The organism is Variovorax sp. GW531-E2 (assembly GCF_059423125.1).
The window spans coordinates 222,494-278,338 of the sequence record NZ_JBWKXQ010000002.1; the positions used below are offsets into that span (position 1 = coordinate 222,494).

The following is a 55,845-nucleotide window of genomic DNA, read 5'->3' on the forward strand; positions in this document are numbered from 1 at the left end:
GGCGTGATCTGCACGCCGTAGCCCGCGCCGAGCTTCCACTCGGTCTCGGTCCATTCGTAGGTCTGCTTGACCGACACCACCTTGGCCAGGTCGAGGCCGGCCATGCTGGGCGCGGCCTTGGCGGCGGCGATGGCCTTGTCGATCAGCGTCTGCGTCACGGTCTCGCCCGCGGCCAGGCCCAGGATGCAGCCGTTCTGCGCGCCGTGGGTGCGCAGGTGGCGCGTGAGCTTGCGGGTGTCGATGTTCGCGATGGCCACCGTGTTGCCGGACACGAGGTACTCGGTCAGCGTGGCGGTCTTGCGGAAGTTGGACGCGACGAGGGGCAGGTCCTTGATGATCAGGCCCGCGGCATGGATCTTGTCGGCTTCGATGTCCTCGCCGTTGACACCATAGTTGCCGATGTGCGGATACGTCAGGGTGACGATCTGCTGGCAGTAGCTGGGGTCGGTGAGGATTTCCTGGTAACCGGTCATGGCGGTGTTGAACACCACTTCACCGGTCGTGGAGCCGGCGGCTCCGATCGAGTTGCCGAGAAAGACCGTGCCGTCTGCGAGCGCCAGGATGGCGGGCGGGAAACTTCCCTTGAGAGACAAAAGCACTGGGTTCTCCGGATGGTTACGGTCGCCCGGAGCCCCAGGCGCGTTGCCTGCGGACTGCTGCTTAAGGGGATTTTGGCGTTGAAGGCGGCCGGGCGACGCTGATTTGCGAGTAAGCCCCCGATTGTAGCCCGGACTGGGTGTGTTATTTGGCCTGCAGGGCTGCTCCGCTTGCGTGCAGGCAGATGGCGGCCGCCGCCGCCACGTTGAGCGACTCCTCGCCGCCCGGCTGAGCAATGCGAATGTGGTGGGCGGCCCGGGCCTCCAGCGCGGCCGAAACGCCCTGCCCCTCGTGGCCCATCAGCCAGGCGCAGGGGTGCGGCAGATCGGCCTTGTGCAGCCATTCGCCCCGGTGCGAGCTGGTGGCCACCAGCGGCACCTGCAGCGCATCGAGCGCGTCGATGTCCACGCCTTCGACCAGCCGCAGGCCGAAGTGGGCTCCCATGCCGGCGCGCAGCACCTTCGGCGCCCACAGGGCGGCCGTGCCCTTGAGCGCGATCACCTGGGTGAAGCCGAAAGCCGCCGCGCTGCGCAGGATGGAGCCGGCATTGCCGGCGTCCTGCAGGCGGTCGAGCACCACGCTCGGGGCGTCGGGCAGGATTTCGGGCCGCGACGGCAGGTCGAGCACGAAACCCATCGGCGCGGGCGACTCCAGGCCGCTCACTGCGCGCAGCAGATCGTCGGCGACCACTACCGTTTTGATAGCACTGCGCACCCATTCGGCGGGCGCCGAGGGCCAGAACGCCTCCGAAAACACCGCCACCGCCGGTCGGACGCCGCGGGCCAGCGCCGCGCGGCACAGGTGATCGCCCTCGAGCCAGAGCCGGCCGAGCTTGCGGTAGGCGCCCGGATCTTGCGCGAGCTTGCGCAGGTCCTTGAGCAAGGGGTTGTCCCGCGAGCTGATGTGGCTCGGGCCGGTGTCCGTGGTCATGGCGGGCTCAGGGGGCGGCGCGCGGATCGAGGCGTGCGCCATGGTTTTCGGCGGCGCCGATCACGTGGGCGACCGAAACTTCGCCGGCCATGACGTTGACGGCTGACGTTGCAGCAGCCGTGCGCGCCAGCGCCGCCGCCACCGGGCTGAACGACCGACGGTGATGCACGCAGGCGCCGTGACGCTGGAGTGCCTCGAGGTGCTCGCGCGTGCCATAGCCCTTGTGGCCGGCGAAGCCGTAGTGCGGGAATTCGTCGTGCAGTTGCGTGCAAAGCCGGTCGCGGTGCACCTTGGCCAGGATGGACGCGGCCGAGATCGCCTTGACCCGCGCATCGCCCTTGACGATGGCCTCGGCCAGCACGTCGAGCCGGGGCAGCCGGTTGCCGTCCACCAGCACCTTGACGGGCTTCAGCCGCAGGCCTTCCACCGCGCGACGCATCGCGAGCATGGTGGCCTGCAGGATGTTGAGGCTGTCGATCTCCTCGACCGAAGCCTGCGCGATGGAGCAGCACAGCGCCTTGGCCAGGATCTGGTCGTGCAGGCGTTCGCGCTGCAGCGCCGTGAGCGTCTTGGAGTCGGCCAAGCCGCGGATCGGGCGCAGGTCGTCGAGGATCACAGCCGCGGCCACGACGGGGCCGGCCAGCGGTCCGCGCCCTGCCTCGTCGACGCCCGCCATCAGGCCGGGCGCATCCCACACCAGCGGGGCCTGCTCAGCCTTCAAGAACTTTCTGGATCGCATCGGCGCACAGTGTGGGCGTGTCGCGCTGCAATTGCACATGCAGCGCTGAAAATCTTTGTTGCAGCGCCTGCGTCTTCGCGGGCGCGCCGAGCCACTCGAGCGTGGCGTTGGCCAGGGCCTCGGGCGAGGCGGCTTCCTGCAGCAGCTCGGGCACCACGAACTCGCGGCACAGGATGTTCGGCAGCCCGACCCAGGGCTGCAGCTGCTTGCGCTGCATGAGGCGCCACGAGAGCCCGTTCATGTTGTACGCGATGACCATCGGCCGCTTGAACAGCGCCGCCTCGAGCGTGGCCGTGCCGCTGGCGATCAGCGTGACGTCGCAGGCCGCGAGCGCGGCGTGCGACTGGCCGTCGAGCAGTTTCACCCGCCCGGCCATGCCGGCGGCCTGCAGCAAGCTTTCGACCTCGGTGCGCAACCCCGGCAGGATCGGCGCGATGAACTGCAGCTTCGGCTTGGCCTTCTGCATCAGCGCCGCGGCCGCGAAGAAGCGGGCCGCGAGGTAACGGATCTCGGAGCGGCGGCTGCCGGGCAGCAGCGCGACGACCTGCGCCTCGGGGTCCAGCCCCAGTGCGGCGCGGGCGGCGGCGCGGTCGGGCGTCATCGGGATCACGTTGGCAATCGGATGGCCCACGTAGCTCGCAGCGACGCCCTTCTTTTCGAGCAGTTCGGGCTCGAACGGGAAGATGCACAGCACGTGGTCGGCGGCGGCGCGGATCTTGTCGATGCGGTCGGCGCGCCAAGCCCAGATCGAGGGACAGACGAAATGAACCGTCTTGATGCCCTCGCTGCGCAGGCCGGCTTCGAGGTCGAGGTTGAAATCGGGCGCGTCGACGCCGATGAACAGCTCGGGGCGCTCGCGCAGCAGCCGGGCCTTGAGCTGGCGGCGGATGCCAGCGATCTCGGCGTAGTGCCGAAGCACCTCGATGTAGCCGCGTACGGCCAGCTTTTCCTGCGGCCACCAGCTCTGGAAGCCGTGGGCCAGCATGCGTGGGCCGCCGATGCCCACGGTCTGCAGGGCAGGCCAGCGGGCCTCGAGGCCATCGAGCAGCAAGCCCGCGAGCAGATCGCCGGACGCTTCGCCCGCGACCAGCGCGAAGCGGCGCTGTTCGTTCGTGCTCATCGCGCCCATGTCAGCGCGCGATGCCGCGCGTTGAATGAGCGAGGAAGGCCTCCATCAGCGCGACATCGCCGGCGGCCTCGGGCATTTCCGCCGCGAGCTCGGCGATGGCGGCGCGCGCCTCTTCGAGCGTCTTGCCCTGGCGGTACAGCAGGCGGTGCATCTGCTTGACCGCCGCGAGCCGCTGCGCCGAGAAATCGCGCCGGCGCAGGCCCACGATGTTGAACCCGCGAACCGCCAGCGGATTGCCGTCGACCAGCATGAAGGGTGGCACGTCCTGCGAGATCGCGCTCGCGAAACCGACCATGGCGTGCGCGCCCACCGAGACGAACTGATGGATGCCGGTCAGGCCGCCGATCGTGACCCAGTCGGCCAGGTGCACGTGCCCGGCCAGCGTGGTGTTGTTGGACAGCGTCGTGTGGTTGTCCACCCGGCAGTCGTGCGCGATGTGCGTGTACGCCATGATCCAGTTGTCGTTGCCGACACGCGTGATGCCCCCTGCCCCGGGCACGCCGAGGTTGAAGGTGCAGAACTCGCGGATCACGTTGCGGTCGCCGATGGTCAGCTCGGTGGGCTCGCCCGCGTACTTCTTGTCTTGCGGGATCGCACCGAGCGACGAGAACTGGAAGATCCTGTTGTCGCGCCCGATGGTGGTGCGCCCTTCGATCACGCAATGCGCGCCGATGGTGGTGCCCGCGCCGATCCGCACGTGCGGGCCGATCACGGTGTAGGGACCGACCGACACCGAGGCGTCAAGCTGGGCCTTCGGGTCGACGATCGCGGTCGAATGAACCTGGGTCATGCCTTGCAAGAGACGATGAGCCGGATCAGCTGTTGATCTGGCGCATGGCGCACATCAGCGAGGCTTCGCACGCCAGTTCGCTGCCCACGAGCGCACGGCCCTTGAACTTCGAGATACCGGCCTTCATGCGCTCGATCTCGACTTCCAGCGTGAGCTGGTCGCCCGGCTCCACGGGGCGCTTGAAGCGCGCGCCGTCGATGGCCGCAAAGTAGTAGACCGTGTTGTCGTCGGGCACGATATCCAGCGAACGGAACGACAGCAGCGCCGCGGCCTGTGCCATGGCTTCGAGCATCAACACGCCCGGCATCACCGGACGGTGCGGGAAGTGGCCATTGAAGAAGGGCTCGTTCATCGTCACGTTCTTGAGCGCCGTGATGCGCTTGCCCTTCTCCATGCTCAACACCCGATCCACTAGGAGAAACGGGTAGCGATGCGGCAGCAACTTGAGAATTTGGTGGATATCGAGCGTCGTGTCCGTCATGGTGTTCTGTTCCTGCATCGTCGTCATTGTTTCGAGGGGGCTTTTTCCAGCGCCTTCAGTCGTTCGCGCAGGCTGTGCAACTGCTTGAGTGTTGCCGCATTCTTTTCCCAGTTCGCATTGTCATCGATCGGAAACATGCCGGTGTACTGGCCGGCCTTGCGGATGGAGCGTGTCACCACGGTCGCCGCCGACACATGCACGCCGTCGGCCACCGTGAGGTGACCCAGCACGATGGCGCCGCCGCCGAAGGTGCAATGGGCGCCGATGGTGGCGCTGCCGGCCACGCCGACGCAGCCCGCCATGGCGGTGTGCTTGCCGACGCGCACGTTGTGGCCGATCTGGATCAGGTTGTCGAGCTTCACGCCGTCTTCGATCACGGTGTCGTCGAGCGCGCCGCGGTCGATGCAGGTGTTGGCACCGATCTCGACGTCGTTGCCGATGCGCACCGCGCCCAGCTGTTCGATCTTGACCCAGGCGCCCTGGTGCGGCGCCAGGCCGAAGCCGTCGGCCCCGATCACCACGCCCGGGTGCAGCAGGCAGCGCTCGCCGATGAAGCAGTCTTCGCTGACCGTGACGCGCGACTTCAGCACGGTGCCCGCGCCGATGCGCGCGCCCCGCTCCACCACGCACAGCGCGCCGATGCGCGCGGTGGCGTCGACCTGGGCTTCGGGATGGATCACGGCAGAGGGATGGATGCGATCGACTTCCGGGCGCGCATGGTGCGCTTTCCACAGCTGCGTCAGGCGCGCAAAGTAGTAGTACGGGTCGGGCGTGACGATGTAAGCGCCACGCGCCGCGGCAGCCTCGCGCATGGCGGGTGACACGATGACACAGGCCGCCTTGGAGGCGGCCAGTTCCTGCTGGTATTTGGGATGGCTCAGGAAGCTGAGCGCATCGGGCTGTGCATTCTGCAGCGGCGCGAGCCGCTCGATGGACAGCGTGGCATCTCCATGAAGCTCGCCCCCGAGGGCGTCAACGATGGCTCCGAGCTGCAGCGACACGCCGGTTCGCGGCGTTACTTGCCGGCCGCAGGCGCAGAGGAGCCGACCGACGCGTTGAGCGCCTTGATCACCTTGTCGGTGATGTCGTGCTTCGGGTTGATGTAGATCGCTTCCTGGAGGATGGCGTCGTACTTTTCGGCTTCGGCGACCTGTTTGACCACGCGGTTGGCGCGCTCATAGACCTGCTGGAGCTCTTCGTTCTTGCGCGCGTTCAGGTCTTCCTGGAACTCGCGGCGCTTGCGCTGGAAGTCGCGGTCCTGGTCGACCAGCGAACGCTGGCGCGAGACGCGCTGGCTTTCCGACAGGGTCGGCGCCTCGCGCTCGAACTTCTCCGAGGCCGTCTTCAGCGCATCGCCCTGCACGGTCAGGTCCTTTTCGCGCTTGAGGAATTCAGCCTCGAGCTTGGCTTGCGCGGTCTTGGCCGGCTGCGCTTCGCGCAGCACACGGTCGGGGTTCACGAAACCGATGCGAAAGCTTTCCTGGGCCTGCGCGGGCGCAGCCATGAGGGCAAAAGCGGGAATCAGGAACGCGCCGGCGGCGGCGCGAATCAAATGCTTCATTTAGAAAGACGTTCCGATCTGGAATTGGAGGCGCTGAATTCTATCCTTCGGGATCACGACGAACCCGGTGCTCGGATCCGTCACTTCCTTCTGGGACTTGACGGGGAAGGCGTAGGCCAGGCGCAGCGGGCCCAGCGGCGAGATCCAGCTGATGCCCAGGCCGACCGAGGCGCGCAGCTTCTTCTGGGCCTTCCATTGCTCGTCCGTCACGTTGGGTGCACGGGAGCCGAACACGTTGCCGACGTCGAAGAAGCCGTACAGGCGCAGCGTGCGGTCGTTGCCGGCGCCGGGGAACGGCGTACTCAGCTCGGCGTTGAAGATGGCCTTCTTGGTACCGCCCAGTGCCGCGCCTTCGGTCTGACCGAGCAGCGGCTGGTCGCGCGGACCCAGCGAGTTCTGCTCGAAACCGCGGATCGAACCCAGGCCACCGGCGTAGAAGTTCTTGAAGATCGGGTAGACCTTGCCACCGAAGGCCTTGGCATAACCCACTTCGCCGTTGATGGCGAAGGTGTACTGCTTGTTGATCGCGAAGAACTGCTGGTACTGGTAGCTGGTCTTCAGGTACTTCATGTCGCCGCCCACGCCCAACTCGAGGTTGGCGCGCTGCAGGCGACCGGTGGTCGGAACCAGCGCGCTGTCGCGGCTGTCGCGGCCCCAGCCCACGGTCAGCGGAATACCCCAGACGCTCTTCTGGTCGCAGCTGGTGACGAACCAGCCGGTCGCGTCCTTGCCGCAGTGGAAGTAGTTCAGGTACGACTGCGGCGTGGTGAGGCCGGCGAGCGCCGAGCGGTTCGGGTCGAACGCGTAACGCTCCAGGCCGACGCCGAAGAAGACGGTGTCGAGTTCGCTGAACGGCACGCCGAAACGGATCGAGGCGCCCTGGTTCACCAGCTTGTAGTCGCCGTCTTCGTTCGTGGAGTACGGGCGCGTCGTCGTGTGGTAGACGCTGATCGTGCGCGAGATGCCGTCCTTCGTGAAGTACGGGTCGGTGGTGGTCAGCGACAGCGTGCGGTTGTACTTGCTGGTGTTGACCTGCACGCCCAGGAAGTTGCCCGAGCCGAACACGTTCTCCTGCGAGATGCCGAAGGTCAGCGCGACCTTTTCCGCGCTCGAGTAGCCGGCGCCCAGCTGCAGCGTGCCGGTGGGCTTTTCGGCCACGTTGACGGTCAGGTCGACCTGGTCGGGCGAGCCCGGCACTTCCTGGGTCTCGACGTTCACTTCGGTGAAGAAGCCCAGGCGGTCCACGCGGTCGCGCGAAACCTTGATCTTGTCGCCGTCGTACCACGAGGCTTCGAACTGGCGGAACTCGCGGCGGATCACTTCGTCGCGTGTCTTGTTGTTGCCGCCGACCGACACGCGGCGCACGTACACGCGGCGCGAGGGCTCGGCCTGCAGCGTGAGCGTGACGCGGTTGTTCACGCGGTCGATGTCCGGACGCGCCTGCACGCGGGCGAAGGCGTAGCCGAAGGTGCCGAAGTAGTCGCTGAAGGCCTTGGTGGTCTCCGTGACTTGCTCGCCGTTGTAGGGCTCGCCGGGCTTGATCGTGATGAGCGACTTGAACTCGTCGTCGCGGCCCAGGTAGTTGCCGTCGAGCTTGATGCCCGCCACCACGAACTTCTCGCCTTCGGTGATGTTCACCGTGACGCTCAGGTCCTTGCGGTCCGGCGAAATGGCGACCTGGGTCGAATCGATGCGGAACTCGAGGTAGCCGCGGGTGATGTAGTAGCTCTTCAGCGTCTCGAGGTCGGCGTTGAGCTTGGCGCGCGAGTACTGGTTCGACTTGGTGTACCAGCTCATGAAGCCGCCGCTGTCCTGGTCGAACAGGCTCAGCAGCGTCGATTCGCTGAAGGCCTTGTTGCCGACCACGTGTACTTCGCGGATGCGGGCGGATTCGCCTTCGGTCACGGTGAACGTCAGGTTCACGCGGTTGCGCTCGATGGGCGTGACGGTGGTCACGACGTTCGCGTTGTAGAGGCTGCGGCTCACGTACTGGCGCTTGAGCTCCTGCTCCGCGCGGTCGGCCAGGGCCTTGTCGTACGGGCGGCCGTCGGCCAGTCCGATTTCACGCAGCGCCTTCTGCAGCGCCGCCTTGTCGAATTCCTTGGCGCCGACGAAGTCGACGTCGGCAATGGTGGGCCGCTCTTCGACGATCACCACCAGCACGTTGCCGTTGACGTCGATGCGCACGTCCTTGAACAACCCCAGGTCGAACAGCGCGCGGATCGCGGCCGAGCCGCGTTCGTCGCTGTAGGTGTCGCCCACACGCAGGGGCAGCGATCCGAAGATCGTGCCGGCCTCGACGCGTTGCAAGCCTTCGACGCGGATATCGCGCACCGTGAAAGGCTCGACGGCCCAAGCGGCCGTGGCCGCCAGCGTGCTGGCCACCACCGCGGCAACGCTACGCAGGCGAAAGCGACTGAAGTTTGTGTTCATCTGTGAATTGGGCCGGCACGGAAAGGGCCGGCAGAAAGTTAACCAAAGAGCCGCGTGACGTCGTTGAAGAGTGCGACCGACATCATCACCAGCAGCAAAGCGACACCGCCACGCTGCAGCCGTTCCATCCAGGCGTCGGAGACGCTTTTCCCGGTCAGGCCCTCCCAAAGATAATACATCAGGTGCCCCCCATCGAGGACCGGCAGCGGCATCAGGTTGAGCACCCCGAGGCTCACGCTGATGAGCGCGAGAAAGACCAGGTACTGCGTCAGACCGAGGCTGGCGGACTTGCCGGCGTAATCAGCAATTGTTAAGGGACCGCTCAGGTTCTTGATCGAGGCCTCACCGATCAGCATCTTGCCCATCATGCGAACCGTGAGCGCGGACACCTCCCAGGTGCGCACCACGCCACGCCAGACGCCGTCGATGACGCCCTGACGCACCGTGACCATCTCGGGCGGCGCGCCGACGTAGGCGCCGATGCGCGCGACCTTGGTGGCGCCCTCTTCGCGCACTTCCGGCTTGACTTCGAGCGCGAGCGGCTGGCCGCCGCGCTGGAGCTGCCAGGTCTGTGTGCGCGCCTGCCCGGAGGCATCGATCGAGGCACGGATGACTTCGCGCAGCTGCTGCCCGTCGAGGATGGGGGTGTCGCCAATGGCCAGGACCAGGTCGCCGTGGCGAAGGCCCGAACGCTCCGCCGCGCTGCCCGCCATGACCTCGCCGATCTCGGGACGGGTCAGCGGTGCGACCACGCCGATCTTGCGGAACATCTGCGGATCGGCGTCCTTGGCCTCCATGCGGCTCAGCGGCAGGACCAGCTGGCGACCGGGCCGACCGCCCTCGCCCGCCACTTCGAGCGTGAGGTCGCGGCCGTCGAGCGCGCCGCGCGTCATGCGCCAGCGCAGGTCTTCGAAGGACTGGACCGGCGACAGGTCGCCGTCGAACCCGGCCTGGGTGATGTGTTCGCCGCCGCGCAGGCCGGCCGCCTCGGCCAGCGACGCCGCCACCGGCCGGGCCAGCTTGGCCACGGGCTCGTCGACGCCGATCCAGTTGACGGCCGTGTACAGAACGACCGCCAGCAGCAAGTTGGCGATCGGGCCGGCGGCCACGATGGCCGCGCGCGAGCGCAGCGGCTGGGTGTTGAAGGCGCGGTGCCGCTCCTCGGACGCCACAGGGCCTTCGCGCTCGTCGAGCATCTTGACGTAGCCACCGAAGGGAAAGGCGCCGATCACGAACTCGGTCTGCTGCCCCGGATGCTGGCGCTTAGGTTGCCAGCGCAGGATGGCCTTGCCGAAGCCGACCGAGAAGCGCTCCACCTTGACGCCGCAGGCCACGGCCACGCGGTAGTGGCCGTATTCATGGACCGCGATGAGGACGCCGAGAGCGACCACAAAAGCTATGACGGTGAGCATCGGGGTCCTCTGCGCAGTAGGGAATCAGGCCGCGAAACGTGCCGCGGCGGCATTGGCCGCCTCGCGGGCGCTGGCGTCGAGCGCCAGCAGGTCGGCCAGCGATGCCGGCTTGGAGGGCATGACCGCCTCCAAAGTTTCCAGGTTGACCGCATGAATGCGATCGAAACGCAGGCGCCGGTCGAGAAAGGCGGCCACCGCCACCTCGTTGGCCGCGTTCAGCACCGCCGTGGTGCCCGACGCAGCGCGCAAGGCCTGCCACGCCAGGCCCAGGCCGGGGAACAGCGCAGGATCGGGCGCGTCGAAGGTCAGCGAGCCCACCTGGCGGAAATCGAGCCGTGCCGCCCCGCTTTCGATGCGCTCCGGCCAGGCCAGCCCGACCGCGATCGGCACCCGCATGTCGGGCGTGCCGAGTTGGGCGATGACCGAGGCGTCGGTGAACTGCACCATCGAATGGACCACGCTCTGCGGGTGGATGACGACCTCGATCTGCTCCGGCGACACGCCGAACAGGTGTCGCGCCTCGATCACCTCGAGCGCCTTGTTCATCATCGTGGCCGAGTCGACCGAGATCTTGCGGCCCATGACCCAGTTCGGGTGCGCACAGGCCTGCTCGGGCGTCACGGCGCCCAGCGTGTCGGGCGCGCGGGTGCGGAACGGGCCGCCCGAGGCGGTCAGGATGATCTTGTCGATGCGCCGCGCCCAGGTGGACGGGTCTTCGGGCAGCGACTGGAAGATGGCCGAATGTTCGCTGTCGATGGGCAGCAGCGTGGCGCCGCCCTCCTGCACCGTTCGCATGAACAGCTCGCCGCCGACGACCAGGGCTTCCTTGTTGGCCAGCAGCAGGCGCTTGCCGGCGCGCGCGGCGGCCAGGCATGGCGCCAGGCCGGCGGCACCGACGATGGCGGCCATCACGGCGTCGACTTCGTCGTCCGACGCTATTCTTTCGAGAGCATCGTCGCTCATCAGGACGCGGGTCGGCAGATTGTTCTGCTTGAGATTTTCAGCCAGCAGCGCGGCATGCGGCGCACTCGCCATGACGGCGAAGCGCGGCGAGAAGCGCGCGCATTGGGCCAGCAGCTCGTCGACCTTGGTGGCCGCCGAGAGCGCAAACACCTCGAAGCGTTCGGGGTGGCGGGCAATGACGTCGAGCGTGCTGACACCGACCGAACCGGTCGAGCCAAGCACCGTGACACGTTGTTTGGGAGTGTTCACAGGAAAGCCAGCATCATGGCAATGGGAAGTGCCGGCAAGAGGGCATCCACGCGGTCGAGCACGCCGCCGTGGCCGGGCAGCAGCCGGCTGCTGTCCTTGGCGCCGGCGCTGCGCTTGATCAGCGATTCGACGAGGTCGCCGACGACGCTCATCGCCGCCAGGAACACCGCCCCGATCAGCAGCAGCCACCAGCCGCGCTCATGCAGGCGGGTGTAGAGGCTGGGCACCGTGGCGCCCAGGCTCTTGTCGGCCCAGACCCAGGCGAACGCCAGCACGATGACACCGGCCATGCCGCCCCAGACACCTTCCCAGCTCTTGCCGGGACTGATGGCGGGCGCCAGCTTGGCGCGCGTGAACTTCAGGCCGAAGGCGCGGCCGGCGAAATAGGCGAACACGTCCGCCACCCAGACCAGCACCAGGATCGACAGCAGGAAGTTGATGCCGACCATGCGTGCCTGCACCGCCGCGAGCCACGCGACCCACAGCGCCAGCAGGCCGCCCACCAGCCGCAGCCCGCGCGGAATGCGGGGCCAGCCGGGCACCGCAACGCGCAGCAGCGCCGCACCGCCGAGCACCCAGGCCGCGCTGGCCAAGGCCCACATCAGAAACAGCCGCTGCTCCAGCAGACCCAGCCACCACGACAGCCCGCACAGCGCCACCATCTCGGCACCCAGGAACAGCGACATGCCCTGCCCGTAGCCGTTCAGGCGCCCCCATTCCCACGCAGCGGCGCCGATCAGCACCAGCATCACGCAGGCGAAAGGAATGTGGTTTCGGTAGAACAGCGCCGGCAGCAGGATCGCGAGCAGCACGATCGCCGTGAGGATGCGTTGTTTGAGCATGCGGAAGGTGGTGTCGGGCCGTTGTCAGGCCGCAGAAGCCGAGACCTGCGCCGAGGTCTGGCCGAAGCGACGCTCGCGCCCCTGGAACGCGGCAATGGCCTCGTCCAGCGCGGCCTCGTCGAACTCGGGCCACAGCTTGTCGCTGAAGAACAGCTCGGCGTAGGCACTCTGCCAAAGCAGGAAATTCGACAGCCGCTGCTCGCCACCCGTGCGGATGAACAGGTCGGGGTCGGGCACGTGGGCCAGTGCCATCGCGCGATCGAGGTTCATCTCGGTCATGGGCAGGCCCTGCTCGGCGAGCTTGGCCGCGGCGCGCGCGATGTCCCAGCGCCCGCCGTAGTTGAAGCAGATGTTGAGAATCAGACGCGTGTTGTGAGCCGTGGTCTGCTCGGCCGACACCAGGCCGGCCACCATCTTGTCGGACAGGCCGGCGCGTTCGCCCACAAAGTGCAGCCGCACGCCGTCGGCGTTGAGGCGCGGCACTTCGCGCGCCAGCGCCCCGACCATCAGCTGCATCAGGCCGGAGACTTCCTCAGGGGGACGGTTCCAGTTCTCCGAAGAGAACGCGAACACGGTGAGCACGCCCACGCCGCGGTCGGCGCAGGCCTTGACGCAGCGTCGCAGCGACTCCACGCCCTGCTTGTGCCCCGCCACGCGAGGCAGGAAGCGCTTGGTGGCCCACCGGCCGTTGCCATCCATGACGATGGCAACGTGGTGCGGAGGGATCGTCGTCTGCGGCGAGGAGGCCATGCGGAGCCTCAAACGGCCATGATCTCCGCTTCTTTCGCGGCGACCAGACGGTCGATTTCCGCGATGTGCTTGTCGGTGACCTTCTGGATGTCGCCTTCGGCGCGTTTCTGGTCGTCTTCCGAGGCCAGCTTGTCCTTCACGAGCTTCTTGACGGCTTCGTTCGCATCGCGGCGCAGGTTGCGCGTCGCGATCTTGGCGCTTTCGCCTTCGTTGCGGACCAGCTTGGTCATTTCCTTGCGGCGCTCTTCGCTCATGGCGGGCAGCGGCACGCGGATCAGGTCGCCCATCGAGGCCGGGTTCAGGCCCAGGTCGCTTTCGCGGATGGCCTTCTCGATCTTGGCGCCCATGCCCTTTTCCCAGGGCTGGACGCTGATGGTGCGCGAGTCGAGCACCGACACGTTGGCCACCTGGCTCAGCGGCACCTGCGAGCCGTAGTACTCGACATGGATCGAGTCGAGCAGCGCCGAGTTGGCGCGGCCCGTGCGGATCTTGGTGAGGTTGTTCTGGAAGGCGGCGAGCGACTGGTTCATCTTCGCGTCGGTCGCACTGCGAATGTCTGCAATGGTCATCTCAATTACTCCTAGGCATGCACCAGCGTGCCCTCGTCCTCGCCCATCACGACGCGCTTGAGGGCGCCGTTCTTGAAGATCGAGAACACCTTGATCGGCAGCTTCTGGTCGCGGCACAGCGCGAAGGCCGTGGCGTCCATGATGCCGAGATTCTGCGCAATCGCCTCGTCGAAGGTGAGCGAGGCGTAGCGCGTGGCTTCGGGGTGGGTCTTGGGATCGGCGGTGTAGACGCCGTCCACCTTGGTCGCCTTGAGCACCAGCTCGGCGCCGATTTCGGCACCGCGCAGCGCGGCGGCCGTGTCGGTCGTGAAGAAGGGGTTGCCGGTACCGGCAGCGAACACCACGACCTTGCCCTCTTCGAGGTACTGCAGGGCCTTGGGGCGCACATAGGGCTCGACCACCTGCTCGATGGCGATGGCGGACATCACGCGGGCCACGAGGCCCTGCTTGTTCATCGCGTCGGCCAGGGCCAGCGAGTTCATGACGGTGGCCAGCATGCCCATGTAGTCGGCCGTGGCGCGGTCCATGCCGACGGAGCCTCCCGCGACGCCGCGGAAGATGTTGCCGCCGCCGATCACGACCGCCACCTGGACGCCCATGTTCACGACCTCGGCCACTTCTTCGACCATGCGCACGATGGTGGCACGGTTGATGCCGAAGGCGTCATCGCCCATCAATGCCTCACCCGACAGCTTCAACAAGATTCGCTTGTGGGCTGGGCGGGCATCAGACATGGGCATTTTCCTTAGAGGGTTGGCGGGGGCGAGTGTAAAACGTGGCGGTGAAAAAGCGGCGGCACGCTGTCGCGCACCGCCGCTTGGAGGCCTGCCGGATCAGGCGGCAGCCTTGGCAGCAGCGACCTGGGCAGCGACTTCGGCAGCGAAGTCGTCGACCTTCTTCTCGATGCCTTCGCCGACCACGTACAGGGTGAAGCCCTTGATCGTGGTGTCGGCGGCCTTGAGCATCTGCTCGACGGTCTGCTTGTCGTTCTTCACGAACGGCTGGTTGTGCAGCGAGACTTCCTTGAGGTACTTCTGCACGCCGCCTTCGATGCGCTTGGCAACGATGTCGGCCGGCTGAGGCTTCTTGCCTTCGGCTTCGGCCGTCTTGCGGTCTTCCTCGGCCTTGCCAGCGGCAACAGCGCGTTCTTTTTCGATCAGGTCGGCGGGCACGTCCGATGCCTGGATGGCGACCGGCTTCATGGCGGCGATGTGCATCGCGACGTCCTTGGCCGAGGTGTCGTCACCTTCGAACTCGACCATCACGCCGATGCGCGTGCCGTGCAGGTACGAAGCCAGCTTGCCGTTGCCCGTGAAGTGCTTGAAGCGGCGGAAGCTCATGTTCTCGCCGATCTTGCCGATCAGGCCCTTGCGCACGTCTTCGAGCGTGGGGCCGAAGCCGTCCTGCTCGTAAGCCAGCGCGCCCAGCGCGGCGATGTCGGCGGGGTTGTTCTTGGCGACCAGCATCGCGGCAGCGTTGGCCATGGCCAGGAAGCTGTCGTTCTTGGTGACGAAGTCGGTTTCGCAGTTGATTTCGATCATGCCGCCGGCAGCGCCGTCGACGAAAGCCGTGACCACGCCTTCAGCAGTGATACGGCCCGATGCCTTGCCAGCCTTGTTGCCGAGCTTGATGCGCAGCAGCTCTTCGGCTTTTTCCATGTTGCCGTCGGCCTCCGTCAGGGCCTTCTTGCATTCCATCATGGGCGCATCGGTCTTCGCGCGCAGTTCGCCGACCATGCTTGCGGTGATTGCAGCCATTTGTGTATCTCCGTAAATCCAAAAATCAGGTTAAAAAAAAGGGGCACCAAAGCCCCTTCTTCAGGCTCGCGAACGCGCCTATCAGGCCGAAGCGCCTTCTTCGACTTCGACGAATTCGTCGCCGCTGCCTTCGGCAACGGCCTTGACCACGTCACCGCCGGCGCTGTTGCGGCCTTCGATGATCGCGTCGGCGATGCCGCGGGCGTACAGCGTGACGGCCTTCGACGAGTCGTCGTTGCCGGGGATCACGTAGTCGATGCCTTCGGGCGAGTGGTTGGAGTCGACCACGCCGATCAGCGGGATGCCGAGCTTCTTGGCTTCGGCCACGGCGATCTTGTGGAAGCCCACGTCGATCACGAAGATGGCGTCGGGCAGCGCAGCCATGTCCTGGATGCCGCCGATGTCCTTCTCGAGCTTCGCGATTTCGCGCGAGAACGTGAGCTGTTCTTTCTTGCTCAGGCTGTCGAGGCCGGCTTCTTGCTGGGCCTTCATGTCCTTCAGACGCTTGATCGAGGTCTTGACGGTCTTGAAGTTGGTCAGCATGCCGCCGAGCCAGCGGGTGTCGACGAAAGGCACGCCGGCGCGGCGAGCTTCTGCAGCGACGATTTCACGGGCCTGGCGCTTCGTGCCGACCATCAGGATCGTGCCGCGGTTGGCCGTGAGTTGCTTGGCGTACTTCATCGCGTCCTGGAACATCGGGAGCGACTTTTCCAGGTTGATGATGTGAATCTTGTTGCGGTGACCGAAGATGAACGGAGCCATCTTGGGGTTCCAGAAGCGGGTTTGGTGACCGAAGTGGACACCGGCTTCCAGCATTTCGCGCATGGTGGTCGACATTGAATTTACTCCAAAGGTTGGGTCTAAAATCCAGCCCGTTTTGCGCCCCTTCGACGGGGTCGCAACACCTTGATTGGGCCGGTTTGCGGATGTGCTTGACTGGCGGCGACAAAACTGTCGCATAACCAGCGAAACCCAAAGAGTATAGCACGGCGGCCACCACCTCCTCCCTCGAACCGAGCCGTTCCAAGGTACCCTCGACGCCATGAACGACCTTCACGCCACCCGTCTCACCCTTCTGGCTGGCGGTTCCGATGCGCGCACCGAAATGGAGCGCGCCATCGCCCTCTCCGAATCCCCGGCCTGCGCCCACGTTTTCACCCGCACGATGTTCGACGAGGCCCGCGCGGCCGCCGCCGCATCGGCGCCCGAAAGCAGGCTGGCCGGACTGGCCTTCACCAGCAAGGACCTGTTCGACGTCGCCGGCCAGCCGACACCCGCCGGCTCGGCGGTGCTCTCGCACGCACCGGCCGCCCCGGCCGATTCGCTCGCCGTGGCCCGGCTGCGCGCCGCCGGCGGCGTGCTGACCGGACGCACCAACATGACGGAGTTCGCCTTTTCCGGCGTCGGCGTCAATCCGCACCACGGCACGCCGGCCAACGTGAGCGATACCGCCACGCCGCGCATTCCGGGCGGCTCGTCCTCCGGCGCGGCGATTTCGGTGGCGAGCGGCGCGGCCTTCATCGGCCTGGGCTCCGACACCGGCGGGTCGATCCGCATCCCGGCCGCGCTGAACGGCATCGTCGGCTTCAAGAACACCGCCCGCCTCACGCCGGCCGACGGCGCGCTGCCGCTGTCGACCACGCTCGACACCGTCTGCGCCATGACCCGCTCGGTGCGCGACGCCGTCACCGCGCACGAGATCCTCTCGGCGCGGCAGGTGACGCCCGGCTCGGCGCCGTTGTCGGCCTACCGGCTGGCCGTCGTGAAGAACGTCTTCCTCGACGACCTCGAGCCCGCCGTGGCCACGGCTTTCGAGCGCACCCTGGCCACCCTGCGCGCCACGGGTGCCCGCATCCAGGAAATCGAATTGCCCGAGCTGGCCGACCTGCAGAGCATCAACGCCACCGGCGGCTTCTCGGCGGCCGAGTCGTACGCCTGGCACAGGCTGCTGCTGGAGCGCAGCGGCGCCGGCTACGACCCGCGCGTGGCGCAGCGCATCCTGCGCGGCGCCGGCATGAAGGCACACGAGTACATCGACCTGGTCCGCGCCCGCCGCGACTGGATCGCCCGCGTCGAGAAGGCGCTGGCACCGTTCGACGCCGTGGTGTCGCCGACCGTGCCGATCACGGCGCCGTCCATCGCCAGCGTGGCACCAGGCGCCGAGCGCGACGACGAATTCTTCCACGTCAACGCGCTGCTGCTGCGCAACCCGTCGATCGTCAACATGCTCGACGGCTGCGCCATTTCTCTGCCCTGCCACGTCGCCGGCGAACTGCCGGTCGGCCTGATGCTGTGGCACGGCGCAATGCACGACGACGCCGTGCTCGCGGTGGCGCTCCAGGCCGAACGCACGCTGCAGAAATAACCGCTGTCACCGCCCGCCTCACGGGCGTCAGCCGCTTCTTTTATCTAGAACATTTCAATGAAAATCGCGATCGTGGGCGCCGGCATCGTCGGCGTCACCACCGCCTGGGAACTGGTTTCCGACGGCCATGAAGTGAGCGTGTTCGAACGCCGCGGCGCCGCCGCCGAAGAGGCCAGCTTCGCCAACGCCGGCGTGGTCGCGCCGGGTTATGTCACGCCGTGGGCCGCACCGGGTATGCGCGGCAAGGTGCTGCGCTCGCTGCTGTCTTCGCACGGCGCCATCAAGCTGCGCTGGCCGCTGAGTTCGCGCGACCTCAGCTGGATGTCGCGCTGGCAGAAGGCCTGCAAGCTCGAGACCTACCTGGCCAACCGCGCCCGCATGCAGCGGCTGGCTTTCTACAGCCGCACCCGGCTGCACGCGGTGACGGAAGCGCGGGAGCTGAGCTACGAACGCAGCGATGGCTACCTGGTGCTGCTGCGCTCCAAGCGCGAGAAAAAACTGGTGCAGCCCGGACTCGAGGTGCTGCGGTCGGCCGGCAGTGTGTTCCGCGAGATCGACGCCGACGAGGCCCGCCTGATCGAGCCCGCACTCAACCCCGACACCCCGCTGGCAGGCGCGATCCACCTGCCAGAAGACGAGGTCGCGAACTGCCGCCAGTTCGCGCTGCTGCTCAAGTGGGAAGCCGAGGCTTTGGGCGCGCAATTCCATTTCAACTGCGACATTGCGCCGCTGAGCCGCGCCGCGCCCACCTCGCTGACGCTGGCCAGCGGCTCGGACGCGCTGCAGTTCGACGCCATCGTGGTCTGCGCCGGCCTGTCGTCCGCCACGCTGCTGCGTCCGCTGGGATTGCGCATTCCACTGGCGCCGGTCTACGGCCACTCGGTCAGCGCACCGGTGCGCGAGCCGCTCAATGCGCCGCGCAGCGCGGTGATGGACGAGCGCTACAAGGTTGCGATCTCCCGCCTGGGCCAGCGCGTGCGCGTGGCCGGCAGCGCCGAGATCGGCGGCTCGCCCGACGCCATGAGCCCGGCCGCGATCCAGACGCTCTACAAGGTGCTGCACGACTGGTTCCCGGGCGCTGCCACATTGCAGTCGGGCATCCAGCAATGGAAGGGCGCCCGTCCGATGCTGCCCGACGGCCCGCCGGTGCTGGGCGCCAGCGGCATTCCCGGCGTGTGGCTCAACCTGGGCCACGGCTCGAGCGGCTGGGCGCTGTCGTGCGGCAGCGCGCGCGTGCTCGGCGACCTGATTGGAGGGCAAGACCCCGGCATCGACCTCGAAGGCCTGGGGATCGAGCGGCTCAGTCTTTAGAACCCCAGCGGCGCAGTTGCTCGGGGGTGGCCGGTTTTTCCACCGGCAGTTCGGGCCGGGGCGCCCAGCGTTGGGCGATCAACCCCAGGACAGCCGGCGCAATCAGTCCGAAGAACACCAGCACCACCAGGTCCACGCCCAGCATCAGCCACTGCGTGCCGGACCCCGCTTCGACCGGCACGTCGAGCCACCGGATCACGCCGATGCCATAGCCCACGCCCAGGGCCCAGGCGACGTCGCGCAGCGGCACCCGGCGCAACAGCTCGGCCAGCAGGAACAGCCCCCACACCACGATCAGCAGGCCGACCGCCCAGGCCACGCCGGCGATCATCGCTGCGGCCGTGCCAACGAACCCGGCCAGGCACGCCAGCAGCAGAACCAGCAACCAGCCGAAGGTCTTGAGCATCATCGGTCGATGATAGGAGGCGCGGCGTCGGCGGCACAATGGCTCGATGCATCGCATCACGTCCGCCAGCGCCGCCGACCTGTTCGACATCGCCGCCACGCGTCGCATCGAGCAGGCAGCAGCCTCCGCCCTTCCCCCTCATACGCTGATGCAGCGCGCCGGCCTCGCTGCCGCACGGCTCGCGATGGCGCTCGCGCCGCACGCGCGAACGATCTGGATCGCCTGCGGCCCAGGGAACAACGGCGGCGATGGCTTCGAAGCCGCGGCGCAACTGCGGCATCGCGGCTTCTTTCCGGTCGTCACCTTCGTGGGCGATGAAGGCCGGCTGCCAGCGGATGCCAAGGCGTCGCTGCAGCGTGCGCGCGATGCGGGCGTCACCTTCGCTTCGGCGCCGCCATCGAGCTTCGAGCTGGCGATGGATGCACTGCTCGGCATCGGATCGACCCGCCCGCCGTCGGGCGCAATGGCCGAATGGCTTGCGCGGATGCACACGGGTGCACCACCGGTGCTCAGCCTCGACGTGCCCTCGGGCCTCGGCGCCGACACCGGCATGCTGGCCTCCAACACAGATCAAGCATCGGCATCGGTCCGCACCACCCTCACCTTCCTCACGCTGAAACCCGGCTTGTTCACGGCGCAAGGCCGCGACGCAGCCGGCACGGTGTGGTTCGACGACCTGGGCTGCAGCGCTTTCGCCCGAGAGCGACCGACGGCCCGCCTCGCAGGCGCGCCCGATATCCAGCCGCGCACCCACGCCTCGCACAAGGGCAGCTACGGCGATATCGCGGTGATCGGCGGCGCTTCGGGCATGGCCGGCGCCGCGCTGCTGGCCGGCTCGGCCGCGCTCCATGCGGGCGCGGGACGCGTGTTCGTCGGATTGCTCGATCCCCGCGCAGCGCCGGTCGACACCTCGCGGCCCGAGCTGATGCTGCGCGACGCCCATGCCCTGGACCTCGCCGGCATGACGGTCGTGTGCGGCTGCGGTGGCGGCGATGCCGTGCGCGAGCTGCTGCCGCGCGTGCTGTCGACGGCCGCCGCGCTGGTGCTCGACGCCGATGCGCTCAACGCCATCGCCGCCGATCCGTCACTTCAGGCGCAGCTGATCGCGCGAGGCCAGGCCGGCGCTCCCGGCGTGCTCTCGCCACATCCATTGGAAGCCGCGCGCCTGCTCGGCGACACGACGGGTGGCGTGCAAGCCAACCGCCTGGCCGCGGCCCGTGCGCTGGCGTCGCGCTTCGGCGCGGTGACGGTGCTCAAGGGTTCAGGAACAGTGATTGCCGACGCGGGCGACGAGCCGCCGGTCATCAACCCGACCGGCAATGCCCGCCTCGCCACCGCAGGCACCGGCGACGTGCTCGCCGGCATGATCGGCGCGGCGCTCGCGATGCGCCGCCCCGCATTCGAGGCGGTGTGCGAAGCCGTCTGGCAGCACGGCCGCATCGCCGACCTGTGGCCGGCCGATGCGGCCCCGCTCACGGCAGGCTCGCTGGCCCGCCGCGCGCCCGACTGAGCGCAGGACTCAGCCGCGCCCGACGAAGGGCATCTTCGTGGCCATGATGGTGTGGAAGAGCACGTTGGCTTCCAGCGGCAGGTTCGCCATGTAGAGCACCGACAGGCCGACGATCTTGACGTCGATCAGCGGCTCGATCGCGAGCTCGCCGTTGGCCTGCGGCACGCCGGTGGCCATGCGCGCGGCCAGCTCGGTCATGGCATTGCCCACATCCACCTGCCCCACCGCGATGTCGTACTTGCGGCCGTCGAGCGAAGCGGTCTTGGTCAGCCCTTCGACCGCGTGCTTGGTCGAGGTGTAGGCGGCGGAATTCGGCCGCGGCGTGGTCGCCGAGATCGACCCGTTGTTGATGATGCGGCCGCCCCGCGGCGTCTGCGCCTTCATCGTGCGGAAGGCCTGCTGGATGCAGAAGAACATGCCGGTGAGGTTGATGTCCACCACGCCCTTCCACTGCTCGGGCGTCCAGTCCTCGAACGGTCCCGGCGGGTTGCCCACGCCGGCGTTGTTGAACAGCAGGTCGACACGTCCGAAGCGCTCGACCGTGGCACCGAACAGCGCCTGCACCGAGTCGGCATTGGCCACGTCGGTGGGCACCGCGAAGGCGCGCACACCGGCGCCCGACTCTTCCGCCACCTGCTCCAGCGGCTCGAGGCGGCGCCCCGCAAGGGCCACGCTCCAGCCGTCCGCCAGCAGGGCCAGCGCGGCCGCGCGGCCGATGCCCGACCCCGCGCCCGTGACGATCGCGATGCGACCCTTGTTGTTTTCCACGCTCATGCTCCAAGTCTCCTTTTCAACTGATCCATACACACGGTAAGCAAACCGGTAGTGTGCACGGCGCGTCTCATCCGCGGCGGGGCTTGCGCCCCTTGCCCTGCATCTTGTTGGCGGCTTTCTTCACCGCCGACTTGAAGGCCTGCATGGCCGATTGCGGGCCGGCGGGCACCGCGGCAGCGCCGCCGCCACCGTGCTCCGAACGCGACTCGCCACCGGCCTCCGCCTTGTGGCGGGAGCTTCGCTTGGCCGACGCCTTCACCGGTGCGCCGCCCTTGTCCTTCATGGCGCGCGAGGTCAGGTCCTCGCCTTCGCGCACGAGGCGGAAGTCGATCTTGCGGCCATCGAGGTCGACACGGCTCACCTGCACCCGCACCCGCGTGCCAATGGCGTAGCGGATGCCGGTGCGCTCGCCGCGCAGCTCCTGACGCATCTCGTCGAACTTGAAGTACTCGCCGCCCAGCTCGGTGATGTGGACCAAGCCTTCGACGTACATCGCATCGAGCGTGACGAAGATGCCGAAGGTGGTGGCCGCGGTGACCACGCCGCCGTATTCCTCGCCAAGATGCTCGCGCATGTACTTGCACTTGAGCCAGGCCTCGACGTCGCGGCTGGCTTCGTCGGCGCGGCGCTCGTTGGCGCTGCAATGCAGGCCGGCGGCTTCCCAGGCCAGCACTTCCTTGCTGGGCGCGACGGTCGCCTTCTGCGGCTTGTTGGTCGGCGCCTTGACGCGTGAAGCGAGCCGCTTGGCCAGCTTGGCATGCGCCTCGCCGGGCGTGGGCAGCATCGGCAGCTGGTAACGCGTCTTGCCGAGGATCGCCTTGATCACCCGGTGCACCAGCAGGTCGGGGTAGCGACGGATCGGGCTGGTGAAGTGCGTGTAGGCCTCGTAGGCCAGGCCGAAGTGGCCACTGTTGATCGGCGTGTAGATCGCCTGCTGCATCGAGCGCAGCAGCATGGTGTGGATCTGCTGCGCGTCGGGGCGCTCCTTGGTGGCTTCGGCGATCGCCTGGAACTCGCCGGGACGCGGCTCGTCGGTGATGCTCAGGCCGACACCCATGGCCTTCAGGTAGCCGCGCAGGATCTCCTTCTTCTCGGGCGTCGGGCCTTCGTGCACGCGAAACAGACCCGGGTGCTTGCCTTCGGCGATGAAGTCGGCGCTGCAGACGTTGGCGGCGAGCATCGCCTCCTCGATCAGGCGGTGCGCCTCGTTGCGCGTGCGCGGCACGATCTTCTCGATGCGGCCGGCGTCGTCGCAGATGATCTGCGTCTCGGTGGTTTCGAAGTCGACCGCGCCGCGCTTGCCGCGCTGCTTGAGCAGGGCCTTGTAGACGTCGGCGAGGTTCAGCAGGTCCTTGACGCGGTCCTTGCGCTTGGCCGCTTCGGGCCCGCGCGTGTTGCCGAGGATGGCGGCGACTTCGGTGTACGTGAAGCGCGCGTGACTGAACATCACGGCCGGATAGAACTGGTAGGCGTAGATCTCGCCATCGGCTGCGACCAGCATGTCGCACACCATGCACAGGCGCTCGACCTCGGGGTTGAGCGAGCACAGGCCGTTCGACAGCTTCTCGGGCAGCATCGGGATCACGCGGCGCGGGAAATAGACGCTGGTGGCGCGGTCGTACGCATCGATGTCGATGGCCGAGCCGGTCTGCACATAAGCACTGACGTCGGCGATGGCGACCAGCAGGCGCCAGCCCTTGCCGCGGCCCACCTTCGCGGGCTCGCAGTACACGGCGTCGTCGAAGTCGCGGGCGTCTTCGCCGTCGATGGTGACGAGCGGCACGTCGGTGAGGTCGATGCGGCCCTTCTTGTCGGCGGGGCGCACCTTCTCGGGCAGCGCCTTGGCCTGCGCCAGGCACTCCGCGGAAAACTCATGCGGCACGCCGTACTTGCGCACGGCGATCTCGATTTCCATGCCGGGGTCGTCGATCTCGCCCAGCACTTCTCTCACGCGGCCCACGGGCTGGCCGAACAGGGCCGGCGGCTCGGTGAGCTGGACGACCACCACCTGGCCGACCTTGGCGGGACCGGTCGCGCCCTTCGGGATCAGGACGTCCTGGCCGTAGCGCTTGTCTTCTGGTGCAACGAGCCAGATCCCGCCTTCGTGCAACAGGCGACCGATGATGGGCTGCTCTGGCCGCTCGACGATCTCGACCACGCGCCCCTCGGGGCGGCCGCGACGGTCCTGTCGCACGATGCGCGCCTTGACGCGATCCTTGTGCAGCACCGCGCGCATCTCGTTCGGCGGCAGGTAGATGTCTGCCTCGCCGTCGTCGCGCTGCACGAAGCCGTGCCCGTCGCGATGTCCTTGAACAGTTCCTTCGATTTCATCCAACAAGCTGCTGGAAGTGACATTATTTTTGATATGATCTCCTTCTTTCCTGAAATTCAAAACGTGGCTGCTTCTGCAGTCATGTGGGCCCAGATGGCGGAATTGGTAGACGCACTAGTTTCAGGTACTAGCGAGTAACATCGTGGAGGTTCGAGTCCTCTTCTGGGCACCAAGTTTAAACAGACCTTTACCAGGTCATCCGATTGAAGCCACCGGTCTCCGGTGGCTTTTTTCATGGCCGCTCGAAACTGCATCAAACGGGCGACGCGATCGTCAGATCACGCCCCTTGATGCCGGCCATGCACGCACGATCGCACCCACCCGCCTTCGGCAGGACATCCGCCGCACGAGCGATGTCGCGCAGAAGCTGAAATTTCGACACGCTCAAAAGAGCGCGCCAAATTTGTGTATATAATCGTAGTCTTTGCTGAGAAGCAAAATCAGCCCAGATGGCGGAATTGGTAGACGCACTAGTTTCAGGTACTAGCGAGTAACATCGTGGAGGTTCGAGTCCTCTTCTGGGCACCAAGATTGAACAGACCCTTACCAGGTCTTCTGACAAAAGCCACCGGCCTCCGGTGGCTTTTTTCTTGGCCGTTTGAATCAGGTGCATCAAACGGGCAACGCGATCAGGTCGTGGCCTTCAGCGCCCACGATGCGTGCACGCGTGAACTCGCCGACCTTCATCGTCTTGCTGATCTTTTCAGGCGGCAACAGGCGAACAGTGCCGTCGATCTCCGGTGCATCGGCGTACGTGCGCCCCACCCCACCCTTGCGGCCCAGCGCCGGCGCTGAATCGACCAGCACCTGCATCGTCGAGCCGATGCGCTTTTGCAGCTTGGCGATCGACACGGCCTCGGCCACCTCCATGAAGCGGGCGCGGCGCGCTTCGCGCTCGGCCTCGGGCAGCATGCCCGGAATGTCATTGGCAGTAGCACCCTCGACCGGGCTGTAGGCAAAGCAGCCCGCACGGTCGATCTCGGCTTCGCGGATGAAGTCGAGCAGGTGCTCGAACTCTTGCTCCGTCTCGCCCGGGAAGCCGGCGATGAAGGTACTGCGGATTACGAGTTCGGGGCAGACCTCGCGCCAGCGTGCGATCCGCTCCAGGTTCTTCTCGCCGCTGGCCGGCCGCTTCATGCGCTTGAGCACATCGGGGTGGCTGTGTTGCAGCGGCACGTCGAGGTACGGCAGCACCAGGCCGCTCGCCATCAACGGAATGATTTCGTCGACGCTCGGATACGGGTACACGTAGTGCAGGCGCACCCAGGCGCCATACGGCTCGGCGATTTCGCCCAGCGTGCGCACGAGTTCGAGCATGCGGGTCTTGACCGGCTTGCCATCCCAGAAGCCGGTGCGGTACTTCACGTCGACCCCGTAGGCCGAGGTGTCCTGGCTGATCACCAGCAGTTCCTTCACGCCCCCCTTGAACAGGGCCTTGGCTTCGCTGAGCACATCACCCACCGGACGCGAGACTAGGTCGCCGCGCATCGAGGGAATGATGCAGAAGGTGCAGCGGTGGTTGCAGCCTTCGCTGATCTTCAGGTAGGCGTAGTGCCGCGGCGTCAGCTTGAGACCGGCCACCCCGAAGGTGTTCGGCACGAGATCGATGAACGGATCGTGCGGCTTCGGCAGGTTGGCGTGCACGGCATCCATCACCTCTTGCGTGGCATGCGGGCCGGTGACGGCCAGCACGCTGGGGTGCATCTGGCGCACGAGGTTGCCGCCTTGGTCGCCGGTCTTGGCGCCCAGGCAACCGGTGACGATCACACGGCCGTTCTCGGCGAGCGCTTCGCCGATGGTGTCCAGGCTTTCTTTCACAGCGTCGTCGATGAAGCCGCAGGTGTTGACGATCACGAGGTCGGCGCCCTCGAAAGTCTTGGCGGTTTGATAGCCCTCGGCGCTCAGCTGGGTCAGGATCAATTCGGAATCGGTCAAGGCCTTGGGGCAACCAAGGCTGACGAAGCCGACCATGGGGGCGGTCGGCGTGACGGTACGTTCAGGGGAGGCAACTTCGCTCATAGGCCTCTATTGTCCCAGCTATCGGTGACAGCGGGGCATTCATCGGGCAGTCACCCCATTCGGGCGGGCCGCCGCGCGGCGCTCAGGGGCGCTTGATGCCAAAGGCGCCCAGCACCTGCTCGGTGTTTTTCTGCATCTGCTCCTGCATCTGCAGGAAGACGTTCTTCGATTGCTCGACGTAGTTGCCCATCAGCCCCTGGATCATCGGCGACTGCATGGTCATGAAGCGCGACCACATCTCGGGCGTCAGGCCTTCGGCCTTTTCGGCGAGCTGGGCCTGCATCTCGGTCATGGCCTGGATGTTCTTCTCGAGGTACGGGCCCATGTAGCCCTGCATGGCCTGGCCGTAGAAACGGATGATGTTGGCCAGCACCTGCTCGGTGAACATCGGCGCGCCGCCGGCCTCTTCTTCCAGGATGATCTGCAGCAGGATGCTGCGCGTGAGGTCGTCGCCGGTCTTGGCGTCGCGCACCACGAACTGCGCGTTCTTGATGACCAGCTGCTTGACCTCGGTCAGCGTGATGTACGTGGATGTCTCCGTGTCGTAGAGCCGTCGGTTGGGGTACTTCTTGATCACACGCTGGACCGGCTTCACCCCGGACTTCTTGCTCTGCACTACAGACTCCTTCACATGGACGCCCATGTCATCGGATGATTCTAGGGAGCGGTTTTGCTGCATCGCGACAAGGTTTACCCTGACCGTGATTCTTCTTCAGGCATCCGGCGCGGTCGCGTACTCGGCACCGCACGCATGACACGCTGCAGTTTCTGGACGCTCCGGGGTCGACAACCTGAATCGCAGCGGGATCTTCTGCCCATAGACCACCCAGCACCGGGGGCAATGCTCCTGCCCCGCCGTCGGAAGGTAGGCGCGTGCGCGCTGCTCGGCGCGCTCCTCGGTCACCGGCATGCCCTGTCGTTGTGCACGCGCGACTTCGCGTGCGGCCATGGTGTCGGCGCGACCGGCGGCGAGGTCATTGATGCCGTAGACCGCGCGTGCGAATTCAAGAGGGGCCTGCTTGAGCAATGCGGCCACGCGGTGGTCGGCGTGCGCCCGATCAACAGACGTTGATCGCGTATTCATCAGATCGCTTATCAAGGAAATTCGAGAAGGTTGGCAGACCACTCAAGGTAGCACAACCACATGGCTCAGGCACCTTGCCTGCACCGCGCGAAGGGCCGCCCGTGAAAGGGGTTTTCGCTTGCGCCGATCACTCAGGACGACCGGGCTGATCCAGAGACAAACACATCGTCCAAACGACGAACGGGTTGCAGCGAAATCGCTGCAACCCGTGTTTGAATTTGGTAGGCGCGATTGGATTCGAACCAACGACCCCCACCATGTCAAGGTGGTGCTCTAACCAACTGAGCTACGCGCCTAAGAGAAGCATCGAGTATAGCAGGAGAAATGGCCCTTTTCAGCGCCGACGTGCAGATCGCACACCAGTCACTGCAGTCACCACACTCAACACCTGCGTCAAACGCGCGGCATCGGCGATTTCCACGGTGAACGTCATCCACGCCGTGCCCTTGATCGACTGCGTCTGCACGCCGATCACGTTCATCTTCTCGCGCGCAAAGACATCGGAGATATCGCGCAGCAAACCCTGGCGGTCGGCCGCTTCCACTGCCACGTCGACTGCATAGACCGGTGCATCGGCGCCCTTCTTCGGCAGGCCCCATTCGACATCGATCACGCGCTCGCCGTCCTTCGCGGCCATCGTGCGGAAGTTGCTGCAATCCGCGCGATGCACGCTGACACCATGGCCGCGCGTGACGAAGCCGCGGATCGCATCCGGCGGCGCCGGCTTGCAGCACTTGGCGAGCTGCGTCATCAGCGACGACACGCCCACCACGAGCACGCCGCCCTTGCCCGACTTCTCGCTGCCGCGCGCCTTCTTGATCTGCACGCCGTCGTCAGGGTTCAGCGCCGGCTCGGGCGGACGCAGCAGCGTCTCGATGTTGCGCAGCGAAAACTCGTCCTTGCCGACCACCTCGAACAGATGGTCCGCCGACTTGAAGCCGAGCTGCGAAGCCAGGTCTTCGAGCCGCATGGCCGTCTTGCCTTCGCGCTGCAGCAGCTTCTCGACGGCTTCGCGTCCGCGCGCCACGGTCTCGTGCGTGATCTGCGCGTTGAACCAGGCGCGCACCTTGGCACGCGCACGGTGGCTCGCCAGATAACCCAGCTCCGCATTCAGCCAGTCGCGCGACGGCCCGCCTTCCTTGGCCGCCATGATCTCGACCGTCTGCCCGTTCGACAGCGGCGTGTTCAGCGGCACCATCGCGCCATCGACACGCGCACCGCGGCAGCGATGGCCCAGCGTCGTGTGCACCGTGTAGGCGAAGTCGACCGGCGTCGCGCCCTGCGGCAACTCGACGATGGCGGCTTCGGGCGTGAGCACATAGATGCGGTCGTCGAACAGCCCCTGCCCCTGCAGCCCGCCCGACAGGTCGCGCTCCCAGGCCAGCAGCTGGCGCAGCACGGCGATCTTGGCGTCGTACTCGCCGCTCGCCCAGACACCGGCGTAGCCCTTGTGGCCCGCTTCCTTGTAGGCCCAGTGCGCAGCCACGCCATGCTCGGCGTGGTCGTGCATTTCCTCGGTGCGGATCTGGATCTCGATCGGCTTACCCACCTTGCCATCGACGATCTCGCGCACCACCGTGTGCAGCGACTGGTAGCCGTTGGGCTTGGGCCGCGCGATGTAGTCGTCGAACTCTTCGTCGATGGGCTGGAAGTGCGAGTGCACCCAGGCCAGCGCGGCATAGCAGTCCTTCACGTCCGGCACCACCACGCGCAGCGCGAGGATGTCGAAGACCTGCTCGAAGTCGAGCGACTTGCCGCGCATCTTCTTGACGATGCTGTAGATGTTCTTCGGGCGTCCCTGCACCGTGGCCTTGACGCCTTCGGCCTGCAGTTCGTGCTCCAGCTGCGAGCGCAACTGCTCGACATGGCCTTCGCGCTCGATGCGCTTCTCGTCGAGCAGGCGGGCGATCAGCTTGTAGGTTTCGGGTTCAAGAAAGCGGAACGAGAGGTCTTCGATCTCCCACTTCACCTGCCAGATGCCCAGCCGGTTCGCGAGCGGCGCAAACACCTGCAGCGACTCGCGCGCCACGCTCTCGGGCGCGGGCTGCTTGCTGGCCGCCGCGTGCCGCAGCGTCTGCAGGCGCGAGGCCAGCCGCAGCATGACCACGCGCAGGTCACGCGAAAACGCGAGCAGCATCTTGCGCACGTTCTCGGTCTGCGCGCCGGCGCCTTCGGCGTGGTGCCCTTGCGAGGCGGTGCGCGCCTGCTCCTGCACGCGCACGAGCTTGGTGGTCTCGACCGCGAGCGCTGCGAAGTTGTCGCCGAAAACCTTGGCGATCACTTCCTGCGGGCGGTTCAGGTGCTGGCACGAATACACGAGGTAGCTCGCGGCCTGCATCGCCTCGGAGCCGCCCATCTTCGCGACGATGGCAGCCACGGCATCGGCGTGCGCCAGCGTGTTCTCGCCGGTGTCGAGTTTTTCGTCGGCGATCAGCGGCTCGGCGAACGCGCGGGCGCGCGCCAGCATGTTCTCCATGACCGGCGAGCGGTCGGCCGTGGCGGCCGACAGCGGGTAATCGACCATGACGCCGTCGGACAGGGGTGCCGTCTGAAGGTTCGCAGACTCTCGCTTCACGATGCCCTCAATCGAACAGGAAATTCGTGACGACGGCGACCTGTGCGGGATCGACGAAAGTCGGCGCGTGCCCCACGCCCTCGAACTCGACGAGCGTGGCACGCGGGCCGCGCTGCGTCATCGCGGCCGCCGTCTCGGGCGACAGCAAGTCGGACGCCGCGCCGCGCGTGAGCAGCGCGCGCGCGTCGATGGCGTCGTACAGGCTCCACATCACCGCCCCGCCCTGCGCCGCGATCTCGGGCGTGATGGCCCGCAACGGCACGCCGATGGCCGGGTCGTAGTGCAGCACCCAGGCGCCCTCGCCCACCGGGCCGGCACTGGCGGTCTTGGCGGCACCGTCGACGCTGCGCTCAGAAGCCGGCACCACCATGTGCTGCGACAGCGCGCGCCACTGCTCGGGCGTGTGCGGCCCGAACGTGGTCGACAGGGCCCACATCGCGTCGGCCGCGGCCTGCACGCTCGGAAACTGGCCGCTCTTGCCCACATACGCTCCGATGCGCTGGATGGCGGCGGGCTCGACCGTGGGGCCGACATCGTTCGCGACGAAACGGCGAATGGGCCGCGGCAACGGCAGCTCCTTGTGGCCGGCCAGCACGAAGCCGATCAGCCCGCCCATGCTGGTGCCGACGTAGTCGAGCGTGCCGATGGGATGCTCGCCGTGCAGCTGCGCGATCAGCGCCACCATGTCGGCCGCATACACAGGCACTTGATAGAAAGCGGGGTCGCGCAGCCAGTCGCTGCGGCCGCGCCCGACCACGTCGGGACAGACCACGCGCACGTCGCCGCCCGCGCGCGCCACGATGGCCTGCGCGAGCACGTCGAAATCGCGCCCCTGCCGGGTCAGCCCGTGCACGCAGACCACGACATGTGCGCTCTGCGCGTCACCCCATTGCCAATAGGCCATGCGATGACCGCCCTGGGCGTCGTTGCAGGCCACGTCGTGAAGGGTCGGTTCTGTCATGGAAACGGAGGGGTTCGGGTGCGGATAATGGTCTCGTTGCATCCTAATTCATCCGGAGATTGATCTTCATGCTCAAAGGCAAAACCGCGCTTGTCACGGGGTCCACCAGTGGCATTGGCTTCGCCATCGCCAAGGCGCTGGCTCAACAGGGCGCACACATCGTGCTCAACGGCTTCGGCGACGCCGACACCCCCAAGGCCCAGATCGAGGCACTCGGCGTGCGTGCCGAGTACCACGGGGCCGACATGAGCAAGCCCGACCAGATCGAGGACATGATGAAGTTCGCGGCGTCGAAGTTCGGCCGCGTCGACATCCTCGTCAACAACGCCGGCATCCAGCACGTCGCCAAGGTCGAGGACTTCCCGACCGAACGTTGGGACGCGATCCTCGCGATCAACCTCACGAGCGCCTTCCACACGACGCGCCTGGCGATCCCCGCGATGCGCGAGGCCAACTGGGGCCGCATCATCAACGTGGCGTCGGCGCACGGGCTCGTGGCCTCGGCGCAGAAGTCGGCCTATGTCGCGGCCAAGCACGGCATCGTCGGCCTGACCAAGTCGGTGGCGCTCGAAACCGCCACCACCGGCGTCACCTGCAACGCGATCAGCCCGGGCTGGGTGCTCACGGCGCTGGTGCAAAAACAGATCGACGACCGCGCGGCCCGCGAAGGCATTTCGGCCCTCCAGGCGCAGAACGAATTGCTGGGGGAAAAGCAGCCCTCGCTGCAGTTCACGACGGTCGAGCAACTGGGCGGGCTGGCCGTCTTCCTGAGCTCTCCCGCGGCCGATCAGGTGCGGGGCGTCGCCTGGGCCATGGATGGCGGCTGGACGGCTCAGTAAATCAACAGAGACAACGAAAAAACGCCGGCGGCACTCGCCCGCCGGCGCTGCGCTCTTTGCCTTCTTACTTGAGCTGCACCGAGCCGGAGACGTTCACGACCACGCTGGTCTTGCCCGCTTCCACCGGCACGGCCGAATCGGCGGCCGAGAACGACTTGGCCTGCATGGCCATCACGCGCGGACGGATCGGGCCGCTGTCGTTCGCGTTCACCGACACCTCGCGCAGCGTGTAGCCGCCGAAGCCGAAGCCCTTGGCCAACTCGCCGGCCTTCTGCTTGAAGTTGTCGATGGCGATGTTCTGCGCCTCGGTCTCGGTCTTGGCGCGCTGTTCGCGGCTCAGGCCGAAGCCGACGTTGCCCACGCTGAGCGTGCTGATGCGCCCGGCCGTCTGGGTGATGCGCGCGAAATCGCGGCCTTCGAGCACGAGCTCGGTCGACCCCTGCCAGCCATTGATCTTGCCGTCCTTGGTGTAGCGCGGCGAGAGGCTGAAGTTGCCGGTGCGCACGTCGAGCTGGCCCGGCTGCGCATTCTTCTTGGCCTCGGCCAGCGCGGCATCGAGCGCGGTCTTGAGCTGGGTCTGCACGGTGCCCGCCTCGGCGGCGTCGCGCGTGGTGACGAGGGTCATGCTCAGCAGGTCTTGCTGAACTTCGACGGTGCCGGAGGCCGACAGCTGGAGCACGTTTTGTGGAGCAGGCATGACGGCATTCTGGGCCAAGGCGGCCCCAGCAAAGGTCAGCGCGGCGCAGGCCGCGATCAATTGAACAGTCTTCAAGACAGATTTCTCCCTGGTGGATGCGAGGAAAAGCCCTCGCCCGCGCCCTCTTCTTCAGTGGCGCAGGCTGCGCGGCGCGGTTTGCGGACTGGCGACGGGCTGCGGTACCGGCACGATGCGCTCGGCAGGCTGTGATTCTGCCGAATTCAGAAGAACACCCGTTCCCGCAGGCACCCACTGCCCCCGGACCTGCTGCCTCAACTCGAAGAGTTCGCCCGCCGTGAGACGGCGCCCCGCCAGCGCTTCGCCGCGGCGCTGCTCTTCCCGCTGGGCCGCCCGGTGCGCGGCCACGGCATCGCGCACTTCGCTGCGGCGCCCTTCACTGACCCGCAAAAACCCTTCGGAAGCGACGGACGTCGCACCACAGGCGCATGCGAAAAAAAGCAGAGGCAAGGCAGAAAAAGAAGGTCTCATCGCGCAATCGTCATAAGGCAGCACGGACTGTGCCACCGCCGGGCAAAGCCCGGATGACCAGACGGCGAGCGGCCGCAAGTTGTGTAACTTAGTGTCAACCACTACGGAATTCGGCAGCAATGGGGTCCTAACGCCTTCAGAATCGGCGCTGTTACAAATTCAACGTTGTAGAAATGACTCAAGTTCCCGCTCGCACCGACAAGATCGTGATCGTCGACGACGACGCCCGCATCCGCGACCTGCTGCGCCGCTACCTGACGCAGGAAGGATTCGAAGTGATCGTGGCCGAGGACGGCAAGGCGCTCAACCGCATCCTGTTGCGCGACACGGTCGACCTGATCGTGCTCGACCTGATGATGCCCGGCGAAGACGGCCTCTCCGTGTGCCGCCGTCTGCGTGCCGCCAACGACCGCACGCCGATCATCATGCTCACCGCCAAGGGTGAGGACGTGGACCGCATCGTCGGTCTCGAAGTCGGCGCCGACGACTACCTCGGCAAGCCCTTCAACCCGCGCGAACTGCTGGCCCGCGTGCACGCCGTGCTGCGCCGCCGCCCGCCGCTCGAGGCGCCGGGCGCCCCCTCCACCGAGAACGAGACCGTCACCTTCGGCCCGTTCGCCTTCGACCTCGGCTCGCGCACCCTGAAGAAGGACGGCGAAGAACTCTCGCTGACCACCGGCGAGTTCGCGATGCTGAAGGCGCTGGTGCGCCACCCGCGCCAGCCGCTGTCGCGCGAAAAGCTGGCCCAGCTGGCACGCGGCCGCGAATTCGAGCCCTTCGACCGCAGCCTGGACGTGCAGATCTCGCGCCTGCGCAAGCTGGTCGAGTCCGACGCCGCGGCGCCGCGCTACATCCAGACCGTCTGGGGCGTGGGCTACGTGTTCGTGCCGGACGGCACGGCCTGACGATCCGCTGAGAGGTGGCCATCGGCCTCCATTCCGCCCGACCTGACCCGGCCCAGGAGGACGGGGCACAGGTCACGATGCCCAGCCCGCTCGAAGCGAGCGCGCAGCGTGACCGCCGCCCCGGCCTCAAGCTGGGTTTCAGCCTTTTCTGGCGCACCTTCTTCCTGCTCGCACTGCTGTTGATCGGCTGCACGGTCGCGTGGCTGCAGACCTTCCGCTCGCTCGAATACGAGCCACGCGCCATCCAGACCGGACACCAGATCGCCTCGCTCGTGAACCTCACGCGCGCGGCGCTGGTGTACTCGGACGCGATCACGCGGGTCTCGCTGATCAAGACGCTGGCCGACCAGGAAGGCGTGCGCATCCTGCCGCGCGAACCCAACGACCGCTTCCAGCCCTACACCAGCGGCGCACTCGACGAGCGCGTCACCGAAGAGCTGATCGCCCAACTCGGCGAAGGCACCACCGTGGCCAGCCGCGTGAACGACGAGCCGGGCCTGTGGATCGGCTTCACCATCGAGAGCGACACCTACTGGCTTTTGCTCGACCCCACGCGCTTCAGCCGCGTGGGCGGACGCACCTGGCTGGTCTGGCTCAGCACGGCGATGGCGCTGTCGCTCGCGGGCGCGGCGCTGATCACGCGGCTCATCAACCTGCCGCTCAAGCAACTGTCGCGCGCCACCTTGCAGGTGCGCGAGGGCGAGTACGAGGCGCACCGGCTCGACGAGCGCGCCCGCACCAACGAAATCCGGGCGGTGAACATCGGCTTCAACCGCATGGCCGACCAGCTCGCCAAGATCGAGCAGGACCGCGCCATCATGCTGGCCGGCATCTCGCACGACCTGCGCACGCCGCTGGCCCGGCTGCGGCTCGAGACCGAGATGAGCGTGGCCGACGAAGACGCGCGCGACCACATGGCCGCCGACATCGCACAGCTCGACGCGATCATCGACAAGTTCCTCGACTACGCCCGCCCCGACCATGTCGACCAGCGCCCCGTGCTGCTGCGCGACGTGATCGACGCCTGCACCTACGCCGTGCAGGACTACGAAGAGATGAACATCCACGTCGACGTGCCCGCCGACCTGAAGGTGATGGGCGACGAGGTCGAGCTCACGCGCGTGATCTCCAACCTGGTCGAGAACGCCCGGCGCTACGGCAAGACGCCGTCGACGGGCGTGGCCGACGTCACGATCCAGGCGCAGGCCAACAACGACGCGGTGCTGATCAAGGTGCGCGACCACGGCGCGGGCGTCGAGCCCGCCCTGCTCGTGCAGCTGACCAAGCCCTTCTTCCGCGGCGATGCGGCGCGCACCTCGGCAGCCGGTGCCGGCCTGGGGCTGTCGATCGTGGCGAAGAACATCGAGCGCATGGGCGGCACCTTCGCGCTCACCAGCACGCCGGGCCGCGGCCTCGCGGCCCACATCCGGATGCCGCGCGCAATGCCGGCGGGCAGCAGCAAGCCCGGCGAGGTGCCGGGCAAGAAACAGGTCGCCTGAAGAAGAACCCCGGGCTCAGCGGTGCAGCAGCACCGCGGCGCGGGCTTCCATCGCCCGCCCCTCGCCCACCGGGCCGAGCTTCTCGGCCGTCTTGGCTTTCACATTGACCTGATCGAGCGCAATGCCCAGCGTGTCGGCGATGCGCTGGCACATGGCCGGGATGTGCGGCGCCAGCTTGGGCGCCTGCGCGATCACGGTGCTGTCGACGTTGCCGATCTCCCAGCCCGCTGCGCGCACGCGCCGCGCCGCCTCGGCCAGCAGCACGGCCGAATCGGCGCCACGGAACTGGGCGTCGGTGTCCGGGAAATGCCGGCCGATGTCGCCCAGCCCGGCCCCGCCGAGCAGCGCGTCGGTGATGGCGTGCAGCAGCACGTCGGCGTCCGAATGCCCGAGCAGGCCGGTGGTGTGCGGCACCTCGATGCCGCCCAGGATGAGCTTGCGCCCCGCCACCAGCTGGTGAACGTCCCAGCCTTCGCCGATGCGGATGTTGAACGGTGTCGTCATGCCATGGCCTTCTTGCGGCCGAGCAGCACCGCCTCGGCCAGTGCGAAATCTTCGGGGAAGGTGACCTTGAAGTTCTGCGCGCTGCCGGGCACCAGCAGCGGCGCCAGGCCGAGGGTCTCGATGGCGCTGGCCTCGTCGGTCACCACGTCGCCCACGCGCTCCAGCGCGTCGAGCAGCATGCCGATGCGGAACATCTGCGGCGTCTGGGCCAGCCACTTGTCGGCGCGCGGCAGGGTCTGGGTCGCGCGGCTGTCGGTCGACGAGACCTTCAGCGTGTCGGCCAGCCGCTGCGCCAGCAGGCCGCCGACGGCATCGTGCTCGCAGGCGGCGATCAGCGCCTCGATCTGGCTGGACGTGACCAGGCAGCGCGCCGCGTCGTGCACCAGCACCCAGTCGTGCGGCCCGGCGCCCTTCTGGCGCAGCGCCGCCAGGCCGTTGCGCACCGAGGCGGCGCGCGTCAGGCCGCCCACGCGCAGCAGGTATTCGCCCGTCGTCGGAAAGCGCGGCAGCGCCGTCTGCACCTCGCGGTCGTCGGGCGACACCACCACGGCCACGCCCGCGAAACGCCCGGCCAGCGCACGGAACGCGTCCACCGTGTGGGCCACCATCGACTGGCCCGCCAGACGCCGGTACTGCTTGGGCTGCGCGCCGCCGGCGCGGTGGCCGGAACCGGCGCAGGGGATCAGCACGTAGAAACGGGAAGAAGACATGGAGGGTGCGGCACGGGCCGATGGCCGACAAGCGGATAAGGGGCTGCCATTCTAGAATTGACATTCGCACACCCCTCGCCGTCCGGCGCGGGGTGTCGTGCATTTTTCGAACCGCTCCATGGACCTCCCCCTTCTCCCGGCGGGCAAGCGTTTCACGCTGCCGCGTCCCCCGTTGTCCGCCGATGCGCTGATGCTGGCCCAGCTCGGCATGCGCGAGAAGGCCGCGGGTCGCGCCACCGCGATGTTCACCGCCGACGCGAACGACGCCCAGCGGCTCATCGACGAAATCGCCTTCTTCGCGCCCGAGCTGCGCTGCGCCCTGTTCCCCGACTGGGAGACGCTGCCCTACGACAGCTTTTCGCCGCACCAGGACCTGATCAGCGAGCGCCTGGCCACGCTGTGGCGCATCAGCCAGAAAGAGGCCGACGTGGTGCTGGTGCCCGCCACCACCGCGCTGTACCGGCTGGCGCCGCCGGCCTTCCTGGCCGGCTACACCTTCCAGTTCAAGGCCAAGCAGAAGCTGCAGGAGTCCAAGCTCAAGGCGCAGCTCACGCTGGCCGGCTACAGCCACGTGACGCAGGTCGTGAGCCCGGGCGAGTACGCGGTGCGCGGCGGCCTGATCGACCTGTTCCCCATGGGCTCGCCGGTGCCGTTTCGCGTCGACCTGTTCGACGACGAGATCGACTCCATCCGCACCTTCGACCCCGACACCCAGCGCAGCCTGTACCCCGTGCCCGAGGTACGCCTGCTGCCGGGCCGCGAGTTCCCGATGGACGACGACGCCCGCGCGCGCTTTCGCAGCCGCTGGCGCGAACTGCTCGAGGGCGACCCGACCAAGAGCCGCATCTACAAGGACATGGGCAACGGCGTGGCCACCGCCGGCATCGAGTACTACCTGCCGCTGTTCTTCGACGAGACGGCCACGGTGTTCGACTACCTCGGCCCCGACGCCACCGTCGTGCTGCACGGCGACCTCGAACCCGCGTTCCAGCACTTCTGGCAGGACACGAACGAGCGCTACCGCCTGGTGCAGGGCGACCCCGAGCGCCCCGCGCTCCCGCCCGACGCGCTGTTCCTCAACGCCGAGCAGTTCTACCAGCGCGCCAAGCCGCATGCGCAGCTCGCCATCCGCGGCGACATCGCCACCGACGCGCCCTACGCCGAGTTCGACAAGCTGCCGCCCTTTGCCGTCGTGCGCGGCGCCGAAGACCCGCTGGTCGGCCTGAAGGCCCACATCGCCGCCACGCCGCACCGCGTGCTGCTGATCGCCGAGAGCGACGGCCGCCGCGAGAGCCTGCTCGACTTCCTGCGCGCCAGCGGCGTGAACCCGCCGGCCTTCGACTCGCTGGCCGAGTTCGAAGCCTCGGGCGACGAAAAAATCGGCATCGCCACCGCCGCGCTGGCCTCGGGCTTCGCGTGGCGCGAACAGGCGATCGACTTCGTCACCGAAACCGAGCTGTTCGCCACCGCGCCCACCACGCGCCGGCGCAACAAGAAGCAGGAACAGGTCAGCGACGTCGAAGCGCTGATCAAGGACCTGTCCGAACTCAACGTGGGCGACCCGGTGGTGCACAGCGCGCACGGCATCGGCCGCTACCGCGGCCTGATCCACATGGACCTGGGCCAGGGCACGGGTGCCGACGGCAAGCCGCTGCTGCAGGAAATGCTGCACCTGGAGTACGCCGACAAAGCCACGCTCTACGTGCCGGTGAGTCAGCTGCACCAGATCAGCCGCTACACCGGCGTGAGCGCCGACGAGGCGCCGCTGCACAAGCTGGGCTCCGGACAATGGGAAAAGGCCAAGCGCAAGGCCGCCGAACAGGTGCGCGACTCCGCCGCCGAGCTGCTCAACATCTACGCCCGCCGCGCCGCGCGCGAAGGCCATGCCTTCCGCTACTCGCCGGCCGACTACGAGGTGTTCGCCAACGACTTCGGCTTCCAGGAAACCGCCGACCAGAAGGCTGCCATCCACGCCGTGGTGCAGGACATGATCTCGCCACAGCCGATGGACCGCCTCGTGTGCGGCGACGTGGGCTTCGGCAAGACCGAGGTCGCGCTGCGCGCCGCCTTCATCGCCGTCACCGGCGGCAAGCAGGTGGCCTTCCTGGCGCCGACCACGCTGCTGGCCGAGCAGCACTACCAGACGCTGGTCGACCGCTTTGCCAAGTGGCCGGTGAAGGTGGCCGAGATGAGCCGCTTCCGCTCCGCCAAGGAAATCACGGCCGCCGCCAAGGGCCTGGCCGAGGGCCAGGTCGACATCGTGGTCGGCACGCACAAGCTGCTCTCGCAGTCGGTCAAGTTCAAGAACCTGGGCCTGCTCATCATCGACGAGGAGCACCGTTTCGGCGTGCGCCATAAAGAGGCGATGAAAGCCATGCGCGCCGAGGTCGACGTGCTCACGCTCACGGCCACGCCGATTCCGCGCACGCTGGGCATGGCGCTCGAAGGCCTGCGCGACCTCAGCGTGATCGCCACCGCGCCGCAACGCCGCTTGGCCATCAAGACCTTCGTGCGCAACGAGGGCACGGGCGTGATCCGCGAAGCCGTGCTGCGCGAATTGAAGCGCGGCGGGCAGGTCTACTTCCTGCACAACGAGGTCGAGACCATCGAGAACCGGCGCCAGAAGCTCGAAGAAATCCTGCCCGAGGCCCGCATCGCCGTGGCCCATGGCCAGATGCCCGAGCGCGAGCTGGAGCGCGTGATGCGCGACTTCGTGGCCCAGCGCTACAACATGCTGCTGTGCTCGACCATCATCGAGACCGGCATCGACGTGCCCACCGCCAACACCATCGTGATGAGCCGCGCCGACAAGTTCGGCCTGGCGCAGCTGCACCAGCTGCGCGGCCGCGTCGGTCGCTCGCACCACCAGGCCTATGCCTACCTCATGGTGCCGGACACCGAGGGCCTGACCAAGCAGGCCTCGCAGCGGCTCGAGGCGATCCAGCAGATGGAAGAACTGGGTTCGGGCTTCTACCTGGCGATGCACGACCTGGAAATTCGCGGCACCGGCGAGGTGCTCGGCGAGAACCAGAGCGGCAACATGATGGAGATCGGCTTCCAGCTCTACAACGAGATGCTCAGCGAAGCCGTGCGCTCGCTGAAGGCCGGGCAGGAGCCCGACCTGCTCTCGCCGCTGTCGGTCACGACCGAAATCAACCTGCACGCCCCCGCCCTGCTGCCCGACGACTACTGCGGCGACGTGCACCTGCGGCTGTCGTTCTACAAGAAGCTCGCCACCGCGAAGACACCCGACCAGATCGACACGCTGCTGGAAGAAATCGTCGACCGCTTCGGCAAGCTGCCGCCGCAGGCCCAGACGCTCATCGACACGCACCGCCTGCGCGTGCTCGCGCGGCCCTACGGCGTCGTCAAGGTCGATGCGGCGCCGGGCATCATCAACATCACCTTCCGCAAGGACGCGCCGGTGGACGGCATGGCCATCATCCAGCTGATCCAGAAGAACAAGCACATCAAGCTCGCCGGCAACGAGAAGCTGCGCATCGAGCGCGAACTCAAGGAGCCGAAGGACCGCGCCCAGATGGTGCGCGACGTGCTGCGCAGTCTCGGACAACCCCTCGTCAAGGAAACCGCCCCCGCATGAGCGCTACGATTGAAATCTCTCCCGGCCTCGTCCTCCAGCGCGTGAAGCCGCCGCTGAAGCTCGCCGACTTCAAGCTGATCGCGTTCGACATGGACTCGACGCTCATCAACATCGAATGCATCGACGAGATCGCCGATGCGGTCGGCAAGAAGGCCGAGGTGGCCGCGATCACCGAGGCCACGATGCGCGGCGAGATCAAGGACTTCAAGGAAAGCCTGCGCCGCCGCGTGGCGCTGCTGCAGGGCGTGCCCGTGGCCGCGTTGCAGCAGGTGTACGACGAGCGCCTGAAGCTCAACCCCGGCGCCACCGAGCTGGTCGCCGCGTGCAAGAAGGCGGGCCTCAAGGTGCTGCTGGTGTCGGGCGGCTTCACCTTCTTCGCCAACCGCGTGAAGGACCGCCTGGGCATCGACTTCGCGCGCTCCAACCTGCTCGACGAAGCCGACGGCCAGCTCACCGGCCAGGTCGTGACACAGAGCTGGGGCGACATCTGCGACGGCGCCGAAAAGCGCCGCACGCTGCTCGAAGTGGCCTCGCTCATGGGCATCTCGCCGCAGGAAACCATCGCCGTGGGCGACGGCGCCAACGACCTGCCGATGATGGGCGAAGCCGGGCTGTCGGTGGCCTATCACGCCAAGCCGAAGGTGCGCGAGCAGGCCATGGTGGCGATCAACGAAGGCGGGCTCGACCGCGTGCTGGAAATCCTGAAATGACCGACGCCGCCCCGCTCTACCGCGCCGACGCACTGCGCGACTACGCCAGCGCCCTGCTGCAGAAAGCGGGGCTCGCGGCCTCGATGGCCGACAGCGTGGCACGCACGCTGGTCGAAGGCGACCTGCTGGGCCACGACACGCACGGCCTCGCGTTGCTGGCCGGTTACGTGAAAGAGATCGAATCGGGCGGCATGACCCGCGACGGCGCGCCCGAAGTGCTGTCCGACCGCCCCGCCGCCGTGCTGTGGGACGGCAAGCGCCTGCCCGGCCCCTGGCTCATGGACCAGGGCATGGACCTGCTGGTGCCGCGTGCGCGCGAGCTGGGCACGGCCTCGCTCGTGATCCGCCGCAGCCACCACATCGCCTGCCTCGCGGTCTACATGCTGCGCGCGCTGCAGGAAGACATGCTGATGCTGCTGGCCTGCTCCGACCCCAACACCGCCAGCGTCGCGCCCTTCGGCGGCACGCAGGCGGTGTTCACGCCGAACCCGCTGGCGATGGGCTTTCCGCTGTCGCAAGGCGGTGTGATGGTCGACATCTCGGCCTCCATCACCACCAACGGCATGAGCAACCGCAAGCGCGCGGCCGGCGAGACCTTCGCCGAAGAGTGGCTCATCGATGCCGCTGGCCAGCCGTCGAACAACCCGCAGGTGCTGTTCGACCAGCCGCCCGGCACGCTGCTGCCCGTGGGCGGCCTGAGCCACGGCCACAAGGGCTACGGCATGGCGCTCTTGGTCGAGACGCTCACGGCCGGCCTCGCGGGCCACGGCCGCGCCGACCCGCCCGAAGGCTGGGGCGCGACGGTGCACCTCACGCTGCACGACCTGCACGCCTTCGGCGGCAAGGACGCTTTCCTGCGCCAGATGGATCACGTGGCCGAGAAATGCCGCGACAACACGCCCGTCGACCCGGCCAGGCCTGTGCGGCTGCCGGGTGAAGGCGGGTTGAAGCGTCGGGAAGCGCAATCGGCGAACGGGGTGCGGCTGCACCCGTCGATTGCGCGCTCGCTGCAGGAGGCGGAGCAGCGGCATGGCCTGCGGCTGGCGCAGGCGCTGATCTGACGGGGCTTATTCCTCGTCGTGCTCGGCGGCGGTGCGATCGGCCGCACCCGCAGGCCGCGGCTGGCGCTTGCCGGGCTTGGCCAGGATCTCGATGTAGAACTGCTTGCCGCCCTCTTTCACCACACCGTCGATGAGGCCGGTGATGGCCGTGAGGTGAATGGTTTCGGCGGATTCCTGGGCGGTGCCGAACCGGCAGTCGAAGTCCCAGAAGTCGGCGCCTTCGGGCAGGTCGCGGCGGCGCTCGCGCTTGATGTACTTGCGGATCTCGTGCTTGACGGCTTCGAGGAGACGGTCGGGGTGCTTGCCCTCGACCTGAAGCTGGAAGGTTTTTCTCATGGGTGATGGTAACCCGCTGTGTAAAGTCGGCGGTTCAAATGGAAAGCAGGTGAAGACATGGCACGCGCAAACGACTGGGCAAGCAAGGTGATGGCATTGGTGAACGGCGGCAACGCCCCGGCGGCCATTGCGCAGATCAAGGTCGCGCCGTCGGTCAAGGACCTGAAGGCACTGCAGACCATCATGACGCTCTCCAAAATGAAAGGCCGCTATCCGAACGTGGATGCGGCCATTTCAGACAACCTGGACCTGCTGGCGGCGCCCCGCCTGCACCGATCCCCCTGAACGTCGGCGTTACAGGGCCTGGCCGAGGCGCTTCACGCCCTCTTCGATCTTCTCGATGTCGGCCGTGGCAAAGCTCAGGCGCAGCGTCGCCACATCGGGCTTCTCGGCGAAGAACGGCGCGCCGGGCACGAAAGCCACCAGCTTCTCGATCGCACGCTTGGCCAGCTCGTTGGCATCGGCCAGCTTGCCGTTGGCGCCCGTCAGGCGCGCCCAGAAGAACAAGCCGCCGTTGGGCTGCGTGAAGCTCACCGCATCGCCCAGCTCGCGCGTCAGCGCGGCGCCCATGGCCTGCGCACGCTGGCCGTAGACCTCGCGCACATGCGCCAGCGTGCCGGGCATGCGGCCGCTCTTGAGGTACTGCGCGGCCGTCGCCTGCGCGAAGGTGCTGGTGTGGGCGTCGCTGAACTGCTTGCACATCGTGGCCTTGGCCAGCAACTCGGGCGGCGCGATCATCCAGCCGATGCGCAGGCCGGGGCTGAGCACCTTGCTCAGACTGCCGCAATGCGCGAGCAGCTCGCGGCTGCCGGGCACGTCCTTGCTCAGCGACATGATCGACGGCGGCGGCGCCTCGCCGAAGTACAGGTCGCCGTAGGGGTCGTCCTCGACGATCAGCGTCTGGTACTTCACGGCCAGCTCGAGCACCTTCTTGCGGCGCTCCAGCGTCAGCATCGCGCCGCTGGGGTTGCCGAAGGTGGGGATCAGGTAGACGAACTTGGGCTTGTGCTCGGCGATGAGCTTTTCGAGCTCGTCGGTCTTCACGCCGTTGGCGTCGATGGGTGCGCTGATGAGCTGCGCGCCGTACAGGCGAAAGCACTGGATCGTGGCCAGGAAGGTCGGGCCTTCGACGATCACCTTGTCGCCGGGCGAGATCATGGTCTTGCCCAGCAGGTCGAGTGCCTGCTGGCTGCCGGTGGTGACGATGAGGCCGCTGGGGTCGACGTCGACGCCCTTGGTCTTCATGAAGGAACTGAGCTGGTTGCGCAGCGGCTCGTAGCCTTCGGTGGCGCCGTACTGCAGGGCCCCGCCGGCCTCTTCGGTGAGCGCCTTCTGGCTCGCCTCCTTCAGGCCCTCGACGTCGAACATGGCGCTGTCGGGAAAGCCGCCCGCAAAACTGATGATGCCGGGCTTGCCCAGCAGCTTGAAGAGTTCGCGGATGGCGGAGGTTTCGACGTTGTCGAGGCGGGAGGCGAATTGCATGGTCAGTCTCACTTTCTGGGCGTCATTGTCGCGAAAGCAGCAGGCAATAAAACTGCGTAGATTTATCACCTTTCAACGATATATTGACAATATCGCCCAAAGACGATAATTTGTATTTACCACCTCAAGGCGGTAAACGATGGACTCCCTCATACATTCTCCGACCCAGCTTTCCGCACACCTGAAGTCGCTGCGCAAGGCCCGCCGGCTGACACAGGCGCAGCTCGGGGCGCTGATCGGCGTTGGCCAGACCCGCATGGCCGACATCGAAAAGAATCCGGGCGCGGTCAACGTGGCCCAGCTGCTCGAGGTGCTGCATGCGCTCGATACGCGCCTGCTGCTGACCTCCGCCGACAAGGCCTCCCCCAGCGCCGCACCGGGCGCCGCCGACTGGTAGCCGCCGCCCATGGCCCATCCCGCGCTCGACATCTGGATGAACGGCGAGTACGTCGGCGCCTGGTTCTGGACACGAACCGGCGTGCCGGCCCTGCGCTACGACGACGCGTGGCTACGCTCGCCCAACGTGCGTGCGCTGTCGCTGTCGCTGCCGATCCCGCACGGCGAGAAAGAACTGCGGGGTCCCGCGGTCGAGAACTACTTCGACAACCTCCTGCCCGACAGCGACCGCATCCGCGAACGTCTGCGCCGGCGTTTTCGCACGGCCAGCATCGAGGCCGCCGACCTGCTCGCGGCCATCGGGCGCGACTGTGTCGGCGCCGTGCAACTGCTCCCTGCCGGCCAGGCACCGGAGCCCTTCGACCGCGTCGACAGTGAAGCCCTGACGGAAGACCGCGTGGCGCAACTGCTGCGCAATGTCACCAGCGATCCGGTGCTTGGGCAACGCGACGACGCTGCCGACGACGACTTTCGCATCTCGATCGCTGGCGCACAGGAAAAGACCGCATTGCTGCGCATCGGCGATCGATGGCACCGCCCGCACGGCGCCACGCCGACCACGCACATCCTCAAGCTGCCGCTCGGGCTGGTGGGCAACATGCGCGCGGACATGACCCACTCCGTGGAGAACGAGTGGCTCTGCGCGCGGCTGATGACGGCCTTCGGCTTCGATGTGGCCCCGACCGCCATCGGCCGTTTCGGCGACCAGAAGGCACTGGTGGTCGAGCGCTTCGACCGTCGCTGGATGGACCAGGGCCGCTGGATCGCGCGCCTGCCCCAGGAAGACTTCTGCCAGGCCAGCGGACTGCCCGCGACGCTGAAATACGAGAGCGACGGCGGACCGGGCATCCGGCAATGCCTGTCGCTGCTCGCGGGCAGCAGCGATGCACGAAAGGACAAGGCCACCTTCGTGCGCGTGCAACTCGCGTTCTGGCTGCTGGCCGCGACGGACGGGCACGCCAAGAACTATTCGATCTTCCTGCGCCGCGGGGGCGGCTACGACATGACGCCGCTGTACGACATGCTGTCGATGTGGCCCATCATCGGCAACGGACCCACCCTCGTGTCCGCACACAAGGCGCGCCTTGCGATGGCCTTGCGCGGCAAGAATGCCCACTACACGCTGCAGAGCATCCAGACACGCCACTGGCGGGCGCTCGCAGCCCAATCGGGCGTGCCCGGTGCCTTCGACACCTTGTGCAGCCTGGTCGCTGATGCGCCGCTCGCGTTGCAGCGGGTCGAGAAGGAACTGCCACCGGACTTCCCCGAGCCGGTCTGGCGCGCGGTCGAGGCGGGCGTGCGGACGCAGTGCGCGCGCTTCGAAGCCGGCCTCGACCAGGCACAGAATTCCACGAAGACCCCATGAAAAAATCCGACATCCCCCTCTTCTTCGCCACCCTGCAGGCCGCCAACCCCGAGCCGCGCACGGAGCTCGAATACACCACGCCCTTCGAGCTGCTGGCCGCCGTGTTGCTGTCGGCGCAAGCCACCGACGTGGGCGTGAACAAGGCGACGCGCCGGCTGTATCCGGTGGCGAACACGCCGCAGGCGATCCTCGACCTTGGGGTGGAAGGGCTGGAGTCGTACATCAAGACGATCGGGCTGTACCGCAGCAAGGCCAAGCACCTGATGGAGGCCTGCCGCATGCTGGTCGAGCTGCATGGCGGCGAGGTGCCGCGCACGCGCGCCGAGCTCGAGGCGCTGCCGGGCGTGGGGCGCAAGACGGCGAACGTGGTGCTCAACGTGGCCTTCGGCGAAGAGACCATCGCGGTCGACACGCACATCTTCCGCATCGGCAACCGTACCGGACTCGCGCCCGGCAAGACGCCGCTGGACGTGGAACTCAAGCTCGAAAAGCGCATCCCACCCGAGTTCCGCCTGCACGCGCACCACTGGCTGATCCTGCACGGGCGCTATGTCTGCGTGGCGCGCAAGCCGCGCTGCTGGGAATGCGCGGTCTCCACCTTCTGCTCGTTCAAGCCCAAGACACCGGCCCCCAAGACCGCCTGAGCGGCACACACCACCTCGCACATGACGACGACAACGATTTTCAAGAAGACACCTTCCGCCGCCCTCCTCTTCCTCGCAGCGCTGTGCAGCGCGGGCGCCGCCTGGTCGCGCGACGGCGTGCTGCCGCCGGAGACGATGGCGCTCTACGGCGGACGCTGGTCCGCCAACTGCGCCGACGCAGCCGCACCGACGCTGCAGGTGCGCGAAGACATGCTGATCGCCGAACGCGGCAAGCGCCGCGTCGTCGGCCGCCAGCCGGACACGGCGCACAGCTTCTTCGGCAACCAGGCGCCGCCGCCGAACTTCGACGTGGCGCTGATGAGCCGCGTGGACAAGGGCGACAACGCGATGATGAATTTCCTGGTCTTTCGCGATGCGCGCGGCCAGTCGATCACGCTGAAGGCCGACAAGCCGGTCATGGGCCAGCTGGGGTCGGAGCTGATGAAGCCGCGCTACTGGCGCTGCGACGGTCCGGCGCGCGCCGCGGCGCCGCCCGCCGAACCCGCGACCGCCGCCCCCAAGCCGCCGGCACCCGCCACGGGCAGCCCGGCCGCCCTCGCCCGGGGCCCCGCGATGGACAAGGCCTGGCGCGCCGCGCTGGGCGCGCGCGAAACCGAGCGCTGGCTGGTGCGCCGCGAAGGCCCGTCGCCCGAGCCGCAATGGGTGACGGTGGACGGCACGCGCTACCTGCTGCACGCCTTCTGCAAGCCGCACGACTGCTACGACCACAACGCGATCGCGCTGTACGACCAGGGCTCGGGCCGGCTCTACGGCCTGGTGCAACGCAACGGGCAGAACCAGCTCCTGGGCGGCCCCTCGCCGCAGTTCGCGGGGCAGCTCGATCGTCTCTGGCGCGAGCAGTGGCGCGCCAAGAACTGACAGCGCCTCGTCAGCCGAGCGGCGCGGCGACCACGCGCCAGTCGCCGAAGGCCGCCGCGTCGTTGGGCCATTGATCGGCCCGTTCGGGGCACGTCACGCCCTGCGACAGCAACTGCACCGCGCGCAGCACGCCGGCATGCGTGACCCACAGCGCATCGGCGCCGGTCGCCAGCCAGTCGGCATGCGCCGAGGCCACGCGCTGCATGAAGGCGCGCACGCTCTCGCCGTCGCCTCCTGCGGGGGCATCGGCAAAACGATTCGTCCAGGCCTCGAATTCCTCACGGGCCACGGCCGACCACAGGCGCCCTTCCCAGGCGCCGAAACTCATCTCCGCCAGCCGCGCATCGCGCCGCACCGACAGATCGGGCCGCAGCGCGACGATGGCGTCCGCCAGCATGGCGCAACGCCGCAGCGGCGAACTCCACAGCGCGATGCCGGCCGGCAGCACCGCGGCGATGCGCGCGGCGGCGGCCTGCGTGCCGTCCGCATGGGCATCGAGGTCGGTCGCGCCGTAGCACAGGCCCGCCGGCGCGATCACCGGTGCATGACGCTGCAGCCAGAGCTGGGCGGTCGCGGTGCTCATGCCTTCCACGCCAGCGCGAGGTAGATCGCCAGCTCGCACACCTGCTGCGTGGCACCGAGCCCGTCGCCCGTGAAGCCCTGCAGCCGACGCACGAAGAGCCGCGCCATCCAGCCCCCGGCGAGCACCAGCGCCACGAGCGCCGCGCCCACGTGCACCACGTCGTGCGCGCACAGCAGCAGCGCCACGGCGGGTGCGGCCCACAGCACGGCGACGAGCAGCGCGCCGCCGCTGATCGCATCGGCCAGCGGCTTGGCCTTGCTGCCGCTGCTGTCGCCCACATAGGGCAGCCAGCGGATCAGGAACAGCGGCGCCAGCCGCGACAGCACATGCGCGCCGACGATCGACACCGCCGCCACATCCAGCCCGCGCGCAGCGAGCGCGGCCAGCAGGCCGAACTTCAGGCCCAGCGCCAGCACCAGCGCGACCGCGCCGAAGGCGCCGATGCGCGAGTCCTTCATGATCTCCAGCGCGCGCTCGCGGCTGGCCGAACCGCCGAGGCCGTCGGCCACGTCGGCCAGGCCGTCTTCATGGAAGGCGCCCGTGAGCATCACGGTGGCGACGGTGCTCAGCACCGCCGCGACCAACGCCCCTGCCACGCCCGGCAAACCCGCCCCCACGGCCACGAACACGGCCGCCGCCACCCCGCCCGCGATCCAGCCGATGGCCGGCAGGTGCGCCGCGGCGGCGCGCAGCATCTGCGGGCTGAAGCCGACCCAGGCGGCGAGTTTTCCCGTCACCGGCACGCGGGTGAAGAACTGGACGGCCAGCAGGAAATGGCGCACGCCGTTCATTGCTGGCGCGACACGCCCGCCGATTCGAAGCTCGCCATCTCGCGCAGGATGCGGCAGGCCGATTCGAGCAGCGGCCACGCCAGCGCACCGCCCGAGCCTTCGCCCAGGCGCAGGTCGAGGTTCAGCAAGGGCTCGAGCCCGAGGTGCTTCAGCAGCAGCGTGTGCCCAGGCTCCGCCGAGCTGTGCGCCGCCACGCAGCGCTGCGTGACCTGCGGGCGGATCGCCTGCGCGACCAGCACGGCGGCGCTGGCGATGAAGCCGTCGACCACGATCACGCGCCGCTCCTGCGCCGCCTGCAGCACGGCGCCGACCAGCGTCGCCACCTCGAAGCCGCCGAACGCGGCCAGCGCCTCGAGCGGCGCGGTCGCACCCGCGTGCAGGGCGAGTACCTCGCGCAGCACCTCGCGCTTGCGTGCGAGGCCTTCCGCATCGAGCCCGGTGCCGGCGCCGGTGCACAGGCCGATGTCCAGCCCGGCCAGGCGCGACAGCAGCAGCGCGGCGGACGAACTGTTGCCGATGCCCATTTCGCCCAGCAGCAGCGCGTTGCCCGGCAGCGCGCGCACCACCTCGCGGCCGTTGGCGATGGCCTGGGCGCACTGTTCGGGCGTCATGGCGGGGCCGGCCGAGGCGTCGGCCGTGCCGGCGGCGATGCGCCGCGACACCAGGCCGGGGCGCGGCTGGAAGTCGCGCCGCACGCCGCAATCGACCACCGTGAGCGCCAGGCCGTGCTGGCGCGCCAGCACGCTGACGGCCGCGCCGCCGGCCAGGAAGTTCTCGACCATCTGCCAGGTCACGTCGCTCGGGTAGGCCGACACGCCGCGCGCCGCCAGCCCGTGGTCGCCCGCGCACACCAGCATCTGCGGCGCGTCGAGCACGGGCTGCTCGGTGCCCAGGATGGTGCCGATGCGCAGCGCCAGCGCTTCGAGGCGGCCCAGTGCGCCGACGGGCTTGGTCTTGTTGTCGAGCGCGGCCTGCAGGTGCGCCGCGAGCGCGGCGTCGGCGATGTCTGGAATGGCGGGAATCAAATCGGTGTCGGTCATGCGATCAGGCCGGCGAGCACGCCGGCGTCGAAGTGGGTGTTGATGAAGTCGGCCAGGCCGTCGAAGGTGGCGTCCAGCGTGGGCGCCGTGGTGCCGAACAGCGCCTGCAGCGCGGCCGGGTCTTCGAACAGGCCGTGCAGATAGAGGCCCAGCACGTTGCCACGCGCGTTCTGCCAGGCCAGGCCCTCGGGCATCACGGCGTGGCCGTCGTGGGCCAGTTGCGGATGGGCGGCCGTCTGGCCGTGGTGGATTTCGTAGCCGGCGATGCGCACGCCCGCCAGCGCGGACCAGGAGCCGGCCACGAGGTCGCCGGAAAAGGTCGCCTCGCGGTGCCGCACAGTCTTCTCGCGCTCGAACACGGTCACCAGCGGCAGCAGGCCGAGCCCCGGCGCGTTGCCGTCGATGCCGTGCGGATCGACCAGCGCCTCGCCCAGCATCTGCAGCCCGCCGCACACGCCCAGCACCGCACCGCCGCGCCCGGCATGCTCGGCCACGGCGCGGTCCAGCCCCTGCCCGCGCAGCCAGGCCAGGTCGCCGCTCGTGTGCTTGGAGCCGGGCAGCACGATCCAGTCGGCGCCGGCCACGTCAGCCGGCGTGCGGGCCCAGACCAGGCGCACGCCGGGCACGTTCTTCAAGGCCTGGAATTCGTCGAGGTTGCTCAGGCGCGGGTAGGCCACCACCGCCACGGTGCGCGTGACCACCCCGCAGGCGCGGCTGCGGTCGTCGAACACGCCGTCTTCCTCGGGCAGGCCGTGCTGCCACCACATGGGCAGCGTCGCCACGGTCGGCACGCCGGTCAGTGCCTGCAGCTGCTGCGGCGCGGGCGCCAGCAGCGACGCGTCGCCCCGGAACTTGTTGAGCACGAATCCATGGATGAGCGCCCGGTCGGGCTCCGGCAGCAGCGCCCAGGTGCCGTACAGGTGGGCGAAGGCGCCGCCGCGGTCGATGTCGGTCGCCAGCAGGCAGCGCGCCTGGGCGTGGCGCGCGACGCGCAGGTTGACGATGTCGCTGGCCATGAGGTTGATCTCGGCCGGCGAACCCGCGCCTTCAATCACGACCACGTCGTTCTCGGCGCGCAACTCATCAAAGGCCTGCGCGATCTGCGGCCAGACGCGCTCGCTGCGCCCGCGCCACGGCAGGGTCGACAGCGACTCGCTCACCTGCCCCATCAGCACCACCTGGCTGTGGGTGTCGCGCTCGGGCTTGAGCAGCAGCGGGTTCATGCGCACGTCGGGCACGGCGTTGGCGGCCAGGGCCTGGAAGTACTGGGCGCTGCCGATCTCGCCGCCCTCGACCACGCGGGCGTTGTTGCTCATGTTCTGCGCCTTGAACGGCGCCACCCGCAGCCCCTGGCGGGCATACCAACGGCACAGCGCGGTGGCCAGCCAGCTCTTGCCGGCGCCGCTCGTGGTGCCCAGGACCATGACGCAGCGCGCCGGCCCGCTTGTCGCTCTAGAACTCATCCGGGGATTGTCGTTGAGCGCCGAACTGAAACCGGAAGGCCGACTCAGACGTAATAAGGATGAGGCCTCTCAGGGCCGCACCGGAAAATCATGTCCGCCCTCAACGATCTGGCGCTGACGGTCGAGGAACGCGAGCCGGGCCGGTTCTACTGGCTCCTGCTCGAAGCCGTCCACGACACCGGCAGCACCTCCGACACGCTCGGCTACCGGCCGCTGCGGGTGGCTGCGCGCCCGCAATCCAGCTATTCGAGCGCGCTCGCGCTGGGGGCGGTGGCGCTGAAACAGGCCGCCGCCACGGCGACGCACCCGGGCCCTGGCGACCGCGCCTGAGCCCGGATCGACCCGATCAGCGGGTCGCCACCTTCTCCGTGGCCGGCACTTCCCAGCCGCCGCCGATGGCGCGGATCAGCCCCACCGTCGCCTGGTACTGGGCCGACTTCACCTGCAGCGCCTGGCGCCGGTTGCGCAGCTCGCTGCGGCGCGCGTCGAGCAGGTCGAGCTGGCTCACGTAGCCGTTGCGGTAGCGCGTGTCCGACAGGCTGGTGGCGCGCTGGGCCGAGGTCACGGCCTGCGCCTGCACCACCGACTGCTCCTGCAGGATGCGGATGGCCGCCAGCTGGTCTTCGACCTCCTGGAACGCCACCAGCACCTGCGAGCGGTAGCTGGCCAGTGCGCCGTCGAGCTGGGCGTTGGCGCCCTGCACACCGGCCTCGCGACGGCCACCATCGAAGATCGGCAGCGACAGCAGCGCGCCCACGCCCCACGAACGGGCCGACCACTTGAAGAGGTCGCCGATCTCGGGCGAGGCGTAGCCGGCCGCGCCGGTCAGCGAGATGTTCGGGAACCACGCGGTCTGCGCCACGCCCACGCGGGCCTGCGCCGCCATGACGGCGCTCTGCGCGGCCGACACGTCGGGCCGGCGCGTGAGCACCGTGGACGGCACGCCCGGCGGGATCACCGGCAAGGCAGTGGCCCAGTCGTCGGGCCGCATGCCGAAGCTGGAGGCCGAATCGCCCACCAGCACGGCCAGCGCATGTTCCACCTGGGCGCGCTGGCGATCGAGTGCGAGCGCGTCCGACTCGGTGGACGACACCTCGGTCTGCACGCGCGCCACGTCGAGCTCGGCAATGTCGCCGGCCTGCTGGCGGCGCTGCGTCAGGCGCAGCGTGTCGCGGTAGGCGGCGACCGATTCGCGCACCAGCACGCGCTCGGCGTCGAGCGCGCGCAGCTGCAGGTAGGTCTGCGCCACCTCGGCCTGCACCGCGAGCCGGGTGCTCTGCAGCAGCGCCTCGCGGCCGGCCGCGTCGAGCTTGGCCGCATCGGCCGCGCCCGAGAGGCGGCCGAACAGGTCGACCTCGTACGAGAACGTGGCGCCGATGTTGGTCATGGTGCCCGGCCGGGTGCTGGCCGTGGCCTTGTCCAGGCCCGCACCGCGGTTGGCGCCGGCACCCAGGCCGATCTGCGGCAGGCGGTCGGCCTGGGCGCTGCGCGCCAGCGCGCGGGCCTCGGCCAGCCGCGCGGCGGCGGCCTGGATGTTGGTGTTGTCGACCTCGGCGCGCTGGATCAGCGTGTTGAGCACCGGGTCGTTGAATGCCAGCCACCACTCGCCGCGCGGTTGCGCCTCGGCGGGCGTGGCCCGGGTGAAGCCGGCCGGCGCCGTGGCACCCGGCTGTTCCTTGAACTGCGCCGCGGTCGGCACCGTGGGCATGCCCGAAGGCACGCTGGCGCAACCGGCCAGCACCAGGGCCGCCACCAGCGGCAACACGGCGGCGCGCAGCGGGCGCAGCGGGCGCATCAGGGTTGGGATTGCGAATGTCATGGACAACCTTCTTTCTTCTTGTCGATCAGTCATGCGCGCCATGCGAGGGGCGCGGCGAGGCCGGCACCGGGTGCAGACCGCCACCACCGCCACCGTGCGAAGGCGCCACCGGATGGTCAGCCGACACGAAGTCGTCGCCGTGCGGCACTTCGCCGTGCAGCTTGAGCGGCCGGTTGCCCGCCAGGCGGCGCATCAGCACATAGAACACCGGCGTCAGGAACAGGCCGAAGGCCGTCACGCCGATCATCCCGGCGAACACCGCCACGCCCATCGCCTTGCGCATCTCGGAGCCGGCGCCGGTCGAGAGCACCAGGGGCAGCACACCCATCACGAAAGCCAGCGAGGTCATCAAGATGGGGCGCAGGCGCAGGCGGCTGGCTTCGATCGCGGCCTGGATGGGCGTGCGTCCAGCGAACTCCAGCTCCCGTGCGAATTCCACGATCAGGATCGCGTTCTTCGCACTCAACCCCACCAGCACGATCAACCCGATCTGCGTGAAGACGTTGTTGTCGCCTCCCGAGATCCACACGCCCGCCATCGCGGCCATGATGCCCATCGGCACGATCAGGATGATCGCGATCGGCAGCGTCAGGCTTTCGTACTGCGCGGCCAGCACCAGGAACACCAGCAGGATCGCCAGCGGGAACACCAGGAAGGCGGAGTTGCCGGCCAGGATTTCCTGGTACGTCAGCTCGGTCCACTCGAAGCTCACGCCCTTGGGCAGCGTCTCGGCCGCGATCTTGGTGATCACGTCCTGCGCCTGGCCCGACGAATAGCCGGGGGCCGGGCCGCCGTTGATGTCAGCGGCCAGGTAGCCGTTGTAGCGCATGGCGCGTTCCGGGCCGAAGGTCGAGTTGACCTTCATCAGCGCGGCCAGCGGCACCATCTCGCCCGAGGTCGAGCGCACCTTCAGCATGCCCACGTCTTCGGCACGGGCGCGGTAAGGCGCATCGGCCTGGACGCGCACGGAGTACGTGCGGCCGAACTTGTTGAAGTCGTTGGCGTACAGGCTACCGAGGTAGATCTGCATCGTGTCGAAGATGTCCGTCACCGGTACACCGAGCTGGCGCGCCTTGGTGCGGTCGATGTCGGCGTACAGCTGCGGCACGTTGACCTGCCAGCTCGTGAACATGCCCGTCAGCTCGGGCGCTGCATAGGCCTTGGCCATGAAGGCCTTCACCGCGACGTCCATCTGGTCGTAGCCGACCGAGGCGCGGTCTTCGATCTGCAGCTTGAAGCCGCCGGTCGTACCCAGGCCTGCCACCGGCGGCGGCGGGAACATCACGATGAACGCGTCCTGGATGCTCGAGAACGCACCGTTGAGCTGGCCCGCCACCGCACCGCCGCTCTGGTCGGCGCGCTTGCGCTGGTCGAAGGGCTTGAGCGTGGCGAACACGATGCCCGAGTTCGAGCTGTTGGTGAAGCCGTTGATCGACAGGCCCGGGAAGGCAATGGCGTCTTCCACGTTCGGGTTCTTCTTCATGATCTCGCCCATGCGGGTGATCACCTCTTCCGTGCGGTCGAGCGTGGCGCCGTCGGGCAGCTGGGCAAAACCGATGAGGTACTGCTTGTCCTGCGCCGGCACGAAGCCGCTGGGCACGGCCTTGAAGAGGCCGAAGGTCACGCCGACCAGCGCGAGGTAGATCACCAGCATCAGCGTCTTGCGCGAGATCACGCGCTTGACGCCGCCGCTGTAGGCCTCGGAGCCGCGATGGAAGAACTTGTTGAAGCCGCGGAACAGCCAGCCGAAGGCCTTGTCCATGCCGCGCGTCAGGGCGTCCTTCGGCTGGTCGTGGCCGCGCAGCAGCAATGCGGCAAGGGCCGGCGACAGCGTCAGCGAGTTGATGGCCGAGATCACCGTCGAGATCGCGATGGTCACCGCGAACTGCTTGTAAAACTGGCCCGTGAGACCGCTGATGAACGCCAGCGGCACGAACACGGCCACCAGCACCAGCGCGATCGCGATGATGGGGCCCGACACTTCGCGCATCGCACGGTAGGTTGCTTCACGCGGCGTGAGCCCGGCTTCGATGTTGCGCTCGACGTTCTCCACCACCACGATGGCGTCGTCCACCACGATGCCGATCGCCAGCACCAGCCCGAACAGGCTCAGCGCGTTGATCGAGAAACCGAGGATGTGCAGCACCGCGAAGGTACCGATCACCGACACCGGCACGGCCAGCAGCGGAATGATCGACGCGCGCCAGGTTTGCAGGAACAGGATCACCACGAGCACCACCAGCGCGATGGCTTCGAGCAGCGTGTGGATCACCGATTCGATCGATGCGCGCACGAACTGCGTCGGGTCGTAGGCGATGCGGTATTCCAGGCCTTCCGGCATGTTCTTGTTCAGCTCTTCCATCGTCTTGCGGACGTTGGACGAGATGTCGAGCGCGTTGGAGCCCGGGGCCTGGAACACGCCCATGCCGACGGCCGGGTCGTTGTTCAGCAGCGAACGCAGCGAGTAGTCGGCGGCACCCATTTCGAGGCGGCCGATGTCGCGAAGACGCGTGACGGCGCCGTCGGTGCCGCTCTTGACGATGATGTCGCCGAACTCTTCTTCGCTCTGCAGGCGCCCTTGCGCATTGATCGACAGCTGCATGTCCACGCCCGACAGGCCCGGCGATGCGCCGACCACGCCGGCCGCGGCCTGCACGTTCTGGCCACGGATCGCAGCCACCACGTCGGAAGCCGAGAGGCCGCGCTGCGCGACCTTCTGCGGGTCGAGCCAGACGCGCATCGAGTAGTCGCCGCCGCCGAAGATCTGCACCTGGCCCACGCCTTCGATGCGCGCGAGCGGGTCCTTCACGTTCAGCACCGCGTAGTTGCGCAGGTAGTTGATGTCGTAGCGGTTGTTCGGCGAGACGAGGTGGACCACCATCGTCAGGTCGGGTGCGCTCTTGACGGTCGTGATGCCCAGGCGCCGCACTTCCTCGGGCAGGCGCGGCTCGGCTTGCGAGACGCGGTTCTGCACCAGCTGCTGGGCCTTGTCGGGATCGGTGCCGAGGCGGAAGGTGACGGTGAGCGTCATCACGCCGTCGGTCGTCGCCTGGCTGCCCATGTAGAGCATGCCTTCGACGCCGTTGATCTGCTCTTCGAGCGGCGTGGCCACCGTTTCAGCGATCACCTTGGGGTTGGCGCCGGGGTACGTTGCGCGCACCACCACCGAAGGCGGCGCGACTTCGGGGTACTCCGAGATCGGCAGGCCGCGCAGCGCAATCAGGCCGGCGATCAGCATCAGTAGCGACAGCACGCCGGCAAAGATCGGCCTGTCGATGAAGAATTTTGAGAGATTCATGTTGGTTCTCCGGCGGGCGCCAGGGCGCCCTCCTCCGAAATCAGGACTTCGCGGCCTCGGCCACGCGTTCCGGTTGTTGTTGCTTCGTATCGAGCTTGGCGTCCATCGTCACGGTCTGCGGCACCACCAGCGCACCCGGGCGGATGTGCTGCAGGCCGTTCACCACCACGCGGTCGCCGGCCTTCAGGCCCTTG

53 protein-coding genes and 3 tRNA genes (2 of these 56 only partly in view) are annotated in these 55,845 nt (G+C 67.8%); 17 read left to right on the forward strand and 39 right to left on the reverse strand.

Features of this window, described 5'->3' with window-relative positions; genetic code table 11:
• The 17 genes from carA to rpsB all read right to left on the reverse strand — a co-directional run.
• On the reverse strand, positions 1–599 hold the 5' portion of the coding sequence (carA, locus tag AC07XP_RS02500; protein WP_493192425.1) for a glutamine-hydrolyzing carbamoyl-phosphate synthase small subunit. It extends 586 nt beyond the left edge of the window; only the first 599 of its 1,185 coding nucleotides appear in the window; the start codon lies at positions 597–599; its stop codon lies beyond the left edge, outside the window.
• 142 nt (positions 600–741) lie between these two features.
• Positions 742–1,527: a TrmH family RNA methyltransferase gene (locus AC07XP_RS02505; RefSeq protein ID WP_495263699.1), complete on the reverse strand. Its 786-nt coding sequence runs from the start codon at positions 1,525–1,527 to the stop codon at positions 742–744.
• 7 nt (positions 1,528–1,534) lie between these two features.
• The gene (gene rnhB / locus AC07XP_RS02510; RefSeq protein ID WP_495263700.1) at positions 1,535–2,266 is read right to left on the reverse strand and encodes a ribonuclease HII; all 732 of its coding nucleotides are present in this window, start codon (positions 2,264–2,266) and stop codon (positions 1,535–1,537) included.
• Positions 2,238–3,386, reverse strand: coding sequence for a lipid-A-disaccharide synthase (gene lpxB, locus AC07XP_RS02515; RefSeq protein WP_495263701.1), 1,149 nt, complete (start codon positions 3,384–3,386; stop codon positions 2,238–2,240). The genes rnhB and lpxB overlap by 29 nt, the downstream gene beginning before the upstream one ends.
• A 10-nt stretch (positions 3,387–3,396) precedes the next feature.
• Positions 3,397–4,185, reverse strand: a complete 789-nt coding sequence (gene lpxA / locus AC07XP_RS02520; protein ID WP_095745191.1) for an acyl-ACP--UDP-N-acetylglucosamine O-acyltransferase — start codon at positions 4,183–4,185, stop codon at positions 3,397–3,399.
• A gap of 25 nt (positions 4,186–4,210) precedes the next feature.
• Positions 4,211–4,666, reverse strand: coding sequence for a 3-hydroxyacyl-ACP dehydratase FabZ (gene fabZ / locus AC07XP_RS02525; protein ID WP_056582588.1), 456 nt, complete (start codon positions 4,664–4,666; stop codon positions 4,211–4,213).
• A gap of 23 nt (positions 4,667–4,689) precedes the next feature.
• Complete coding sequence (lpxD, locus tag AC07XP_RS02530) at positions 4,690–5,667, reverse strand: UDP-3-O-(3-hydroxymyristoyl)glucosamine N-acyltransferase (RefSeq protein ID WP_495263702.1); 978 nt, start codon at positions 5,665–5,667, stop codon at positions 4,690–4,692.
• A 14-nt stretch (positions 5,668–5,681) separates the two neighbouring features.
• Positions 5,682–6,227 carry an OmpH/Skp family outer membrane protein gene (locus AC07XP_RS02535; protein ID WP_070060531.1) on the reverse strand — a complete coding sequence of 182 codons (546 nt, stop codon included), beginning with the start codon at positions 6,225–6,227 and terminating at the stop codon, positions 5,682–5,684.
• On the reverse strand, positions 6,228–8,660 hold the full coding sequence (bamA, locus tag AC07XP_RS02540) for an outer membrane protein assembly factor BamA (RefSeq protein WP_062471595.1): 2,433 nt from the start codon (positions 8,658–8,660) through the stop codon (positions 6,228–6,230).
• Positions 8,661–8,698: 38 nt separating this feature from the next.
• Positions 8,699–10,072, reverse strand: a complete 1,374-nt coding sequence (gene rseP, locus AC07XP_RS02545) for an RIP metalloprotease RseP (RefSeq protein ID WP_495263703.1) — start codon at positions 10,070–10,072, stop codon at positions 8,699–8,701.
• Positions 10,073–10,096: 24 nt separating this feature from the next.
• Entirely contained in the window at positions 10,097–11,284 is a 1,188-nt protein-coding gene (gene ispC, locus AC07XP_RS02550; protein ID WP_495263704.1) for a 1-deoxy-D-xylulose-5-phosphate reductoisomerase, read from the reverse strand.
• Complete coding sequence (locus AC07XP_RS02555) at positions 11,281–12,126, reverse strand: phosphatidate cytidylyltransferase (protein WP_095745189.1); 846 nt, start codon at positions 12,124–12,126, stop codon at positions 11,281–11,283. Before AC07XP_RS02555 ends, ispC begins: the two co-directional genes overlap by 4 nt.
• Before the next feature lie 24 nt (positions 12,127–12,150).
• A complete protein-coding gene (gene uppS, locus AC07XP_RS02560) occupies positions 12,151–12,876 on the reverse strand; it encodes a polyprenyl diphosphate synthase (protein WP_495263705.1) in 726 nt (241 codons plus the stop codon).
• Between the two features lie 8 nt (positions 12,877–12,884).
• Positions 12,885–13,445, reverse strand: coding sequence for a ribosome recycling factor (gene frr, locus AC07XP_RS02565; RefSeq protein WP_062471609.1), 561 nt, complete (start codon positions 13,443–13,445; stop codon positions 12,885–12,887).
• A gap of 11 nt (positions 13,446–13,456) precedes the next feature.
• The gene (pyrH, locus tag AC07XP_RS02570) at positions 13,457–14,179 is read right to left on the reverse strand and encodes a UMP kinase (protein WP_095947731.1); all 723 of its coding nucleotides are present in this window, start codon (positions 14,177–14,179) and stop codon (positions 13,457–13,459) included.
• Between the two features lie 99 nt (positions 14,180–14,278).
• Positions 14,279–15,202, reverse strand: a complete 924-nt coding sequence (gene tsf, locus AC07XP_RS02575; RefSeq protein ID WP_369632686.1) for a translation elongation factor Ts — start codon at positions 15,200–15,202, stop codon at positions 14,279–14,281.
• An 81-nt stretch (positions 15,203–15,283) separates the two neighbouring features.
• Positions 15,284–16,039, reverse strand: a complete 756-nt coding sequence (rpsB, locus tag AC07XP_RS02580; RefSeq protein ID WP_062471618.1) for a 30S ribosomal protein S2 — start codon at positions 16,037–16,039, stop codon at positions 15,284–15,286.
• A 205-nt stretch (positions 16,040–16,244) separates the two neighbouring features.
• Here rpsB and AC07XP_RS02585 point away from each other — a divergent pair, with 205 nt between their 5' ends.
• Together AC07XP_RS02585 and AC07XP_RS02590 are read left to right on the forward strand one after the other, a co-directional pair.
• Positions 16,245–17,567, forward strand: coding sequence for an amidase (locus AC07XP_RS02585; RefSeq protein ID WP_495263706.1), 1,323 nt, complete (start codon positions 16,245–16,247; stop codon positions 17,565–17,567).
• A gap of 57 nt (positions 17,568–17,624) precedes the next feature.
• Complete coding sequence (locus AC07XP_RS02590; RefSeq protein ID WP_354343588.1) at positions 17,625–18,878, forward strand: D-amino acid dehydrogenase; 1,254 nt, start codon at positions 17,625–17,627, stop codon at positions 18,876–18,878.
• On the opposite strand, the gene AC07XP_RS02595 is transcribed toward AC07XP_RS02590, so the two are convergent.
• A complete protein-coding gene (locus AC07XP_RS02595; protein WP_495263707.1) occupies positions 18,868–19,287 on the reverse strand; it encodes a hypothetical protein in 420 nt (139 codons plus the stop codon). The two genes, AC07XP_RS02590 and AC07XP_RS02595, sit on opposite strands and share 11 nt — an antisense overlap.
• A 43-nt stretch (positions 19,288–19,330) precedes the next feature.
• Here AC07XP_RS02595 and AC07XP_RS02600 point away from each other — a divergent pair, with 43 nt between their 5' ends.
• A complete protein-coding gene (locus AC07XP_RS02600) occupies positions 19,331–20,794 on the forward strand; it encodes an NAD(P)H-hydrate dehydratase (RefSeq protein ID WP_495263708.1) in 1,464 nt (487 codons plus the stop codon).
• A gap of 9 nt (positions 20,795–20,803) precedes the next feature.
• On the opposite strand, the gene AC07XP_RS02605 is transcribed toward AC07XP_RS02600, so the two are convergent.
• Together AC07XP_RS02605 and rnr are read right to left on the reverse strand one after the other, a co-directional pair.
• Positions 20,804–21,568 (reverse strand): SDR family oxidoreductase, encoded by a 765-nt coding sequence (locus AC07XP_RS02605; protein ID WP_495263709.1) that lies wholly within the window; start codon positions 21,566–21,568, stop codon positions 20,804–20,806.
• 67 nt (positions 21,569–21,635) lie between these two features.
• Positions 21,636–23,906 carry a ribonuclease R gene (gene rnr / locus AC07XP_RS02610; RefSeq protein WP_070060522.1) on the reverse strand — a complete coding sequence of 757 codons (2,271 nt, stop codon included), beginning with the start codon at positions 23,904–23,906 and terminating at the stop codon, positions 21,636–21,638.
• Between the two features lie 81 nt (positions 23,907–23,987).
• On the opposite strand from rnr, the gene AC07XP_RS02615 reads away from it, so the two are divergent.
• Both AC07XP_RS02615 and AC07XP_RS02620 read left to right on the forward strand, forming a co-directional pair.
• Positions 23,988–24,072 (forward strand) — tRNA-Leu (locus AC07XP_RS02615).
• 271 nt (positions 24,073–24,343) lie between these two features.
• Positions 24,344–24,428, forward strand: a tRNA-Leu gene (locus AC07XP_RS02620).
• An 84-nt stretch (positions 24,429–24,512) separates the two neighbouring features.
• Here the strand turns inward: AC07XP_RS02620 and rimO are convergent.
• The 6 genes from rimO to AC07XP_RS02650 form a co-directional block, all read right to left on the reverse strand.
• The gene (gene rimO, locus AC07XP_RS02625) at positions 24,513–25,919 is read right to left on the reverse strand and encodes a 30S ribosomal protein S12 methylthiotransferase RimO (protein WP_495263710.1); all 1,407 of its coding nucleotides are present in this window, start codon (positions 25,917–25,919) and stop codon (positions 24,513–24,515) included.
• Between the two features lie 82 nt (positions 25,920–26,001).
• A complete protein-coding gene (gene phaR / locus AC07XP_RS02630; protein ID WP_062480702.1) occupies positions 26,002–26,562 on the reverse strand; it encodes a polyhydroxyalkanoate synthesis repressor PhaR in 561 nt (186 codons plus the stop codon).
• 69 nt (positions 26,563–26,631) lie between these two features.
• Entirely contained in the window at positions 26,632–26,955 is a 324-nt protein-coding gene (locus tag AC07XP_RS02635) for a hypothetical protein (protein WP_223301311.1), read from the reverse strand.
• 267 nt (positions 26,956–27,222) lie between these two features.
• Positions 27,223–27,299, reverse strand: a tRNA-Val gene (locus tag AC07XP_RS02640).
• Between the two features lie 38 nt (positions 27,300–27,337).
• Positions 27,338–29,527: a RelA/SpoT family protein gene (locus AC07XP_RS02645; protein ID WP_495263711.1), complete on the reverse strand. Its 2,190-nt coding sequence runs from the start codon at positions 29,525–29,527 to the stop codon at positions 27,338–27,340.
• Between the two features lie 58 nt (positions 29,528–29,585).
• Complete coding sequence (locus AC07XP_RS02650) at positions 29,586–30,539, reverse strand: alpha/beta fold hydrolase (protein WP_495263712.1); 954 nt, start codon at positions 30,537–30,539, stop codon at positions 29,586–29,588.
• 68 nt (positions 30,540–30,607) lie between these two features.
• Here AC07XP_RS02650 and AC07XP_RS02655 point away from each other — a divergent pair, with 68 nt between their 5' ends.
• Complete coding sequence (locus tag AC07XP_RS02655) at positions 30,608–31,378, forward strand: 3-hydroxybutyrate dehydrogenase (protein ID WP_095947875.1); 771 nt, start codon at positions 30,608–30,610, stop codon at positions 31,376–31,378.
• Positions 31,379–31,442: 64 nt separating this feature from the next.
• On the opposite strand, the gene AC07XP_RS02660 is transcribed toward AC07XP_RS02655, so the two are convergent.
• Positions 31,443–32,150 (reverse strand): SIMPL domain-containing protein, encoded by a 708-nt coding sequence (locus tag AC07XP_RS02660; protein WP_062480709.1) that lies wholly within the window; start codon positions 32,148–32,150, stop codon positions 31,443–31,445.
• Between the two features lie 54 nt (positions 32,151–32,204).
• Positions 32,205–32,642, reverse strand: coding sequence for a hypothetical protein (locus AC07XP_RS02665; RefSeq protein WP_223301309.1), 438 nt, complete (start codon positions 32,640–32,642; stop codon positions 32,205–32,207).
• Positions 32,643–32,737: 95 nt separating this feature from the next.
• Here AC07XP_RS02665 and ompR point away from each other — a divergent pair, with 95 nt between their 5' ends.
• Positions 32,738–33,469, forward strand: a complete 732-nt coding sequence (ompR, locus tag AC07XP_RS02670; protein ID WP_007837017.1) for an osmolarity response regulator transcription factor OmpR — start codon at positions 32,738–32,740, stop codon at positions 33,467–33,469.
• A 77-nt stretch (positions 33,470–33,546) separates the two neighbouring features.
• Entirely contained in the window at positions 33,547–34,968 is a 1,422-nt protein-coding gene (locus tag AC07XP_RS02675; RefSeq protein ID WP_062480711.1) for a sensor histidine kinase family protein, read from the forward strand.
• Positions 34,969–34,983: 15 nt separating this feature from the next.
• Here the strand turns inward: AC07XP_RS02675 and ispF are convergent, their stop codons facing one another.
• Positions 34,984–35,472 carry a 2-C-methyl-D-erythritol 2,4-cyclodiphosphate synthase gene (gene ispF / locus AC07XP_RS02680; RefSeq protein WP_369647192.1) on the reverse strand — a complete coding sequence of 163 codons (489 nt, stop codon included), beginning with the start codon at positions 35,470–35,472 and terminating at the stop codon, positions 34,984–34,986.
• Positions 35,469–36,182, reverse strand: coding sequence for a 2-C-methyl-D-erythritol 4-phosphate cytidylyltransferase (gene ispD / locus AC07XP_RS02685; protein ID WP_095947739.1), 714 nt, complete (start codon positions 36,180–36,182; stop codon positions 35,469–35,471). The genes ispF and ispD overlap by 4 nt, the downstream gene beginning before the upstream one ends.
• Positions 36,183–36,300: 118 nt before the next feature.
• On the opposite strand from ispD, the gene mfd reads away from it, so the two are divergent.
• Genes mfd through AC07XP_RS02700 form a run of 3 tightly spaced genes read left to right on the forward strand, consistent with a single transcriptional unit; the run spans position 36,301 to position 41,554 of the window.
• Positions 36,301–39,783 (forward strand): transcription-repair coupling factor, encoded by a 3,483-nt coding sequence (gene mfd, locus AC07XP_RS02690; protein ID WP_139704648.1) that lies wholly within the window; start codon positions 36,301–36,303, stop codon positions 39,781–39,783.
• Complete coding sequence (serB, locus tag AC07XP_RS02695; RefSeq protein ID WP_487847052.1) at positions 39,780–40,493, forward strand: phosphoserine phosphatase SerB; 714 nt, start codon at positions 39,780–39,782, stop codon at positions 40,491–40,493. The genes mfd and serB overlap by 4 nt, the downstream gene beginning before the upstream one ends.
• Positions 40,490–41,554 (forward strand): Ldh family oxidoreductase, encoded by a 1,065-nt coding sequence (locus tag AC07XP_RS02700; protein WP_495263713.1) that lies wholly within the window; start codon positions 40,490–40,492, stop codon positions 41,552–41,554. The genes serB and AC07XP_RS02700 overlap by 4 nt, the downstream gene beginning before the upstream one ends.
• Before the next feature lie 6 nt (positions 41,555–41,560).
• On the opposite strand, the gene AC07XP_RS02705 is transcribed toward AC07XP_RS02700, so the two are convergent.
• Complete coding sequence (locus tag AC07XP_RS02705; RefSeq protein ID WP_495263714.1) at positions 41,561–41,890, reverse strand: DUF6172 family protein; 330 nt, start codon at positions 41,888–41,890, stop codon at positions 41,561–41,563.
• Between the two features lie 57 nt (positions 41,891–41,947).
• Here AC07XP_RS02705 and AC07XP_RS02710 point away from each other — a divergent pair, with 57 nt between their 5' ends.
• Complete coding sequence (locus AC07XP_RS02710) at positions 41,948–42,175, forward strand: hypothetical protein (protein ID WP_013541760.1); 228 nt, start codon at positions 41,948–41,950, stop codon at positions 42,173–42,175.
• Between the two features lie 9 nt (positions 42,176–42,184).
• Here AC07XP_RS02710 and AC07XP_RS02715 read toward each other — a convergent pair whose 3' ends face one another.
• The gene (locus AC07XP_RS02715; RefSeq protein ID WP_493192437.1) at positions 42,185–43,372 is read right to left on the reverse strand and encodes an aminotransferase-like domain-containing protein; all 1,188 of its coding nucleotides are present in this window, start codon (positions 43,370–43,372) and stop codon (positions 42,185–42,187) included.
• A 139-nt stretch (positions 43,373–43,511) separates the two neighbouring features.
• Between AC07XP_RS02715 and AC07XP_RS02720 the strand changes: the two genes are divergently transcribed.
• Genes AC07XP_RS02720 through AC07XP_RS02735 form a run of 4 tightly spaced genes read left to right on the forward strand, consistent with a single transcriptional unit; the run spans position 43,512 to position 46,657 of the window.
• Positions 43,512–43,769 carry a helix-turn-helix domain-containing protein gene (locus AC07XP_RS02720; RefSeq protein WP_492685564.1) on the forward strand — a complete coding sequence of 86 codons (258 nt, stop codon included), beginning with the start codon at positions 43,512–43,514 and terminating at the stop codon, positions 43,767–43,769.
• 9 nt (positions 43,770–43,778) lie between these two features.
• The gene (locus tag AC07XP_RS02725) at positions 43,779–45,134 is read left to right on the forward strand and encodes a type II toxin-antitoxin system HipA family toxin (protein ID WP_495263715.1); all 1,356 of its coding nucleotides are present in this window, start codon (positions 43,779–43,781) and stop codon (positions 45,132–45,134) included.
• Positions 45,131–45,778 carry an endonuclease III gene (gene nth, locus AC07XP_RS02730; protein WP_062480730.1) on the forward strand — a complete coding sequence of 216 codons (648 nt, stop codon included), beginning with the start codon at positions 45,131–45,133 and terminating at the stop codon, positions 45,776–45,778. The genes AC07XP_RS02725 and nth overlap by 4 nt, the downstream gene beginning before the upstream one ends.
• A 21-nt stretch (positions 45,779–45,799) precedes the next feature.
• The gene (locus AC07XP_RS02735; RefSeq protein WP_495263716.1) at positions 45,800–46,657 is read left to right on the forward strand and encodes an Ivy family c-type lysozyme inhibitor; all 858 of its coding nucleotides are present in this window, start codon (positions 45,800–45,802) and stop codon (positions 46,655–46,657) included.
• Positions 46,658–46,667: 10 nt separating this feature from the next.
• Here the strand turns inward: AC07XP_RS02735 and AC07XP_RS02740 are convergent, their stop codons facing one another.
• Genes AC07XP_RS02740 through AC07XP_RS02755 form a run of 4 tightly spaced genes read right to left on the reverse strand, consistent with a single transcriptional unit; the run spans position 46,668 to position 50,534 of the window.
• Complete coding sequence (locus AC07XP_RS02740; protein WP_495263717.1) at positions 46,668–47,240, reverse strand: histidine phosphatase family protein; 573 nt, start codon at positions 47,238–47,240, stop codon at positions 46,668–46,670.
• On the reverse strand, positions 47,237–48,031 hold the full coding sequence (locus AC07XP_RS02745; protein WP_495263718.1) for an adenosylcobinamide-GDP ribazoletransferase: 795 nt from the start codon (positions 48,029–48,031) through the stop codon (positions 47,237–47,239). Before AC07XP_RS02745 ends, AC07XP_RS02740 begins: the two co-directional genes overlap by 4 nt.
• On the reverse strand, positions 48,028–49,071 hold the full coding sequence (cobT, locus tag AC07XP_RS02750) for a nicotinate-nucleotide--dimethylbenzimidazole phosphoribosyltransferase (protein WP_495263719.1): 1,044 nt from the start codon (positions 49,069–49,071) through the stop codon (positions 48,028–48,030). Before cobT ends, AC07XP_RS02745 begins: the two co-directional genes overlap by 4 nt.
• Positions 49,068–50,534: a cobyric acid synthase gene (locus AC07XP_RS02755; RefSeq protein WP_495263720.1), complete on the reverse strand. Its 1,467-nt coding sequence runs from the start codon at positions 50,532–50,534 to the stop codon at positions 49,068–49,070. Before AC07XP_RS02755 ends, cobT begins: the two co-directional genes overlap by 4 nt.
• Before the next feature lie 90 nt (positions 50,535–50,624).
• Here AC07XP_RS02755 and AC07XP_RS02760 point away from each other — a divergent pair, with 90 nt between their 5' ends.
• The gene (locus AC07XP_RS02760) at positions 50,625–50,864 is read left to right on the forward strand and encodes a hypothetical protein (protein ID WP_139703779.1); all 240 of its coding nucleotides are present in this window, start codon (positions 50,625–50,627) and stop codon (positions 50,862–50,864) included.
• A gap of 16 nt (positions 50,865–50,880) precedes the next feature.
• Here AC07XP_RS02760 and AC07XP_RS02765 read toward each other — a convergent pair whose 3' ends face one another.
• The 3 genes in view from AC07XP_RS02765 to AC07XP_RS02775 are tightly spaced (at most 40 nt apart) and all read right to left on the reverse strand, a layout consistent with a single transcriptional unit that may run on beyond the window.
• The gene (locus AC07XP_RS02765; RefSeq protein WP_495263721.1) at positions 50,881–52,353 is read right to left on the reverse strand and encodes an efflux transporter outer membrane subunit; all 1,473 of its coding nucleotides are present in this window, start codon (positions 52,351–52,353) and stop codon (positions 50,881–50,883) included.
• Between the two features lie 25 nt (positions 52,354–52,378).
• Positions 52,379–55,651: an efflux RND transporter permease subunit gene (locus AC07XP_RS02770; RefSeq protein WP_070060506.1), complete on the reverse strand. Its 3,273-nt coding sequence runs from the start codon at positions 55,649–55,651 to the stop codon at positions 52,379–52,381.
• A 40-nt stretch (positions 55,652–55,691) separates the two neighbouring features.
• Positions 55,692–55,845, reverse strand: the final stretch of a protein-coding gene (locus tag AC07XP_RS02775) for an efflux RND transporter periplasmic adaptor subunit (RefSeq protein ID WP_487847065.1). It continues 1,100 nt past the right edge of the window; 154 of the gene's 1,254 nt are visible here — the last part of the coding sequence; its start codon lies beyond the right edge, outside the window; it ends in the stop codon at positions 55,692–55,694.

Coding starts and splice junctions, on each gene's coding strand:
- AC07XP_RS02505 (WP_495263699.1), bottom strand. CDS start 1,527: ATGACCACGGACACCGGCCCGAGCCACATCAGCTCGCGGGACAACCCC.
- rnhB (WP_495263700.1), bottom strand. CDS start 2,266: ATGCGATCCAGAAAGTTCTTGAAGGCTGAGCAGGCCCCGCTGGTGTGG.
- lpxB (WP_495263701.1), bottom strand. CDS start 3,386: ATGAGCACGAACGAACAGCGCCGCTTCGCGCTGGTCGCGGGCGAAGCG.
- lpxA (WP_095745191.1), bottom strand. CDS start 4,185: ATGACCCAGGTTCATTCGACCGCGATCGTCGACCCGAAGGCCCAGCTT.
- fabZ (WP_056582588.1), bottom strand. CDS start 4,666: ATGACGGACACGACGCTCGATATCCACCAAATTCTCAAGTTGCTGCCG.
- AC07XP_RS02535 (WP_070060531.1), bottom strand. CDS start 6,227: ATGAAGCATTTGATTCGCGCCGCCGCCGGCGCGTTCCTGATTCCCGCT.
- bamA (WP_062471595.1), bottom strand. CDS start 8,660: ATGAACACAAACTTCAGTCGCTTTCGCCTGCGTAGCGTTGCCGCGGTG.
- rseP (WP_495263703.1), bottom strand. CDS start 10,072: ATGCTCACCGTCATAGCTTTTGTGGTCGCTCTCGGCGTCCTCATCGCG.
- AC07XP_RS02555 (WP_095745189.1), bottom strand. CDS start 12,126: ATGCTCAAACAACGCATCCTCACGGCGATCGTGCTGCTCGCGATCCTG.
- uppS (WP_495263705.1), bottom strand. CDS start 12,876: ATGGCCTCCTCGCCGCAGACGACGATCCCTCCGCACCACGTTGCCATC.
- frr (WP_062471609.1), bottom strand. CDS start 13,445: ATGACCATTGCAGACATTCGCAGTGCGACCGACGCGAAGATGAACCAG.
- pyrH (WP_095947731.1), bottom strand. CDS start 14,179: ATGTCTGATGCCCGCCCAGCCCACAAGCGAATCTTGTTGAAGCTGTCG.
- tsf (WP_369632686.1), bottom strand. CDS start 15,202: ATGGCTGCAATCACCGCAAGCATGGTCGGCGAACTGCGCGCGAAGACC.
- rpsB (WP_062471618.1), bottom strand. CDS start 16,039: ATGTCGACCACCATGCGCGAAATGCTGGAAGCCGGTGTCCACTTCGGT.
- AC07XP_RS02585 (WP_495263706.1), top strand. CDS start 16,245: ATGAACGACCTTCACGCCACCCGTCTCACCCTTCTGGCTGGCGGTTCC.
- AC07XP_RS02590 (WP_354343588.1), top strand. CDS start 17,625: ATGAAAATCGCGATCGTGGGCGCCGGCATCGTCGGCGTCACCACCGCC.
- AC07XP_RS02595 (WP_495263707.1), bottom strand. CDS start 19,287: ATGATGCTCAAGACCTTCGGCTGGTTGCTGGTTCTGCTGCTGGCGTGC.
- AC07XP_RS02600 (WP_495263708.1), top strand. CDS start 19,331: ATGCATCGCATCACGTCCGCCAGCGCCGCCGACCTGTTCGACATCGCC.
- AC07XP_RS02605 (WP_495263709.1), bottom strand. CDS start 21,568: ATGAGCGTGGAAAACAACAAGGGTCGCATCGCGATCGTCACGGGCGCG.
- rimO (WP_495263710.1), bottom strand. CDS start 25,919: ATGAGCGAAGTTGCCTCCCCTGAACGTACCGTCACGCCGACCGCCCCC.
- phaR (WP_062480702.1), bottom strand. CDS start 26,562: ATGGGCGTCCATGTGAAGGAGTCTGTAGTGCAGAGCAAGAAGTCCGGG.
- AC07XP_RS02645 (WP_495263711.1), bottom strand. CDS start 29,527: ATGGTCGATTACCCGCTGTCGGCCGCCACGGCCGACCGCTCGCCGGTC.
- AC07XP_RS02650 (WP_495263712.1), bottom strand. CDS start 30,539: ATGACAGAACCGACCCTTCACGACGTGGCCTGCAACGACGCCCAGGGC.
- AC07XP_RS02655 (WP_095947875.1), top strand. CDS start 30,608: ATGCTCAAAGGCAAAACCGCGCTTGTCACGGGGTCCACCAGTGGCATT.
- ompR (WP_007837017.1), top strand. CDS start 32,738: ATGACTCAAGTTCCCGCTCGCACCGACAAGATCGTGATCGTCGACGAC.
- AC07XP_RS02675 (WP_062480711.1), top strand. CDS start 33,547: ATGCCCAGCCCGCTCGAAGCGAGCGCGCAGCGTGACCGCCGCCCCGGC.
- ispF (WP_369647192.1), bottom strand. CDS start 35,472: ATGACGACACCGTTCAACATCCGCATCGGCGAAGGCTGGGACGTTCAC.
- ispD (WP_095947739.1), bottom strand. CDS start 36,182: ATGTCTTCTTCCCGTTTCTACGTGCTGATCCCCTGCGCCGGTTCCGGC.
- mfd (WP_139704648.1), top strand. CDS start 36,301: ATGGACCTCCCCCTTCTCCCGGCGGGCAAGCGTTTCACGCTGCCGCGT.
- serB (WP_487847052.1), top strand. CDS start 39,780: ATGAGCGCTACGATTGAAATCTCTCCCGGCCTCGTCCTCCAGCGCGTG.
- AC07XP_RS02700 (WP_495263713.1), top strand. CDS start 40,490: ATGACCGACGCCGCCCCGCTCTACCGCGCCGACGCACTGCGCGACTAC.
- AC07XP_RS02705 (WP_495263714.1), bottom strand. CDS start 41,890: ATGAGAAAAACCTTCCAGCTTCAGGTCGAGGGCAAGCACCCCGACCGT.
- AC07XP_RS02710 (WP_013541760.1), top strand. CDS start 41,948: ATGGCACGCGCAAACGACTGGGCAAGCAAGGTGATGGCATTGGTGAAC.
- AC07XP_RS02715 (WP_493192437.1), bottom strand. CDS start 43,372: ATGCAATTCGCCTCCCGCCTCGACAACGTCGAAACCTCCGCCATCCGC.
- AC07XP_RS02720 (WP_492685564.1), top strand. CDS start 43,512: ATGGACTCCCTCATACATTCTCCGACCCAGCTTTCCGCACACCTGAAG.
- AC07XP_RS02725 (WP_495263715.1), top strand. CDS start 43,779: ATGGCCCATCCCGCGCTCGACATCTGGATGAACGGCGAGTACGTCGGC.
- nth (WP_062480730.1), top strand. CDS start 45,131: ATGAAAAAATCCGACATCCCCCTCTTCTTCGCCACCCTGCAGGCCGCC.
- AC07XP_RS02735 (WP_495263716.1), top strand. CDS start 45,800: ATGACGACGACAACGATTTTCAAGAAGACACCTTCCGCCGCCCTCCTC.
- AC07XP_RS02740 (WP_495263717.1), bottom strand. CDS start 47,240: ATGAGCACCGCGACCGCCCAGCTCTGGCTGCAGCGTCATGCACCGGTG.
- AC07XP_RS02745 (WP_495263718.1), bottom strand. CDS start 48,031: ATGAACGGCGTGCGCCATTTCCTGCTGGCCGTCCAGTTCTTCACCCGC.
- cobT (WP_495263719.1), bottom strand. CDS start 49,071: ATGACCGACACCGATTTGATTCCCGCCATTCCAGACATCGCCGACGCC.
- AC07XP_RS02755 (WP_495263720.1), bottom strand. CDS start 50,534: ATGAGTTCTAGAGCGACAAGCGGGCCGGCGCGCTGCGTCATGGTCCTG.
- AC07XP_RS02760 (WP_139703779.1), top strand. CDS start 50,625: ATGTCCGCCCTCAACGATCTGGCGCTGACGGTCGAGGAACGCGAGCCG.
- AC07XP_RS02765 (WP_495263721.1), bottom strand. CDS start 52,353: ATGACATTCGCAATCCCAACCCTGATGCGCCCGCTGCGCCCGCTGCGC.
- AC07XP_RS02770 (WP_070060506.1), bottom strand. CDS start 55,651: ATGAATCTCTCAAAATTCTTCATCGACAGGCCGATCTTTGCCGGCGTG.